The 57382-nt window shown below is 66.9% G+C and carries 50 protein-coding genes, 1 other RNA gene and 2 pseudogenes (2 of these 53 running past the window's edge); 22 read left to right on the plus strand and 31 right to left on the minus strand.

Features of this window, described 5'->3' with window-relative positions:
• A protein-coding gene (locus tag Q0263_RS08830) for a TadE/TadG family type IV pilus assembly protein (protein WP_298015400.1) crosses the window boundary here: on the plus strand, positions 1-2043 show its 3' portion. It extends 183 nt beyond the left edge of the window; the window shows 2043 of its 2226 coding nt (coding positions 184-2226); its start codon lies off the left edge, out of view; it ends in the stop codon at positions 2041-2043.
• 150 nt (positions 2044-2193) lie between these two features.
• Here the strand turns inward: Q0263_RS08830 and Q0263_RS08835 are convergent.
• The 5 genes and pseudogenes from Q0263_RS08835 to Q0263_RS08855 form a co-directional block, all read right to left on the minus strand.
• A pseudogene (locus tag Q0263_RS08835) lies at positions 2194-2320 on the minus strand (AzlC family ABC transporter permease); the annotation flags it as partial.
• Between the two features lie 23 nt (positions 2321-2343).
• Positions 2344-4050 (minus strand): SulP family inorganic anion transporter, encoded by a 1707-nt coding sequence (locus Q0263_RS08840; protein WP_298015401.1) that lies wholly within the window; start codon positions 4048-4050, stop codon positions 2344-2346.
• A gap of 210 nt (positions 4051-4260) precedes the next feature.
• Positions 4261-4827 (minus strand): cysteine hydrolase family protein, encoded by a 567-nt coding sequence (locus tag Q0263_RS08845; protein ID WP_298015403.1) that lies wholly within the window; start codon positions 4825-4827, stop codon positions 4261-4263.
• A gap of 4 nt (positions 4828-4831) precedes the next feature.
• Entirely contained in the window at positions 4832-6286 is a 1455-nt protein-coding gene (locus Q0263_RS08850) for an MFS transporter (protein ID WP_298015405.1), read from the minus strand.
• 83 nt (positions 6287-6369) lie between these two features.
• On the minus strand, positions 6370-6789 hold the full coding sequence (locus Q0263_RS08855; protein ID WP_298015406.1) for a VOC family protein: 420 nt from the start codon (positions 6787-6789) through the stop codon (positions 6370-6372).
• Between the two features lie 122 nt (positions 6790-6911).
• Between Q0263_RS08855 and Q0263_RS08860 the strand changes: the two genes are divergently transcribed.
• Positions 6912-7607, plus strand: coding sequence for a TetR/AcrR family transcriptional regulator (locus tag Q0263_RS08860; RefSeq protein ID WP_298015408.1), 696 nt, complete (start codon positions 6912-6914; stop codon positions 7605-7607).
• Between the two features lie 148 nt (positions 7608-7755).
• Positions 7756-8880: a Fic family protein gene (locus Q0263_RS08865; protein ID WP_298015410.1), complete on the plus strand. Its 1125-nt coding sequence runs from the start codon at positions 7756-7758 to the stop codon at positions 8878-8880.
• A gap of 46 nt (positions 8881-8926) precedes the next feature.
• On the opposite strand, the gene Q0263_RS08870 is transcribed toward Q0263_RS08865, so the two are convergent.
• Positions 8927-9781 (minus strand): M23 family metallopeptidase, encoded by an 855-nt coding sequence (locus Q0263_RS08870; protein ID WP_298015412.1) that lies wholly within the window; start codon positions 9779-9781, stop codon positions 8927-8929.
• 140 nt (positions 9782-9921) lie between these two features.
• Positions 9922-10286, minus strand: a transfer-messenger RNA (tmRNA) gene (gene ssrA, locus Q0263_RS08875).
• Between the two features lie 98 nt (positions 10287-10384).
• On the opposite strand from ssrA, the gene Q0263_RS08880 reads away from it, so the two are divergent.
• On the plus strand, positions 10385-11242 hold the full coding sequence (locus Q0263_RS08880) for a M90 family metallopeptidase (protein WP_298015414.1): 858 nt from the start codon (positions 10385-10387) through the stop codon (positions 11240-11242).
• 27 nt (positions 11243-11269) lie between these two features.
• Here the strand turns inward: Q0263_RS08880 and Q0263_RS08885 are convergent, their stop codons facing one another.
• Positions 11270-11752 carry a VOC family protein gene (locus Q0263_RS08885; RefSeq protein WP_298015416.1) on the minus strand — a complete coding sequence of 161 codons (483 nt, stop codon included), beginning with the start codon at positions 11750-11752 and terminating at the stop codon, positions 11270-11272.
• A gap of 109 nt (positions 11753-11861) precedes the next feature.
• Here Q0263_RS08885 and Q0263_RS08890 point away from each other — a divergent pair, with 109 nt between their 5' ends.
• Positions 11862-12131, plus strand: coding sequence for a hypothetical protein (locus tag Q0263_RS08890; RefSeq protein WP_298015417.1), 270 nt, complete (start codon positions 11862-11864; stop codon positions 12129-12131).
• Here Q0263_RS08890 and Q0263_RS08895 read toward each other — a convergent pair.
• The 5 genes and pseudogenes from Q0263_RS08895 to Q0263_RS08915 form a co-directional block, all read right to left on the minus strand.
• The gene (locus tag Q0263_RS08895; protein WP_298015419.1) at positions 12128-13123 is read right to left on the minus strand and encodes a spore coat U domain-containing protein; all 996 of its coding nucleotides are present in this window, start codon (positions 13121-13123) and stop codon (positions 12128-12130) included. The two genes, Q0263_RS08890 and Q0263_RS08895, sit on opposite strands and share 4 nt — an antisense overlap.
• Positions 13120-15453 (minus strand): fimbria/pilus outer membrane usher protein, encoded by a 2334-nt coding sequence (locus Q0263_RS08900; protein WP_298015420.1) that lies wholly within the window; start codon positions 15451-15453, stop codon positions 13120-13122. The genes Q0263_RS08895 and Q0263_RS08900 overlap by 4 nt, the downstream gene beginning before the upstream one ends.
• Positions 15454-15506: 53 nt before the next feature.
• Positions 15507-16253 carry a fimbria/pilus periplasmic chaperone gene (locus Q0263_RS08905; RefSeq protein WP_298015422.1) on the minus strand — a complete coding sequence of 249 codons (747 nt, stop codon included), beginning with the start codon at positions 16251-16253 and terminating at the stop codon, positions 15507-15509.
• Positions 16254-16292: 39 nt separating this feature from the next.
• The gene (locus Q0263_RS08910) at positions 16293-16754 is read right to left on the minus strand and encodes a spore coat U domain-containing protein (protein ID WP_298015685.1); all 462 of its coding nucleotides are present in this window, start codon (positions 16752-16754) and stop codon (positions 16293-16295) included.
• Positions 16755-17074: 320 nt separating this feature from the next.
• A pseudogene (locus Q0263_RS08915) lies at positions 17075-18652 on the minus strand (peptidase S1); the annotation flags it as partial.
• Positions 18653-18857: 205 nt separating this feature from the next.
• Between Q0263_RS08915 and Q0263_RS08920 the strand changes: the two are divergent.
• Positions 18858-19526: a dienelactone hydrolase family protein gene (locus tag Q0263_RS08920; RefSeq protein ID WP_298015424.1), complete on the plus strand. Its 669-nt coding sequence runs from the start codon at positions 18858-18860 to the stop codon at positions 19524-19526.
• 190 nt (positions 19527-19716) lie between these two features.
• Positions 19717-20031: a hypothetical protein gene (locus Q0263_RS08925; protein WP_298015426.1), complete on the plus strand. Its 315-nt coding sequence runs from the start codon at positions 19717-19719 to the stop codon at positions 20029-20031.
• A 177-nt stretch (positions 20032-20208) separates the two neighbouring features.
• Here Q0263_RS08925 and Q0263_RS08930 read toward each other — a convergent pair whose 3' ends face one another.
• The gene (locus Q0263_RS08930; protein ID WP_298015428.1) at positions 20209-20784 is read right to left on the minus strand and encodes an NAD(P)H-dependent oxidoreductase; all 576 of its coding nucleotides are present in this window, start codon (positions 20782-20784) and stop codon (positions 20209-20211) included.
• 130 nt (positions 20785-20914) lie between these two features.
• Positions 20915-21793, minus strand: a complete 879-nt coding sequence (locus Q0263_RS08935) for a pirin family protein (RefSeq protein WP_298015430.1) — start codon at positions 21791-21793, stop codon at positions 20915-20917.
• A 97-nt stretch (positions 21794-21890) separates the two neighbouring features.
• Here Q0263_RS08935 and Q0263_RS08940 point away from each other — a divergent pair, with 97 nt between their 5' ends.
• On the plus strand, positions 21891-22805 hold the full coding sequence (locus tag Q0263_RS08940) for a LysR family transcriptional regulator (RefSeq protein WP_298015431.1): 915 nt from the start codon (positions 21891-21893) through the stop codon (positions 22803-22805).
• 48 nt (positions 22806-22853) lie between these two features.
• Here the strand turns inward: Q0263_RS08940 and lipA are convergent, their stop codons facing one another.
• On the minus strand, positions 22854-23840 hold the full coding sequence (gene lipA / locus Q0263_RS08945; RefSeq protein ID WP_298015432.1) for a lipoyl synthase: 987 nt from the start codon (positions 23838-23840) through the stop codon (positions 22854-22856).
• Positions 23841-23969: 129 nt separating this feature from the next.
• Here lipA and Q0263_RS08950 point away from each other — a divergent pair, with 129 nt between their 5' ends.
• Positions 23970-25583: a glycosyltransferase family 39 protein gene (locus Q0263_RS08950; protein WP_298015433.1), complete on the plus strand. Its 1614-nt coding sequence runs from the start codon at positions 23970-23972 to the stop codon at positions 25581-25583.
• Here the strand turns inward: Q0263_RS08950 and Q0263_RS08955 are convergent.
• The 11 genes from Q0263_RS08955 to Q0263_RS09005 form a co-directional block, all read right to left on the minus strand.
• Entirely contained in the window at positions 25544-27688 is a 2145-nt protein-coding gene (locus Q0263_RS08955) for a bifunctional diguanylate cyclase/phosphodiesterase (RefSeq protein ID WP_298015434.1), read from the minus strand. The two genes, Q0263_RS08950 and Q0263_RS08955, sit on opposite strands and share 40 nt — an antisense overlap.
• Before the next feature lie 192 nt (positions 27689-27880).
• Complete coding sequence (gene ribA / locus Q0263_RS08960) at positions 27881-28525, minus strand: GTP cyclohydrolase II (RefSeq protein WP_298015435.1); 645 nt, start codon at positions 28523-28525, stop codon at positions 27881-27883.
• Between the two features lie 145 nt (positions 28526-28670).
• Positions 28671-29375 (minus strand): ABC transporter ATP-binding protein, encoded by a 705-nt coding sequence (locus Q0263_RS08965; RefSeq protein ID WP_298015436.1) that lies wholly within the window; start codon positions 29373-29375, stop codon positions 28671-28673.
• Positions 29362-31170: a branched-chain amino acid ABC transporter ATP-binding protein/permease gene (locus tag Q0263_RS08970; protein WP_298015437.1), complete on the minus strand. Its 1809-nt coding sequence runs from the start codon at positions 31168-31170 to the stop codon at positions 29362-29364. Before Q0263_RS08970 ends, Q0263_RS08965 begins: the two co-directional genes overlap by 14 nt.
• Before the next feature lie 83 nt (positions 31171-31253).
• The gene (locus Q0263_RS08975) at positions 31254-32120 is read right to left on the minus strand and encodes a branched-chain amino acid ABC transporter permease (RefSeq protein WP_298015439.1); all 867 of its coding nucleotides are present in this window, start codon (positions 32118-32120) and stop codon (positions 31254-31256) included.
• A gap of 87 nt (positions 32121-32207) precedes the next feature.
• On the minus strand, positions 32208-33569 hold the full coding sequence (locus Q0263_RS08980) for a substrate-binding protein (RefSeq protein WP_298015440.1): 1362 nt from the start codon (positions 33567-33569) through the stop codon (positions 32208-32210).
• Positions 33570-34029: 460 nt separating this feature from the next.
• Positions 34030-34434, minus strand: coding sequence for an HIT family protein (locus Q0263_RS08985; protein ID WP_298015441.1), 405 nt, complete (start codon positions 34432-34434; stop codon positions 34030-34032).
• Positions 34435-34512: 78 nt separating this feature from the next.
• On the minus strand, positions 34513-35943 hold the full coding sequence (locus Q0263_RS08990; protein WP_298015442.1) for a YdgA family protein: 1431 nt from the start codon (positions 35941-35943) through the stop codon (positions 34513-34515).
• Positions 35940-36818, minus strand: a complete 879-nt coding sequence (locus Q0263_RS08995; RefSeq protein WP_298015443.1) for an NAD(P)-dependent oxidoreductase — start codon at positions 36816-36818, stop codon at positions 35940-35942. Before Q0263_RS08995 ends, Q0263_RS08990 begins: the two co-directional genes overlap by 4 nt.
• A gap of 86 nt (positions 36819-36904) precedes the next feature.
• Complete coding sequence (gene ispH / locus Q0263_RS09000; protein WP_298015444.1) at positions 36905-37906, minus strand: 4-hydroxy-3-methylbut-2-enyl diphosphate reductase; 1002 nt, start codon at positions 37904-37906, stop codon at positions 36905-36907.
• On the minus strand, positions 37906-38376 hold the full coding sequence (locus tag Q0263_RS09005; RefSeq protein ID WP_298015445.1) for a peptidylprolyl isomerase: 471 nt from the start codon (positions 38374-38376) through the stop codon (positions 37906-37908). Before Q0263_RS09005 ends, ispH begins: the two co-directional genes overlap by 1 nt.
• A gap of 51 nt (positions 38377-38427) precedes the next feature.
• Here Q0263_RS09005 and radC point away from each other — a divergent pair, with 51 nt between their 5' ends.
• The 4 genes from radC (at position 38428) to Q0263_RS09025 (ending at position 42933) form a co-directional block, all read left to right on the plus strand.
• Entirely contained in the window at positions 38428-39105 is a 678-nt protein-coding gene (radC, locus tag Q0263_RS09010) for a DNA repair protein RadC (RefSeq protein ID WP_298015446.1), read from the plus strand.
• 142 nt (positions 39106-39247) lie between these two features.
• Positions 39248-39508: a type B 50S ribosomal protein L31 gene (locus tag Q0263_RS09015; protein WP_298015447.1), complete on the plus strand. Its 261-nt coding sequence runs from the start codon at positions 39248-39250 to the stop codon at positions 39506-39508.
• 234 nt (positions 39509-39742) lie between these two features.
• Positions 39743-41497, plus strand: a complete 1755-nt coding sequence (locus Q0263_RS09020; RefSeq protein WP_298015448.1) for a glycosyltransferase — start codon at positions 39743-39745, stop codon at positions 41495-41497.
• A gap of 26 nt (positions 41498-41523) precedes the next feature.
• Positions 41524-42933: an MATE family efflux transporter gene (locus tag Q0263_RS09025; RefSeq protein ID WP_298015449.1), complete on the plus strand. Its 1410-nt coding sequence runs from the start codon at positions 41524-41526 to the stop codon at positions 42931-42933.
• On the opposite strand, the gene Q0263_RS09030 is transcribed toward Q0263_RS09025, so the two are convergent.
• From Q0263_RS09030 to Q0263_RS09045, 4 genes are all read right to left on the minus strand, one after another.
• A complete protein-coding gene (locus tag Q0263_RS09030; protein ID WP_298015450.1) occupies positions 42930-44216 on the minus strand; it encodes a glycine betaine/L-proline ABC transporter ATP-binding protein in 1287 nt (428 codons plus the stop codon). The two genes, Q0263_RS09025 and Q0263_RS09030, sit on opposite strands and share 4 nt — an antisense overlap.
• Position 44217: 1 nt before the next feature.
• Entirely contained in the window at positions 44218-45072 is an 855-nt protein-coding gene (locus Q0263_RS09035; protein ID WP_298015451.1) for a proline/glycine betaine ABC transporter permease, read from the minus strand.
• A 10-nt stretch (positions 45073-45082) separates the two neighbouring features.
• Positions 45083-46138, minus strand: a complete 1056-nt coding sequence (locus Q0263_RS09040) for an ABC transporter substrate-binding protein (protein ID WP_298015452.1) — start codon at positions 46136-46138, stop codon at positions 45083-45085.
• Positions 46139-46460: 322 nt separating this feature from the next.
• Positions 46461-47720 (minus strand): class I SAM-dependent methyltransferase, encoded by a 1260-nt coding sequence (locus Q0263_RS09045; RefSeq protein ID WP_298015453.1) that lies wholly within the window; start codon positions 47718-47720, stop codon positions 46461-46463.
• Between the two features lie 104 nt (positions 47721-47824).
• On the opposite strand from Q0263_RS09045, the gene Q0263_RS09050 reads away from it, so the two are divergent.
• The 9 genes from Q0263_RS09050 to Q0263_RS09090 all read left to right on the plus strand — a co-directional run.
• Positions 47825-49024, plus strand: coding sequence for a Bcr/CflA family multidrug efflux MFS transporter (locus tag Q0263_RS09050; protein WP_298015686.1), 1200 nt, complete (start codon positions 47825-47827; stop codon positions 49022-49024).
• 63 nt (positions 49025-49087) lie between these two features.
• Positions 49088-49324: a 50S ribosomal protein L28 gene (rpmB, locus tag Q0263_RS09055; protein WP_066453342.1), complete on the plus strand. Its 237-nt coding sequence runs from the start codon at positions 49088-49090 to the stop codon at positions 49322-49324.
• 19 nt (positions 49325-49343) lie between these two features.
• Positions 49344-49511, plus strand: coding sequence for a 50S ribosomal protein L33 (rpmG, locus tag Q0263_RS09060; protein WP_094854780.1), 168 nt, complete (start codon positions 49344-49346; stop codon positions 49509-49511).
• A gap of 146 nt (positions 49512-49657) precedes the next feature.
• The gene (gene leuS / locus Q0263_RS09065; RefSeq protein WP_298015454.1) at positions 49658-52309 is read left to right on the plus strand and encodes a leucine--tRNA ligase; all 2652 of its coding nucleotides are present in this window, start codon (positions 49658-49660) and stop codon (positions 52307-52309) included.
• A gap of 5 nt (positions 52310-52314) precedes the next feature.
• Positions 52315-52947 (plus strand): LPS assembly lipoprotein LptE, encoded by a 633-nt coding sequence (gene lptE / locus Q0263_RS09070; RefSeq protein WP_298015455.1) that lies wholly within the window; start codon positions 52315-52317, stop codon positions 52945-52947.
• Positions 52948-52950: 3 nt separating this feature from the next.
• The gene (holA, locus tag Q0263_RS09075) at positions 52951-53997 is read left to right on the plus strand and encodes a DNA polymerase III subunit delta (RefSeq protein ID WP_298015456.1); all 1047 of its coding nucleotides are present in this window, start codon (positions 52951-52953) and stop codon (positions 53995-53997) included.
• Positions 53998-54022: 25 nt separating this feature from the next.
• Positions 54023-55291 carry a glutamate-5-semialdehyde dehydrogenase gene (locus Q0263_RS09080; protein ID WP_298015457.1) on the plus strand — a complete coding sequence of 423 codons (1269 nt, stop codon included), beginning with the start codon at positions 54023-54025 and terminating at the stop codon, positions 55289-55291.
• Position 55292: 1 nt separating this feature from the next.
• Positions 55293-55709, plus strand: a complete 417-nt coding sequence (locus Q0263_RS09085; protein ID WP_298015458.1) for a CopD family protein — start codon at positions 55293-55295, stop codon at positions 55707-55709.
• Between the two features lie 5 nt (positions 55710-55714).
• Positions 55715-57382, plus strand: partial view of a THUMP domain-containing protein gene (locus tag Q0263_RS09090; protein ID WP_298015459.1) — the 5' portion only. Its footprint extends 54 nt past the window's final position; the window shows 1668 of its 1722 coding nt (coding positions 1-1668); its start codon is at positions 55715-55717; the stop codon falls past the right edge of the window.

Below are 57382 nucleotides of genomic sequence, written 5' to 3' on the forward strand. Positions count from 1 at the left end.
ATCTCCGCTGGCCAGGCCCTGAGCAGCTGGGATCCCGCCGTGTCGAGCGACAAGACCGCCTGGGAAAATTACACCGCCGCGTTCTTCGCCGCCAACTTGCCCGACGGCTATCTGAACAGCAACATCACATCAGACACCGTCAAGGCCGGCCTTCGATACTGTACGGCGGATCCCGCCGGCGTCGTCACCTGCCCATCCCAGGCCACAGCCGGCACACCCGTTTCCGCCCAATACGTGAACATCAATGTGCGCGGCACCTTGCCCTTGCTGAGCACGGGCTTTCTCAAGGTTGCCTCGTTTCCGCTGATGGCCGACAACCAGGTGATCCGGCGTTTGAAAGACAATACCGAAATTGTGCTGGCGCTGGAAGATTCCAGATATACCGGCAGCAATAACGGAAACATTCAAGACGCAGCCAATAAACTGGTAGCCGCTGCCCTGGGTTCCATGAACCTCAACAATGCAGGCACTGCACAAGGCATCCGCGTCGGCGTAGTGCCGTTCAGCGCGATGGTGCGCATGAACCCGGATAGCGCACACACGCCCAATGCAAAGAATTGGGTCAAAAATGTAGCAACACAACTTGGCATGGATACCTACGTCCAGAGCAACTGGTTGGGCTGCATCGCCGAACCCTTTCCTCCGTTCATCGGTTCTTACTGGGGCAATGGCGGCAACCCAGCATTGCCCGCGGAAAAACGCACCCCACCAAATCTGGCCAACGTGTCTGACATCAACAGCTTTCAACCTGTTCTCATGCCCATTCCAGCAACATCCAAGGGGGCCAAGAGCAGCATAGGCAACTTTATTAACGTCAATAATTTCACGGTCACGCAGTTGCTCAACGGCAACCTGACATCTAACACAGTGAAGTTTCAGCAAGCAGACACAACCAACAATGGGAATAAGACGCCTCTCGTCATTCCCAGGGCGCCAAATGCTGGCCGAATGGTTCCGAACGACGCCGCCAACTACCGGTTCATTGGGATGGACACGTCTCCCCTGACCTCGAACTGGGGCAACGTAGCACCGGCCGTCTACTCCGCATTCGAACCGGATAGCTGCGCCATGGTGGGACGATCCCAGTTCCTGAGCCAGGACATCACTACGCTAGAAGCAGCCATCAGTTCCATGGAGGGCTGGGGGAATTCGGAGTCACTCATTTCAGGCGGCTTGTTATGGGCCTGGCGCATGCTGGCCCCCGAATGGAGTAGCGACGCAGTCGGTTCAGGAAACGGTTGGGATGACACGCAGTCTGGTCTACCCGCCGATCCAGCCAACACTGACGCAAGCAAACCGATGGTCAATGGCCGGGCGGTTGTCCTGGTCAGCACCGGCGTCAACTCAACGGCCAGCGATACAGGGTATCGTGCACCATTGATGTATAACCCGCCCCTGAACCCGGCAGGTGCGACGGGACCGGCACAACAATCCACGTTTCAAATGGTGGTGAACTATTGTGACAGCGGCGTACCGCCGGCGACGGATGCCAACACTGGAATAGCCACAGGCTGCTCCTCTGGCGCACTCCAAACCGGCGTCATTACTTCGCCCACATCGACGCTCATCACAGGCGACAGTCCGGTCGGAAACCGCGGGGGCGGCAGCAACCCCCAGGACTCGGTAAAAACCATCCCCATCTGGCCCGCCACATCCCTAGTCAATCTGGACATGCGTTCCCCTGCCGCTATCGTCCATGCTTTCGCCGGTTATGGAAGCAAACTGGTGGGCAACAACACCTTCAGCTCCTTCCAAGACACCAACGCCACCATCGGCTGGCCTGCCGGCACAACAACAGGACTGACCGCCGACAATGCCAAGGCTTACATGCTAGCCGTCTGTGACGCGATCAAGAGCGACAGCCCTACGCATCCCATCCATCTGTACACGGTCTTCTTAAGCGGCAACGGCGGCGACCAGGACGCCATGGGCCGTTGCGCCAGCGGTCCCGCCTACGCCTTCACCAACAGCGACACCAATAATCTCGCCAGCACCTTCGCCGCCATCCTTGGCTCCATGACGGAACTGAGGCTGACAGAGTAACTTTCTCGCTCGGTCGTCACACGCATCATGGGACGGATGCGCGCCCGAAATTCGACAACCTACAAATCGAATAAATACGTCAGAACCGCCAGCGACACTACGCCCGTGACCACTCTCAGCACGGGCAGCTTCCAGGCGGCCAGCAGGGTGGTGAGGCGTGGCTGCCCAAAGCTGGATCGCCGCGAACTCGGACCCGCCCGCGAAATTCAGGCCGGTCATGCCCGGCTACTTCCACCGCCGACAGGCCGACCTGCGAGGCGTGAGGGCCGAGCGCCAATCACATAAGGACGCTCTTGTCCCCTACGCCCCGCCCATCCCCCGCCGAGCGGACTCCACAGCGCTGCCCGCATCCTTGCGGAATCGCGCGCCGGTGTCCCGGATGCCATGGCGCAGGAGCGTATGCCGGACAGTCCGGGTCGCCGCCACGAGATAGACCGCAGCGCCCCGGCGGCCGGCCTTGCGGGCCAGGTCTTCGATGATGGCGACGCCGCTCGAATCCAGCAGGGAAACCGCCGACAGATCGATGACGTAGGCCTTGGGCCGGTCGCCGATGCGGTCCAGCGCCGCTTCGACCGCCGAGGTCGCGCCGAAGAAGAACGCGCCGGTCACGCGGATCACCGCGATGTCCGAGCCCGCCTCGGCCGCCAGTTCCGCCCCCTCGGCCGCCTCGTCCGCCACGTCGTCGGAACGATCGTCCTCCACCCAGGGATGGACCTGTTCCACCGCCACGATCTGCGCCATGCGATGCATGAACAGGAAGGCGCTCAGGGCGAAGCCGATCAGGATCCCTTCGCTGAGGTCCCGGAAGATGACCAGCAGGAAGGTCACGAGCAGCACGGCGGCATCTCCCCAGGAGACCCGCAGCAGCCGCGCGAAGGCATGCTTCTCGACCATGTTCCAGGACACGACGGCCAGCACGCCCGCCAGCGCCGCCAGGGGGATGTAGGAGGCCGCCGGCGCCGCGATCAGCACGAACAGCAGCAGGAAGACGGCGTGCAGCATGCCCGAGATCGGCCCGCGCGCGCCGGAGCGCACATTCGTGGCCGTGCGGGCGATGTTGCCCGTCACGCAGATGCCGCCAAACAGGGGGGACGCCATGTTGGCCAGCCCCTGGGCGACCAGCTCGCAGTTGGACCGGTGCCGCCGCCCCGTCATGGAATCCGCCACGACGGCCGACAGCAGGCTCTCGATGCAGCCCAGCAAGGTGAAGGACAAGGCGCTGGGCAGCACGTCAATCACCTTCGCGTAGCTGATGTCGGGCAGATGGGGAACCGGCAAGGCCTGGGGAATGCCACCGAACTGGGTGCCGATCGTCGCCACCGGCAGGCCCAGCGACGCGACGCAGACGGCGGCCGCCGCGACCGCGATCAGGAAGGACGGCCAGTGCGGCCGGTAACGCCGCACCATGACGATGGCGCCGACTGTGATGCCCGCCACCAGGATCGCCATGGGACTGGCGGTCGGCAGGGCCCCGGCAAGCGCCTGCAGTTTCGGCAGCAGCGGTCCCGGCTCGTGTTCCAGCCGCAGGCCCAGCAGATCCCTGATCTGACTGGCGAAGATGATGACGGCGATGCCGGCGGTGAAGCCCACGGTCACCGGGTAGGGAATGTATTTGATGAAGGTGCCCAGCCGCAGGAATCCGATGGCGGCCAGCATCAGGCCGGACAGGAAGGTCGCCAGCAGGAGCCCTTCCACCCCGTGCTGGGCCACCGCCGCGGCCACCAGCACGATGAAGGCGCCCGCCGGCCCCCCGATCTGGAAGCGGCTGCCGCCGAAGGCCGACACGATGAACCCGCCGACGATGGAGGTATACAGGCCGCGATCGGGCGTCACGCCGGACGCGATGGCGATCGCCATGGAAAGCGGCAGCGCGACGATCGCCACCGTCAGGCCCGACAGCGCATCCGCCCTCAGGCTCGACAGGCCGTAGCCCTGCTTGAGCACCGTGAAGATCTTGGGCGTGTACAGTTCGCGAAAGCCGGGTTTCGCGGCGGGGGCTGCGTTCATATCCATCCTTTCAACTGCCGTGCGGGTGACGTGGCAGCAAGCGGCATGATACATCCAGTTGCGGGATCCGTTTGTCGCGAAAAAGGGAAGGACGATAAAAAAATAAACCCTTGAGAACCAAGGGTTTATGCCATCGACAATTCACAGCACGCTTTCCAGCCGCCCGGCCGCTCACAAATCGGCAAATGACGACCGGCGACGATTCTCCGACTAAAGGCCCAGTAGCGCATCCGATGAAACGACCGTGCAATATTCACCGTCGAGGTTGGCCAGCGACATCGCATGCACCTCGTCGGCGCTTCTGGGCGCCCCGTTCCAATCCGTCCTGGCGAACGTGAAGCAGCCGTCCGCCGCCAGGTAGGTCCGGAATCCCAGGTTGCCGGCCATGCGGACCGTCGCCTCGACGGAATTGTTCGTGATGACGCCCGCCACCACCAGCGCGGCGTGCCGCCCGGCGCGCAGCCGCGCTTCCAGATCGGTGCCGATGAACGCGCTGTTCCGATGTTTCGCGATGACCGGCTCGCCAGCGATGGGGGCCGTTTCGGGCTTGAACGCGTGGCCGGGCTGGCCCGGCCGGTAATGGGATCCGGGTTCGGTCGAGTCGTGCCTCACGTGCCACACCGGCCAGCCCCGGGCTCTCCAGCGATCCAGCAGACGCGCGACGCGCGCTTCCGCCTGGGGATTGTTTCTCGTCCCCCAGCTCGGATGATCGATCGCCCGCTGCAGATCGATCAGCAGGAGGACGGCGCCGGCGGCGTGTTCCAGGACAGGTTCCATGGCCTCACCCCTGACTGTCGCCGGCCAAGTCCGAACGCGGGCCGGCGGCTTCGCCCACCTTGCCCGGCAGGTACAGGGCGCCGATCAGCGCGGCCAGGACCGCGAACACCGCCCCGCCGATGAAAGCGCCGTGATACCCGGCATTCAGCGCAACCTCGGTCGGAAAGCCCATGGCAAACAGATCCGCCGAACGCGCCTGGGCCAGGCTGGCCAGGATCGCCAGGCCCAACGCACCGCCCATCATGAACGAGGTATTGACGACGCCGGAAGCCAGGCCCGATTCACCCGGACCCGCATCGCTCATGGCGGCCAGCAGCACGGGGTTGAACGCCATGCCGGCCCCCAGCCCAAGAAGGGTCATGCCGGGCAGGACATCGATCATGAAACTGCCCTGGATGGGCGCGCGGGCGAACAGGGCCAAGCCCATCGCCGCCATGACCAGGCCCAGGCAAAGCGGACGGCGGATGCCGAAGCGCAGCACGATCATGCCGGACAAGCCCAGGGAAAACGCCGCCATGATCAGATTGGCCGGAAGAAACGACAGGCCGACCTGGAGCGGGGTGTACTCCAGCACGCGCTGAAGATACAGCGCGGAAATGAAAAACCATGCGAACATCGCCGCGGCCCACAGCACGCCGATGACGTTGGACGCCACGATCACGCGCGAGCGGAACAGATGCGGCGGAACCAGCGGCGCCTCGGCGCGGATTTCGATGCGCACAAAAGCCAGGAACGCGACGAGCGCAAGCGCCAGAAGACCCAGCGTCCAGGCCGAGCCCCAGCCGGCCTGGTTGCCGCCGACGATGGCATAGACCGCCAGCATCAGAGACGCCGTCACCGTCACGGCCCCGGCGATATCGAGGCGCGCGCGGTTCACCGGCCCCTGCGCGGCCGGCAGCAAGCGCCGCGACAGCAGGTACACCGCCAGGCCAATGGGAAGGTTGACAAAGAAAATCCAGTGCCAGCTGAAGCTTTCGGTCAGGAATCCCCCCAGCAAGACCCCGACGCTGCCGCCGCCGGCGCCCACGAAACCGTAGACCCCCATGGCCATCGCCCGTCCGGTCACGTCGGGGAACAGATCCATGATGAGCGACAAGGCCACCGCGGACACGACGGCGCCCCCGATCCCCTGCACCACCCGGGCCGCGATCAGCCAATGGGGAAGATCGGACAGGCCGCAGCCGAGCGACGCCACGGTGAAAAGGAGCAGGCCGGCCAGAAACAGGCGCCGGTGGCCGTACAGATCGCCCAGACGGCCGCCGAGCAGCAGGAACCCGCCGAAGGTCAGCATATAGGCATTGACCACCCAGACCAGGGAAGATTCGGAGAATCCCAGATCCGCCCGGATGGACGGCAATGCGACGTTGACGATGGTCGTGTCCAGCACGATCATCAACACGCCCAGGCAGAGCACGGCCAGCGCGACCCAGCGTCGAGGCACATTCACGGCAAAATTCATCGGCGACTCCTTCGTCGGCGCAGGCCGGACAACCGTCCAGGGCGCGCGCCAGGCAGACACTTCCCAGGGGGAAAGACAGGCTATCAGAGCGGGTTGGGAACGATGACCATCCAGTGCACGCCGAACTTGTCGGCCACCATCCCGAAATGCGAGGCGAAGAACGTCTTGCCCAACGGCATGTTCACCTGGCCGCCCTCGCCCAGGGCCGCGAACATGCGCTGCGCGGTCGCGCCATCCGGCGCGGTCAGGACCAGCGACACCCCCTGGAACGACGGCTTGCCCGAACACATGCCATCGGAAGCCATGACCGTGGCGCCGCCGATGTCGAAGCTGGCGTGCAGGACCTTGTCCTGGTGTTCCGGCGAACCGCTGCACGGGCCGCCCTGTTCAGGATTGTCCTTGAATCGCATGAGATGCGTGATTTCAGCACCGACCGCTTCATGATAGTACGTCAAGGCCTCTTCGCAGCGGCCTTCGAAAATGAGATAAGGATGGATTTCCATGACGCCTCCGGGGGAATGGGAACACAGGAAAGTCGGCCGAAATGCGGCGGGACCGAGGACGGCGCACGCCATTGTGTACACCGTCCACTGAAATCATAATGGGATGGGTGTACAGTGTCCACATGAGGAACCATGCTGATACAAAAAAACTTCCGGCGCGCCGTCCCGAGCCGGCGGCTCCCGCCAGCCGCCCCCCCAGGGAGCGCGACACCTACCGTCACGGCGACCTGAAGCGCGCCCTGCTGGAAGCGGGCATGGCGCTCGCCCGGGAAGGCGGGCCGCAGGCCATCGTCCTGCGGGAAGCCACGCGGCGCGTGGGCGTGGTGCCCAACGCCGCCTACCGTCACTTCACCAACCGGGAGGCGCTGCTGCAGGCCGTGCGGGCGGCGGCCTTGTCCCAGCTGGCCCTGGCCATGGAAGACGAACTCGCCAGGCTGTCCCCGGAGATCCCCGCGTCGGCGCTCGCCCGCGCCCGCCTGCGGGCGATCGGCGCCGGCTACCTGAGCTTCGCGCGCAAGGAACCCGGACTGTTCCGCACCGCGTTCGCCATGCCCGACCGCGTCGAAGGCGATACGGATCCGGCCAAGGCAGGCCGCAGCGGGCTCAACCCCTTCCAGTTGCTGGGGCAGGCGCTGGACGAACTCGTGACGGCGCGCTCCCTGCCCCCGGAACGGCGGCCCGGCGCCGAATACCTGGCCTGGTCGGCCGTCCACGGCCTGGCCATGCTGATGCTGGATGGGCCGCTGCGCGGCCTGGCTCCCGACCAGGTCCGTGCCGTTGGCGAGCATTTGCTGGACATGGTGGAACGGGGGTTGTAGGTTCACGGCGGCCCGGCTACGTTCCCAGATCCCGTATTGCGGAAGCGACCACGCGCTCGGCGGCAGTGCGGCAAAAAGGTCGCTCTATCACCGCGTAATGTGCGGCGAATAACTTGCGCTTGCGGAGAATGCGATCCATAATCTCCGCATGAAAAGCGGTGATTACACCTACATCTGGCAAGCCAGCGACTGGCCAAGCTGGCGCTACGACCTGGCCACCCTGGCCCAGTCCTTGGCCGACGCCAGCCGCGCCCAGGGTCTGTTGATGGGACGACTGGCCGATGTCGGAATGGCTCTGCGCGACCAGGCCAGCCTGTCGGCGCTGACCAAGGACGTCATCAAGACCAGCGAGATCGAGGGCGAACAGCTCAACGTCGAGTCCGTGCGCTCCTCCATCGCCCGCCGCCTCGGCGTCGACATCGGCACCCTGGCCCCGGTGGACCGTCACGTCGAAGGCGTGGTCGAGATGGTGCTCGACGCCACAGCCAACTGCAACGCACCTATCACCCGGGACCGTTTGTTCGGGTGGCACGCCGCCTTGTTCCCCACGGGCTATTCGGGCCTGGTTCGGATCAACGTGGGCGGCTGGCGCGACGATGCCACCGGTCCGATGCAGGTGGTCTCTGGACCGCCGGGGTGCCAACGCGTGCATTTCGAGGCGCCGCCGGCTGACCGGCTGGAGTCGGAAACCGCCTGCTTCATCAAATGGGCCAATAGCGCGTCGAACGCGCCGCCGCTGATCAAGGCCGGGCTTGCGCACTTGTGGTTCGTCACCCTGCACCCGTTCGACGACGGCAACGGCCGCATCGCACGCGCCGTCGGCGACCTGTTCCTGGCCCGCGCTGACGGCAGCTCCCAGCGTTTTTACAGCCTGTCGGCGCAGATCCAGCGGGAGCGCAAGGCCTACTATGACATCCTGGAACGCACCCAGAAGCAATCACTCGATGTCACCGAGTGGCTCGCCTGGTTTTTCCAAACCCTGCATCGCGCCGTCGATCAGGCACAGCACACGCTCGACGCCGTGCTGTCCAAGACGCGGTTCTGGCAGCGCTGGGCGACAACACCGCTGAACGCGCGGCAGGTGAAGCTGGTCAATCGGCTGCTTGATGGCTTCGAGGGCAAGCTCACCAGCAGCAAATGGGCGGCGATCGCCAAGTGTTCGCCGGACACCGCGCTGCGAGACATCACTGAACTGCTGGCCCGTGGCATCCTGCGGAAATCAGATGCGGGTGGCCGCAGCACCAGCTACGAACTGAGCGACCCGCCAGGGTAAGCCGACCCGCCCGTCTTCGCTGTAAAAGTCTCGCAAATCGAACCAGTCACTGCGTGCGATCCAACACCAGCAAGGGATCGATGCGCGTCTGGAACCAGGTCATGCCCCAGTGCAGGTGTGGCCCGGTCGCACGCCCAGTCGCGCCAGCCAGCCCAATGACCTGACCCTGGCTCACCACGTCACCCACGTGGACATCGAGGCGGGACAGGTGCAGGAAGTTCGAGCCGATGCCATAACCATGGTCGATCAGCACTGTACCGCCGGTCAGATACAGATCGGGATCGGCAAATACCACCCGGCCGCTGGCTGGCGCCCTGACCGGTGTGCCGGTCGGGACGGCAATGTCCATCCCCGAATGCGGGGCGCCAGGGATCCCGTTATAGATGCGCCGGCTACCGAAGCGCCCTGAAACGCGACCGTGCACCGGCCAGATGAAGGCCTCGGCAAAACCCGTCCCGGAATCACTGCTTGTACGTGCCTCGGCCACCCTGGCCTGCTCTCGACGAATCCGGGCCGCAAGCTGCGGCGGAGGCGAGACCGTCTTGGGCGGCAGCCCGGCAACCCGCTCGACCGGCCAGTCGCGCGGCTGCACGGCCAGATCCACGGACAGGGCTGCGCCCCCGGGCGAGGTCACGCGCAGATGGAGGGGGCCGGTGGCATCGGCCGCGACACCAAACACCACGGTGCCATAGGGGGTGACGGCGAGCGTGCGCCCGTCATAGATCACCTGGCTTTTGGGGGCCACCTTGCCGATCACCATCGCCCCCTGCTGCACCTGCGCCGGGAAGACCACATCTTCGGTTGCAGCGCAGACGCTACCCGCCGGTGCAAGCAACAGCAACGTCAGGCACCAGAAAACCAGCGCCGGGCACCTGGCCCACACCGCCCTGATGTCCGGCATGCGGGCCCATCGCCCGACGCGGCAACGCATCGCAGACTTATTCAACACCATCGGAATCAACACCACGTGAACAGCCGTACCAACGGCATCGACTAGGCCCAAAAAAAATCCCAACCGATGAAGGTTGGGACTCTGGGAACTGGTGGAGCCGGGGGGAATTGAACCCCCGTCCGCAAGCCCTCTGCAAGTAGCTCTACATACTTAGTCGGCCTATTTTGAGTTTTAGCCTTGGATCATGCCGGACGACAGGCCCTTCCGCAGCGATTCACACTGATTTAAGACCCGACCCAGTGACCTGGCCGAACCCGATTCCCTGTAGATGACGCTGCTGTGGGTTTTACCCCACCCGACCCAGGGACAGATCGGTGCAGCGGCTCACCGCTTAAGCGGCCAGAGCGAAACGCTCGTCGTTGGCGTTTGTAGTTTTCCAGTGGATTTACGAGCGAACTGGTGCTCGGTATGCACTATCCTGTTTCGCGACCCACGTCGAAGCCAAATCGGCCCCAGGACTCTCCATTGTACCGGCATTTCCCGGGGAATGAAATTACAATCGGACCCCATGAGGATGCTCCGCAACACCATCGCCCCGCCCCGGAACCCGCCATGCTGCGCTGGCTGACGGGACGCGACGCCCGCGACCGGGAACGCGACCAGGCCCTGGCATCGCTGGACGAGCGGGTCTGGCCCGCGCTGCTGAAACGGCACGATTTCCTGCTCGGACTGAGCGGCCAGGAAACCGAAACACTGCGCCGGCACACCGCCTGGATCCTGGCCAACAAGGCCTTCCACGGCGCGCACGGCCTGCGGGTGACGCCGGACATGCGCCGCTCGATCGCGGTTCAGGCCGCCCTGCCGATCCTGGGGCTGGATACGTCCCTGTACCGGGGCTGGACGCAGATCGTGGTGTATCCGGGCGGCTTCCTGGTGCCGCGCACCGACACCGACGAGGCGGGCGTCGTCCACGAGTACGTCCAGGAAACATCCGGGGAATCCTGGGAAGGCGGCCCGGTGATCCTGTCCTGGGAAGACGCCCGCGCCAACACGGGCGCGCAGGCGAACGTAGTGATTCACGAGTTCGCCCACAAGCTCGACCAGCGCGCGGGCGGCGCGGACGGCATGCCGGGGCTGCGCGCGCACCGGGACCTGGACGACCGCCGCTGGCGCGAGGTGCTGGACGAGACCTTCGATGATTTCAACGACTGGCTCGACGAGATCGAGGCCGCCATCCCGCCCGACGTGGACCCGGAGTCCGACGAGGCCGCCCAGTGGTATGCGGAACTGCCGCTGGACCCCTATGCCGCCCAAGATCCCGCCGAATTCTTCGCAGTCAGCTCGGAAAGCTTCTTCATCGATCCCTGGGCCATGGCCGCCGCCTGGCCGGATTGGTACGATCTGCTGGCGCGGTACTACCGCCAGGATCCGCTGCGGCGCATGGAAGCCGCCGGCGTGCGCCGCGCCTGAAGGCGCGCGCCGGCCGAAGACTGCGCACTAGCCGCCGCGCCACGCTGCCTCGATCTTCGCCACGTCGATCTTCTCCATCTCCATCATCGCGTCGAACGCGCGCTTGGCCGCCACGCGATCCGGGTCCTTCAGCGCGGCCATCAGCACCCGGGGGGTGATCTGCCAGGAGATTCCCCACCTGTCCTTGCACCAGCCGCAGGCGCTTTCCCGGCCGCCGTTGCCGACGATCGCATCCCACAGGCGATCCGTTTCGGTCTGGTCCTCCGTCGCCACCTGGAACGAAAACGATTCATTGTGGGTGAACACCGGACCGCCGTTCAGGCCCAGGCAGGGGATGCCCATGACCTCGAAATCGACCGTCAGGACGTCGCCCTCCTTGCCCGAAGGGTAGTCGCCGGGGGCATGCACGATGTCGCCTACGGCGCTGTCCGGAAAAGTCTCGGCGTAGAACCGCGCAGCCTCCAGGGCGGCGCCGTCGAACCAGAGGCAGATCGTATTTTTGCTGCTCATGTCGTGCTCCTTGCACGCGCCTCACGGGGCGCTAAAGCCGGACAAACCACGTCCGTAAATAATACGACGGTCGGAACCCTCCCGGCCCCCTGGTTCGGAAGATGTCACGATGTTCAATCGATTCACGAGCGTTTGGTTGCTGGCTGGCGGCCTCGCCCTGTCACAAGCGGCGGCGGCAGCAGCGTCCGCGCCGGCCTCGCTGCACGTCGGCCTGACGCTCCAGGATTCCTGCACGGTCAAGCCGGATGCCAGACCCGCCGCCCGGCCCCATGTCAGCTGCGAACTGAAGCAGCCGTTCAAGATCACGCCGCGGACGGAACCCAGGCCCGCCCCTCAAGCCAGGGTCCTGCCCGGCACGGTCTGGACGATCGAATTCTAGAAGTTGACGGTCGCGATCACCGTGTCACTGTAGGTGCCCGGCCGCGGCGTGGCTTGCGCGGGGACGGTTCCGAACACCCCCACGGTCTGCGCCTGGCCGGTGCCCGTCCCGGACACCAGGGAAGTCCCGCCCGTGCCGTCGCCCCAGATCACGCTGCGCGCGGCGGCGGTGTACAGCTGGTACCGCACCTGATCGCTGCCGCCCACGCGCTGCATGCGGCGGGCAAGGACGTCGCCGCCGGCCCCGCCGCTCAGCGAAATCCGCCAGGCATTGCCGTTCGTGCACCGGACGTTCAGGCTGCTGCTGGCCTGCAAGGCCTGGCTCAGGACGCCGACCGAACCGAAATTCAGGTCCGTGGCGCTGATCGTGCAATCGTTGATGACCTGCGCCTGCACCACGAAGGGGAACGTGGCGACCGGCAACACGCTGCAGGCCGGAGTGCCCGAGGAGTTGTCGAAACTCACGCTCAAGGCCGTATGAACGCCGCTGAAATTGTCCAGGTAGGTGCTGGCCACGCCATTGATCAGGGGAACGGAGGGCTGATTGGCCGCGATGCGGCCGTAGTAGCTGACGGTGGTCCTGGCGGTCCCGCCCGACGAGGCGCTGGGGTTCCTGAGCGCGGGAACCGCAATCGGGCTGTTCACCAGAATGTTCAGGACGGAGCCCCAGATCTGCGAACGGGCGGCGTCCCGATAGAGGTTGAATCTCATGGTCTGGCCGCCATTGGCCAGATAGCGGGGATTGAGGCTCGTGGAACTGGTGCCGCTGCCCAGGCTCAGGCACACATGCGCATAGGCCCTGGATGAGCCCGCCTGCGGGGGCCATTGGCATGTCACCGCCACGGATCCCATGGCGTCCACGGCCGCGAGACGGATCGGGCTGACGCCGCCGAAATCCATGGCGCTTGCCGAGGCCGAGCAGCTCTGCGCCCACGCGGGCGCGCAGGCCATCGCCGCCATGCCGAGAACGATGGCGCTCCAGAACCGCTTCATGGCGTCGCCTCCCCTTCAGGCACGCACGACAGCGGGCCGATCGTCGGTATCCGCCCTCCCGGGTTGCCCCGATAATCGAACCGCACGGAGCAGACGCCACCGTCGGACTCGACGCGCAAATGATTGACGGCGCTCAGGCGCTTCACGAAGGCTTCTCCCCCGTAGCCGACGATGGTCGATTCGCCGGTCTCCTCGTGACGGACCAGCGATCCCACAGGCAACGGCTTGCCGTCCGGACCGTCCAGCACCACGGTGGCGGCGCGATACGTGCGCAGGGGGAACCGGACCAGCACGCCGGACCGGTCCCGGGGCACCACCACGCGCGACGGATCCTCGACCCGCGTGTCGGCCGGCAGGTTCAAGCCGTCGACGGCGATCTGATTGCGCTGGTAAGGATTCAGGTCGGGCACCAGGAAGTGCCCGCTGCCGTTGGTGACGCCGATCACCCGGTTTTCATGCAGCACGGGCACGTCGCTCACGCCGTCCGTGGACACCATGGCGAAACTGTCGTCGATGCGGCGCGACCACTGCAGATCGCCGTCCATCAGCACGGCGGCCCCCGCGGCCTCCAGGGAAAATCCCCCGCGCCCGTCCACTTCCTGCGCCTGGGCGGTCAGTTCGCCATAGCGGCCGAGATACCGCGCCTGGGCCTGGTTCCACCGCAGCATGGCATTGCGGCCGCTCTGCAGCCCCCAGCCCCAGCCGCCGGCATAGTCGGGAGTCCGTATCGCCGACGCATTCAGGCTGGTTTCCCCATTCTGCCGGCCCGCATAGGCGCTCAGGGACACCTTGTCGTCCAGCGCGATGCTCACCCCCAGCATGACGCCTCGTTCGCGGCTCGCGCCGAAATCCTGATAGGCGCTCAGGTTCAGGGAAGCATGGCTGTTCAAGGCCAGGTTGTAGGCCGCCGAGCCGATGCGGGAGGCCGGTTCGCCGGCCATCTGGTAATGGATGTAGCTGAACGCCATCGTGCCGCTGCGGCCCAGCGGCAGGGACAGCGTCGCCCTGTCGGTCCGCCGGGGGGCGGGGGCCCCGCTCGCCGCGCCCAGGTCCCGGTATTCCCGGAATTGCCGGATCGTCTGCAGGTCCAGAGAGAACTCCGGCTGTATCCACTGATAGCCCAGCGCAAGCTGCGCGCCCGAGCCCCGGCCGGAACTGCCGGCCACGGCGGCATTGACCACGCCCTTGGAGCCCAGCCGCACGAGCCCGCCGACGCCCGCCTCGTACAGGCCGCGCGTGGCTTCGGCATGCGCCTCCAGCGTCAAGGCATCCGACAGCCCCCTGCGATAGGTGCCGCTGGCGGCGGGCGAGGAATCGTAGCTCCACGAATCGAATCCATAGCGCTGGCGCAGAAAACCCGCTTCCACCGAATAGGCGGACAGCCCCGGCGCCAGCATGCGCTGGTCGATGTACAGCGGCATGCTGACCGTGACGGTGCGCCCCAGCGCATCGCGCGTCACGATGGTGGCATTGCCTCCCCCCGTGATGCCGGGCATCTCGGCGAGCATGAACGGTCCCCCGGGCACCTGCGTGCTCAGTTGCCGCACGCTGTTGACGTAGAGGTCGACCGTGGACGGCACCGTCGCCGACCCCGTGAACACGGGCACCGGAAAGGTGACCAGATCGGGACGCAGGGAGAAATTGCGGCTCCATTGCAGCCCTCCCAGGCGCACGGACCGCGTCCAGTCCAGGCCGCCGGAAATGGCGTCTCCCACCACCAGCGTCCTCAGGGTGTCGGGATCGGAACGGGTCCAGGAGGTGTCGAAACGGACGTAGCGTTCGCCCTGCGGATCCCAGTAGGCGGCGCCCGTGCTTTCCAGCACGCCCGCGGGACTGAAGTAGCGCAAGTCCTGCCACAGCGACAGCTGGTCCGTGTCGAAATACTGGTAATACGCGTCGTAGTTGAGCACCAGACCGCGCCCGGCCGTGGACGGCAGGCTCGTGGCCGGGGCGACGCCGTACTGATAAGGCAGCAGCAAAGAGCCCGGCGCCCGGATGTCCACGGATTGCCGGCCTGCATGGTAGGTGTAGCGCAGGCCCGGAATGCCGTCCAGCGCGCGCGGGGCCGCCCCCGAACCCGGCGGGATGTTCAGCCCCAGGGCGCGCAGGTCCGCGGGCGCCGCCAGCAGCCGCTCGCCCTGCAGGACGAAGTGCGTCACCGAACCCGCGGGCCGGCCATTGAGCGTGACAAGCAGATACACGTCCTGCGCGCCGGCCAGGCCGAGCCGGGTCGGAACGAGTCCATCTGGCGCGCCCTGAGCCATCGCCGCGTCCGCCGCCAGGACCCAGACCACCAGCACGCCGCACAGACATCCCGCGCCCTGGCGCATCCAGGCCGGTCTCCCGACGCGGAAAGCGGGGGCTGCGGGCGTGCGCCGCACACTCACCGCCCCGCACCGCACCCGCCCGAGCCCGGCCGGACGTCGACGGCTTTCTCGACGGCGCCCGCGTTGACCACCGCATGAATGACAGCGCGCTTGCCCAGGCGGGCGTTCGCGGGAAGATCGAGGTCCCAGATCCGATGGCGGCCCGGCAGGACGTAGCCCAGCAAGCCGGGTTCGATATCATGCCGCCGCCCGTCCGCGCCCGCGATCCAGACGGTATTCAGCCGCGCATGGAGCGCCCCGGCATTGTCCGCCCGCAGGCGCCAGCGGCGGTTCTCGCATGCCAGAGACCAGGAAAGCTCCGGGCGGTCGCGGGCCGTCAGGCCATTGTCCAGGAACACCGGCACGGAATAGCGCATGCGGATGACGACGCCGCTGCGCGGCTGGGTCCGCGGATCGGGGATCTCGTCGATCAGGATCCGATAGCTGTCCTCCTTGACTGGCCTGGCCGCCTCGCCGGCGACGCGGACGATGCGCACCACCTGCTGCGCCCCGGGCGCGATCTGGAGCATGGGAGGGCTTGCGACCACCGCCCGCGTGGGCAAGAGCCTGTCCTCTCCCTCCCGCTGGTCCCATTCGAAGACGCGCAACTGCCCGTACAGCGGATGCTCGCCGACGTTGGACAGCGTCATGGCGGCTCCCCGGACCCCGGGAGCCATCTCGATGGTGACAGGGGAAATCTGCAGCGTGGCGGCCGTCGCGGCGGCGGCGCAGGCCCAGGCGATCATGCCGGCCGCGACCCGCATCCCTCCGATCCGGGCCATCTTCTTAAGGGGCGCCACCGATCAGAAATACACCGTTGCCGTCACGGTATCCTTGTAGGTGTCCGGCGCGGGCGTGGCCTGGGGCTTGATGCGGCCATAGACCGTGAGAGCCTGCGCCGTGCCATTGCCCGCGCCCCCGACCGTGTCCGTCGCCTGGGTATTGCCCCAGACCGTCGAGCGCGCCGTGTCCTGGTAGAGCTGATAGGCCACCGTCGCGCTGGTCTTGCCGCCCGTCATCAGCCGATTGGCCACGGTGGCACCGGCGCCCAGCCCCGCATTCAGACCCACCTGGTAGGGCGTCGTGTTGCTGCAGGTGACCGACACGGTCGTCTGCGCATCGACATTGGCGCTCAGAACGCCTTTGGCGCCGAAATTCAAGGGGTTGGCCGCAATGGAGCAATCGGCCTGAATGGTCAGCGTGACGTCAAAATTCGCCGTGGCTGTCGCCGCATGCGCCTGGTTCATCAAGCCGCATCCGGCCATGACCGCAACGATCGCACCCGCGCGTTGAATGATTGCCATCCCAAAGTCTCCTCTTTCGCATGATTGATCTGAGAGAACTTTCGAAGTGGAGCATTCCACGCCTGCGCACAAGACCTGCGGTAAAAAACGATACGCCCTCGCCAAGCCGCCGCGAAGGCCAAAAACACGAAATGCTTCCGCTCCTATGACCCAAGTCTATCGGCGGGCCGCCGACGCCTGCAGTAAGTTACCGTAAAAGGACGTAAAACATGACGGCGCGACACAGCGCGTGAAAACGGGCCGGGGATCCGGCGGGCCCGCGCCCGCCGGTCGCCCGAAGCCTAGTTCGCGGACGAGGCGCCGCCGGACGCGTGCCGCGTCTGCAGCGTCCGGATGCGGGCGACCGCCTCGCGGTCGGCGACCGCGGCATCCATCATGGCCGCCACGTCGGCCTTCAGGGCCGTGCGCGATCCGCCGTCCAGATAGATCATGTGCCCGGAGGGATAACAGCGCGTCGTCAGGTTCCGGCGCAGCGCGGCGTTGACCAGAGGCATGTTCTTCAGGTCCCGCTCCGTCTGGAAGAACGGCGTGACGAAATCGTAATAGCCGTTGGCGGACAGCACTTTCAGGTCCACGTTCAGGCTCATGGTCGCCGCCAGATCCCCGGCCGTGTACAGGATGACGTTGCCATGGGGATCCACCCCCTTCTGCGCCCCGGTGGGGTCCACGTGATGGAAATCCCAGTACTGGAACGCCTGGTCGTTGAGATCCGTGAAAGCCGAGTTGGACGTGAACTTCAGTTCGTCGTTCAGATAATGGTGCCACATGGCCGTGTACACGCCCGACACGGCCGTCATCGCCGGATCGTTGCCGCCCGAATTGGGCGAAATGTGGCGGGCGATTCCCGTATCGACGCCCTTCACCCGGCCGTCATACGCGCCCAGCGCCAGGCCTTGATCCCGCAGCAGCCGGATCAGGAACAGGGTGCGGCCCTCGCCGTCCCCGGCGGCGATGTCCAGGCGCCAGGACAGCAGCGTCGGCTCGTCGATCCCGGTGTACAAGCTCAGCCGCTCCAGCGTGTCCGCCGCCACGTCCGGGTAAGCCTGCAAGGCTTTGCTGAAGTCGCCCAGCGCAAAGGCGCCGGCCGCCTCCGCCAGGGCGGGAAGCCCGCTCGGCGCGGGGCGCAGGCCCAGCTTGTGGTGATACCAGGCGTCCGCCGTCGCGGTCGGCAGCGCCCCGACGGGATCGCCGGCGCGCGTGTAGTCCAGGATCGATGACTGCAGGGTCACGCCGTTCAGATCCACGCCGTCCTCATGCAGGGCATAGGACAGCGCGGCGCTGCGGGCCGTGCCATAGGATTCGCCGAACAGGAACTTGGGCGAATTCCAGCGATCGAAGGCGGTCAGGTAGCGCTTGATGAACTGCTTCAGCGACGCGACGTCCTGGTCCACGCCCCAGAAATCGCGATTCTTCCACGGCGCGATGGCTGCGGAATACCCGGTTCCGACCGGATTGATGAACACCAGGTCGCTCCTGTCGAGCAGACTGTCCGTGTTGTCTTCCAGCGTATAGGGCGCGGGCGGCGTGAAATCGGGCATGGACGTCCGGATGCGCCGGGGCGCGAACGAGCCCAGCAGCACGAAGACCGACGAGGAGCCGGGACCGCCGTTATAGAAGAACGTGACCGGCCGCTCGTGCGCCGCGTCGCTGTCCAGCGTGAAGGCGACGTGGAAGATCTTCGCGCAGGGCCGCGAACTGCCCGCATCCACGGCCACCAGGTGGCCTGCCCGGGCCGTGTAGACCAGCGTCCGGCCGTTCAGACGCAGTTGATGATGCGTCACCGCGGCATGTTCCGCCGCGTCCGTCACGGAATCGTCCGGACCGTTGCCGTAAGCCGCCGGATCGAAATAGGGTTGGTCTTTCATGTCGCACCCCTGATGAACGCTTTGACCGCCTTCCCCTGCCTCTTTTCATTTAACCGCCCGCCACCGGGCGGAACAAGCGCGGCAACGGCTGCTTACATGCCTTGCCGCAACGCCCGGCCGCAGGCGCCGCTCCGGCGCGGCCGGGCGCATGGGGTACGATCGAACGATCATCCCCTCTTCCCAATCCTGGAGTCTGACGATGGATATGAGCTTGACGGCCAGCGACGGCCATGTGTTGACGGCCTACGTCAATGGCCCGGACACCGCCCGCGCCGGCGTGGTGGTGCTGCCGGAGATCTTCGGCATCAACCCGTACATCCGCGGCGTGGTCGATCGCTACGCCGCCCAGGGCTACCGGGCGATCTGCCCTTCCCTGTTCGACCGGCGGACGGCGCCCGACACCGGCCTGCAGCTGGGCTACAGCCCGGAAGAGATCCAGCGCGGCCTGGGCTACAAGAAAGCCATTGCGGACGACATCGCCCGCCTGGACATCGAGGCCGCCGCCGCGGCCCTGCGGGGCCAGGCCGTCAAGCTGCTGACCGGCTATTGCTGGGGCGGCTATCTGTCCTGGCGCATGGCATGTCTGAGCGACACCTTCGCGGCCGCGTCCTGCTGGCATGGCGGCGGCATCGCCCGGCATGCCGGGGACACGGCCCGCATCCCGGTGCAGATGCATTTCGGCGGCCAGGACCATTCCATCCCGCTGTCCGACGTGGACCAGATCCGGGCCGCCCAGCCGCAGGTGGAATTGCACGTCTACGCGGACGCCGGGCACTCCTTCGGGCGGGACGCCACGCCGGCCTACCGGCCGGAGGCGGCGCGGCTGGCCTGGGAACGGACGCTGGCGTTCTTCGCCCGACATGCCTGATTCCCCGGTCTTCCGACGCGCCCGGACAACGAAAGCCCGGCATGCCGGGGCAACAAACGTGAAAATTTGTTCCGGTTTCGCATTCAACGGGCCGTCAGGTAGCTTTTTGATGCGACTCTGCGCAAGGTTTTCACCATTGGCCCGACTGCTTCCGCCACAATCGGGTCAACGAATCGGCAGGAGAAAACCAATGAAGAAAGGCATCATCATGGCCGCTCTGCTGGCCGGCGCGCTGGCCGCGGGGCCCGCCGCCCAGGCGGGCGACATCGACGTGGGGATCTCCATCGGGGTTCCCGGCGTGATCCTGGGCGGCCCGGCCTACTATCCGCCGCCCCCGCCCCGCTACTACCGGCCGCGCGTCGTCGTGGTCCCCGAACCCGTCTACGTCCCGGGTCCCGGCTACTACCGTCCCGGCTGGGTGGGCCGAGGCTACTATGACCGCCACGACCGGAAACACTGGAAGCGGGACTGGAAACACCATCGCGGCCATCGAGGCCGCGACTAGGCGACACAAGACACGCCACGCAGGCGCGGCGCCTGCTGGCCCCCTCCTCTCCGTGGGTGTTGCCGTCCGCCCTCGTCTCCTCGGGCGGCGCGCAGCAAAAAGGCGGACTCCGCAAGGAGTCCGCCTTTTTGCATCCACAGGCCGTCCGGCGACCCGTTCGGGCCGCCGGACCCCGCATCAGGCAGCCTCGGCCACCGTGTCCAGGGCCTGCAGACGGCGGGTGTGGGCCGCCAGGGCGGCCAGCAGCTTGTCCAGGCCGTCGCGCGACACCGCATCCGTCAGTTCGCCATCGGCGGCGAATTTTTCATGAGCGGCGGAAATGAACAATTCCGGCTTGTTCAAGGGATGCAGATCCAGATAGACCAGCACCTGGCGCAGATGGTACTGGGCGCGGGAGCCGCCCAGGCCGCCCATGGACGCGCTGGCGATGGCTGCCGGCTTGCCCTGGAACGGAGCGCCGGGCACGCGGGACACCCAGTCGATGGCGTTCTTCAGCACGCCCGGAATCGAGTAGTTGTATTCCGGCGTGGCGATCAGGAACGCGTCGGCCTGGGCGGCCTGTTCGGCGAGCCGCTGCACGGATCCGGGGAAGCCCTGCGCCTGCACGTCGCCGTTGTACAGAGGCACGTCGGACAGGTCGGCGATCTCGATGCTCATGCCCTGGGGGGCCTGGCGCCGCGCCTGCTCGAGCAGCAGATGATTGTAGGAACCCTGGCGCAGGCTGCCGCCGATGGCGAGGACACGAATGGACATACTGACTCCTGAAAATGGTCAACACACCCCGCGCACGATGCGCGGGCAATAAAAACGTCAAGTTTTCCGGGACAGCGCCCGGCGATCAGCCGATCGCCGCGCTGCCCGGAACATCCGCGGAACGCGCGGATCAGGCCGCCGGCTGCGCCAGCACCCCGTCCCGGTAATCGCGCAGGGCCTGCTCGATCTCCTGCTGGGTATTCATCACGAACGGGCCGTACTGGGCGATGGATTCCTTCAGGGGCTTGCCCGCCAGCAGCAGGACCCGGACGCCGTCGGACGAACCGGCGGCCGGCGCCACGCGCACCACGTCGCCTTGCTCGCCGTACCACACGGTATGGCCGGACGGCGCCGCCTGGTCGCCGGCATCGAGCTGGCCTTCGAACACATACAGCAGCGCCTGGTGCGTGGCGGGCACGGGGATGTCCACCGACTGGCCCGCCATCACGCAGATGTCCGCGATCAGCGGCTGCGTGACCGACGGCCCCGCGCCCTGGCCCGGCCCCTTCAGCGGGCAGGTGGCCCAGGGAATGGTTCCGGCGATCAGCTTGATGAAGCCGCCTTCGGGCAGATCGGCGGTCGTGATGTCGGCCGCGGGAATGTCCCGGTAATGGGCCGGCTGCATCTTTTCCGCCGCCGGCAGGTTCAGCCAGATCTGGAAGCCGCGCAGCAGGCCGTTTTCCTGCTGAGGCATCTCTTCGTGGATGATGCCGCGCCCGGCCGTCATCCACTGCACGCCGCCGGCCCGCAGGTCGCCTTCGTTGCCCAGATGGTCGCGATGGCGCATGTGGCCGTCCACGATGTAGGTGACGGTTTCGAAGCCGCGATGCGGATGCGGCGGGAAACCCGCGATGTAGTCATCGGGATTGTCGGACGAGAAGGCATCCAGCATCAGGAACGGATCCATCCGCATCTGAGGCTGATAACCCAGCGCTCGCAGCAGACGCACGCCGGCCCCGTCCTGGGTGGCTTGCGCGGGCAGGATCCGGGTGATGGCTCGTGTGGACATGGGCAGCTCCGTATTGAAATCTGATGGAGTTCATTATGAATCATATAATTCGATGAACAACCGTAAAAAATCGCACTTTTTGATCTATAAATCCGATATGTCAGACATCATCCCCATCGCCTACTGGCAAGCCCTGATCGCCATCGTGGACCACGGCGGCTACGCCCAGGCCGCCGAAGCCCTGGGCAAAAGCCAGTCCTCGGTCAGTTATGCGATCCAGCGCCTGGAAGAGCATCTGGCGCTGCGCGTCTTTCGTCAGGAAGGCCGCCGCGCCGTGCCCACGGCGGCGGGACAGATCCTGCTGCAGCGCGCGCGCCTGCTGGTGGAGCATGCCCAGGGCCTGGAGTCTTCCGCCCGCCAGCTGGGCCAGGGGCGGGAGGCCCTGCTGCGCGTGGCGGTCGATGTGCTGTTTCCCGACTGGCTGCTGCTGCGGGCCCTGGCGATCTTCAGCCCCGACTGCGCCGCCACCCGGATCGAGGTCCTGGAAACCGTGCTCAGCGGCACGGACGACGCCTTGTTGCGGCGCGAAGCCGATCTGGTGATCACCCCGCGCATCCCGCAGGGTTTCAGCGGCGAACCGCTGCTGCAGATCCGCTTCGTGGCCGTGGCCGCGCCCGCGCACCCGCTGCACGCCCTGGGCCGGCCGCTGGCCTGGGCCGATCTGCGCCAGCACCGGCAGCTGGTCATCCGGGATTCGGGATCGCGGCGCCAGAGCGCCGGCTGGCTGGATGCCGAACAGCGCTGGACCTTCAGCCATCCGTCCAGTTCCATCCAGGCGGCCTGCGCCGGACTGGGATTCGCCTGGTACCCGGAATTGCGCATCCGCGACGAACTGGCCGACGGACGCCTGCTGCCCCTGCCCCTGATCGAGGGGCGGCACCGCTATGCCATGCTGTATCGGGTCTTCGCGCGCCCGGATTTCCCCGGCCCGGCCTGCCGGGAGCTGGCCGACGTGCTGGCGCGCCTGATGCGGGAATCGGGCCTGTCCGTGGAGCCGCCGCCCCCTGCCTGAATGGCCGGGCGTGCCGCCGGCGCCTCGCGGGCCGCCGGCGGATGCGCGTCACAGACCGACGTTTTCCTTTTCCAGGACCTGTTCCGCCCGGTAGCTGGAACGCACCAGCGCCCCGGAAACGACCTCGCGGAAGCCCTTGGACAGGCCCAGGTCGCGGTAGGCGCGGAATTCATCGGGGGTGACGAAGCGGCGCACCGGCAGGTGATTGGCCGTGGGCCGCATGTACTGACCGAAGGTCAGGATGTCGACATTGGCCGCGCGGATATCGTCCATCGCCTGTTCGATTTCCTCGTCGGTTTCCCCCAGGCCCAGCATCATGCTGGTCTTGGTCAGGGTGTGCGGCGCGTAGGCTTTCGCATGCGCCAGGACGTCCAGCGTCTGCTGGTAGCCGGCCCGGGCGTCGCGCACGACGTGGGTCAGGCGTTCGACGGTCTCGACGTTCTGGGCGAAGGTCGTCAGACCGGCATCCAGGATGGTTTCGACGCAGCCGTGATCGCCCTGGAAGTCGGGCGTCAGGGCCTCGACCGCCGTCTGCGGCGAACGTTCGTGGATGGCCTTGATACAGGCCGCGTAATGGCCCGCGCCGCCGTCCAGCAGATCATCGCGGTCCACGGACGTCAGCACGACGTACTTCAGCTGCATCAGGGCCACGGCGTCGGCCACGCTGGCGGGTTCGTCGTGATCCAGCCAGCCATGCGGGTTGCCGGTGCTGACCGCGCAGAATTTGCAGGCCCGCGTGCAGACCGAGCCCATCAGCATCAGGGTCGCCGTGCCGCGCCCCCAGCATTCGGCGATGTTCGGGCACTTGGATTCGGCGCAGACGGTGTTGAGCTTATGGGTTTCGACGATCTGGCGGACTTCCTGGTAGCGGGCGCCGGACGGCACCCGCACCCGCAGCCACGCCGGCTTGGGGGCTGAATCGGGGATTTCGGTGAGTTCGCTGGGCCGCATGCCGTCCTTGACGGCGCGGGTGCCCTGCGGACTGATGAATTTGGATCCCGAACGGGCGCGGATGATGGGGACTTCAGTCGTCATGGGGAAACCTGTGCAAAATGAAATTCGGGCGCGCGTCAGCCCCGGCGCACGCCTGCGGCGATAGTACCATGCAGCGGGATGCCGGCAGACGATTCCCCGACACCCCGCGGGGTCGGTATACTGGCGCCCATGCAACAGGCCCTGCGTCCCGGCATCCCCATTCTGGCGCGCCCCCCGGGGGGCGCGCTGGTGCTGCTCTGCCTGCTGGGCATGGTCGCTCTCTGGACGATTCTGTGCGGGCTCAGCCACTCGGCCCCCGATCTGGACGGCATGGAAGAACTGGTCTGGGCCGCCAGCCTGGAACTGGGCTACACGAAGCACCCGCCCCTGCCGTCCTGGTTCATGCACTTCGCCACCGAATGGCTGGGGCGCCCCACCTGGCTGCCGTTCCTGATGGGGCAGCTGTTTTCCGCGCTGGGCCTGTGGTTCGTCTGGAAGCTGGGCCGTGAACTGACCACGCCCCGCCGGGCGTTGATCGCAACCTTGCTGGTTTCGGTCACGGCGTATTTTTCCCTGCGCGGCACGATCTACAACCACAACACGGCGCAGCTGTGGTCCATCACCGCATCGATCTGGCTGTTCTACCGGGCCCTGCGCGACCAGAGTACGCGCGACTGGCTGCTGCTGGGAGTCGTCTGCGGGCTGGCGATGCTGACCAAATACAGCGCCCTGATCCAGTTCGCCGCCTTTTTCCTGTATCTGCTGCGCAGCGGCGCCTGGCGCCTGCGGCGCACCTGGACGGGCGTGGGCTGGGCCGCCCTGGCCTTCGTCCTGGTGATCAGCCCGCATCTGTGGTGGCTCGATCTGCACCATTTCGAACCGCTGCTGTACGCCGACGATTCCCTGCAGGCGGGCGGGCGGCTGGCGGCGCTGAACGACCTGCTGTCCTTCTCGCTGGACCAGGCGGGACGCCTGGCCCCCATGGTCGTGGCGCTGGGCGCCTGGGCGCTGTGGCGCCGCCGCGGCGGCGACCGCGCGCCGGGCCACGCCGCCAATGACGAATCCTTCGCCGGATCGGACGATGCGCCGCGCTACGTCGAGGACTTCACCGCCCGGGATCGCCAGTTCCTGCTGTGGGTCGGCCTGGCGCCCTTCCTGTCCACCGTGGCGATCTCGGCCCTGCTGGGATCCCGCCTGGAAGCGTCCTGGGCCAGCACTTTCTTCGTGCTGTTCGGCTTCTACGGCCTATGGTGGCTGCGGGGCCCGGAATCCGTGCAGCTGCGGCGCATCCTGATCATCGTGGCGGGCCTGCACCTGGCGATGGCCCTGGGCTACGCCGTCGCGCGCGGCCCCCTGGCCCAGGCCCTGGGACAGGCATCCCGTTCCACTTATCCGGGACCGGCGCTGGCCGAGCTGGCCGCGCAGCACTGGCAGCAGCACCAGCCGGGCCGGCCGCTGCGCGTCATCGTCTCCAATACCTGGCTGGGCGGCAACATCGCCGTGCACGTCGGCCCCCGGACCCAGGTGTACATCGACGCCAGCGACGAACAGTCCCCCTGGTTCGCCCCCGGCACGGCACTGAGCTGCGGCGCCCTGGTCGCCTACAGCGCCCAGGGACGGGCCGCTCCGTCGGCCCGGGTGCAGGCCCTGTACGATGCGGCGCCGTGGAAAGGCCTGGATGAAGTCCCGTGGTCCGGTCCCAAGGGCCGCCTGATCGACCTGCATTGGGCCGTCCTGCCGGCCACCCCGGACTGCCTGCGCGATCAGCGCTCGGACGCGCGGCCCGCCGGATCCCGCCCCTGATCGCGTCCCGGACGGATGTCGGCGCCCGCCTGCAACAGGGTTTCGAAGGCATGCGCCGGCATGGGGCGGGCGAACAGATAGCCCTGCCCGTAATCGCAGCCCGCCGCCGCCAGCAATTCATACTGCCGGGGCGTCTCGATGCCCTCGGCCACCACGCGCAGCCCCAGCTTGTGCGCCAGCAGGATGATGGCCTCGCACAGGGCGTGATCGGCGCTGCCTTCGCGCAGATTGGCGACGAAGGACTGGTCGATCTTCAGGAAATCGATGTTGAACTTGCGTAGATAGGACAGCGAGGAATACCCGGTGCCGAAGTCGTCGAGCGCCACCTGCACGCCGGCGCCCCGGAAAGCCTCCAGCTGCTGGCGGATGCGGTCGTCGTCCGAATCCATCAGCAGGCCTTCGGTGATCTCGACGATGACATGGCGCGAAGGCAGGCCCAGCGTGTTCAGGTGCGTGCCCCAGAAGGCCAGGTCCAGGCCCTCGTGGCGCAGCTGCGCCGGGGAAATGTTGACGCTGACCTGGATGTCCTGGCTGAAGCGCTGGCGCCATTCGGCGGCCTGCCGAGTGGCCTCGCAGAACACCCAGTCGCCCAGCGCCCGGATGATGCCGGTTTCTTCGGCCAGGGGAATGAATTCCGCCGGCGACACCAGCCCTCGCACCGGATGATGCCAGCGCAGCAGGGTCTCGGCCTTGACCACGCGGCCGTCCTTCAGATCCACGATAGGCTGGAAATGCAGGGAAAACTGGTTCTGGTCCAGCGCCAGGTGCAGGTCGTTGACCAGGCGCATGCGCGTCTGGGCGCGTTCCTGCATGGACGCGGTGAAATAACGGCTGCGGTTGCGGCCGTCGGCCTTGGCCGAATACATGGCCTGGTCGGCGTTGTTCAGCAGCGATTCGGCGTCGGAGGCATCGTCCGGGAAGAACGTCACCCCGATGCTGGTGGAAATGAAGACGGTCTCCACCCCCAGGCGGAAGGGTTCGGCCAGAGTGCGCAGGATGGACCGCGTCAGGCGCTCGACGTCGCGCGGCTCGCGGACGTCGTCCAGCAGCACCGTGAATTCGTCCCCGCCCAGCCGCGCCACGGTGTCGCTCTGGCGCACGCAGGCGCTCAGGCGCCGGGCGGCTTCCTTCAGCAGGTCGTCGCCCATGGCGTGGCCCAGGGTGTCGTTGATTTCCTTGAAGCGATCCAGATCCAGGAACAGCAGGCCGATGCGCCCATTGCAGCGGCGCGCCTTGCGGATGCTCTGTTCCAGGCGGTCGTGGAACATCTGGCGATTGGGCAGGTCGGTCAGGCGGTCGAAATTGGCCTGCTTCCAGATGATGGCTTCGGCCTGCTTGATTTCGGCGATATTGGAAAAGATCATCACCCGGCGGTGGACTTCGCCGTCATCGCCGTACGAGGTATTGATGCTGAGCCATTCGGGATAGAGTTCGCCGTTGACGTGCTGCCCCCAATGTTCGCCCTGCCAGCTGCCGGTTTCCATCACGGCGCGCCACATGGCGCGATAGAACTCGCGGTCGTGGCACGGGGAATTCAGGCAGCGGACGTGGCGGCCGATGACGTCGGCTTCAGACCGCCCTCGCAGGCTGACGAACGCCGGATTCACGTCCAGGATGAAACCTTTGGGGTCGAGCACCAGCATGCCTTCGCTGGTGTTGCGATACACCAGCGAGGCCAGTTCGGCCCGGCGGTCGGCATCGTTCAGGCCGGCGCGGCGCTGGCGCATGACGTACAGGCGGCTGCGCCCCGATGGCGAGGGGATGTGGGTGGCAGCGCCGGCCAATTGCAGGAGCCTGGACTGGCGATGCTGGCCGCAGCCGCGCCACAACAGCGTATTGCGGGCGCCTTCCTGGTCCAGCCGGGTATTGAGGTCGCCGATCTCGGGCAGCAGGAGGTCCACCGGCAGGCCGATGGCGGCCCCGCGCCGGTAGCCGAACAGCCGCTCGGCGCTGCGGTTCATGTAGACGATGGCGCCCCGGGTGTCGGTGGCCAGAAAGGCGTCTTGCGAAAAATCTCCCAGGCGCAGCAGCGCCAGGATATGGGATCGGTCGGAGGCTCCGACGGGCAACAACGTCGCGGCCTGAAGGCCAGAAATCTGGTCCACGGGGGGATGCACGGGGGTGGGTGAGGGAACCATCACACGAAGCGGGACGGCGGCAGTGCCAAGACCATGACGGAGGTACCGGAGGAACTTGCAACAGCCAGTCTTTTAACACATCGTCAGGTCAGTCACCATCAGTAATATCCATAGGAAACGGCGCGTTGCGCCCGTCCGCCACGCGCACGGGTCAAGGGATCAAGGCGCCTCGCCGAAGTATTCCTTGAACTGATGGCCCAGCTTGCGGGCCTTGGTGCGCAGGTATTGCTCGTTGTACGGATTGCGGTTGACCTGCAGCGGGATGTGTTCGGCGATCGTGATGCCCAGGTCCGTCAGCACGCGCTCCTTGCGCGGATTGTTGGTCATCAGGCGCACGCTGCGGATGCCGAAATGCGCCAGCATGGGGCGGCACAGATCGTAGCGCCGCATGTCGGCCGGAAAACCCAGGCGCTCATTGGCCTCGACCGTATCGGCGCCCTCGTCCTGCAGATGGTAGGCGCGGATCTTGTTCAGCAGACCGATGCCCCGCCCTTCCTGGCGCAGATACATCAGGATGCCCCGCCCTTCCTCGGCGATACGCTGCAGCGCGGCTTCCAGTTGCGCCCCGCAGTCGCAGCGCTGGCTGAACAGGGCGTCGCCCGTCAGGCATTCGGAATGGATGCGGGCCAGCACGGGCTCATCGCTGCCGACGTCGCCCAGCGTCAGGGCGACGTGTTCCTTGCCCGTGGCGGGTTCGACGAAGGCATGGATCTGGAACACGGCCCAGGGCATGGGCAGCTGGCTGGACGCGACGTACTGCAGCAGATCGCCGTCTGCGACGTCGGCATCGGAAGGGGTGGACATGGACAACGGGGAAGAAAAACGGAACGGACTATAGATTAACACTCCGCGGGCCCTGCGCCGCGCGCCGCCAGCCGGCGGCGCAGCGGCAAAAAAAAGGGCCTCACATCCGTGAGGCCCATAAAGCGCCCGTCCGGGCCGGCATGAATCAGGCTTTGACCCCGAGATACCGCTCGATGATCTCGCCGTTTTCATGCAGGTCCTTGGGCGTGCCCTCGTACACCACATGTCCGTTGTTGACGATATAGGCGCGGTCGGCCAGCGACAGCGCCGCCCGCACGTTCTGTTCGACGATCACGATCGTCTGCCCGGCATCGGCCAGTTGGCGGCAGACCCCCATCAGATCGCGCACGATCAGCGGCGCCAGGCCTTCGAAGGGTTCGTCCAGCAGGATGATGTCGGCATTGCGGATCATCGCCCTGGCGATGGCCAGCATCTGCTGCTCGCCTCCCGACAGCTGCTTGCCGCGATTGCGCTTGCGTTCGGCCAGGCGCGGGAAGGTCGCATAGATCTCGTCGAGCGTGCGCGGCTTGTCAGCCGTCATGGCCGCCAGCTGCAGGTTTTCCTGCACCGAGATCGACCCGAACACGCGCCGTTCCTCGGGCACCAGCTGGATGCCCAGCGCCGCGCGCCCATAAGGCGGCAACTGCTGGATCTCCACCCCGCGATGGCGGATGGCGCCCGATTTCACGTCCACCATGCCCATCAGGGATTTCAGCGTGGTGCTCTTGCCGGCGCCGTTGCGCCCCAGCAATGCGACGACCTCGTGTTCCTCGATGTGCATCGAGACGTCGAACAGGATGTGCGAATCCCCGTAGTAGCTGTTGATCTTGTCGACTTCAAGCAGACTCATCGTCCATTCCTCCGAGATAAGCCGCCTGAACCGAGGGGTCATGGCGGATTTCGTCCGGCGTCCCTTCGGCCAGCTTGCGGCCTTCGTAGAGCACGGTGATACGTTCGGCCAGCTCGAACATGGCATCCATGTCATGTTCGACGATGACCATGCTGCGGCCCTGGCGGATCGACTTCAGCAGCGACACGACCAGGACGCGCTCCTCGGGTCCCAGGCCCGCCAGCGGCTCGTCGAACAGCAGCACGTTGGCCCCGGTGGCCAGCGCCAGGCCGATCTCCAGGCGCCGTTTTTCGCCATAGGACATGTCGGACACGCGGGTGTCGGCATGATGCGTCAGGTCGACCATGGCGATGGCGGCATTGACCTGGGCGTCGAGCTGATCCGAGTGCAGATTGGCCAGCAGGTCGCTGCGATAGCGGCCGCGCAGGCGGGCCAGCACCGGGATCATGACGTTCTGGCGCACCGTCAGATGTTCGAAGAGCTGGTTGATCTGGTAGGACTTGCTCATGCCCAGCTGGCAGACCGAGGTCACGCCGATGCCGGTGATTTCCTGCCCCCGGAAGAAGACCTTGCCGGCCGTGGTGGGCAGTTCGCCCGCCAGCATGGCGAAGAAGGTGGACTTCCCTGCCCCGTTGGGCCCGATCACGCCGTGCAGTTCGCCGTCACGCAAGGTGAAGTCGATGTCGGAATTGGCCTTCAGCCCGCCATAGTGCTTGCTGATGCCGCGGGCTTCCAGCACCGGGGCGCCGGGCCGGGTGCTGGCCAGGGGCGGCACGATGTCCAGCGTGCGGGCCACCCGGTCACTGGCGTCGCTGTCCACGTCGGACGGCAGGCTCTGGCGGCGATGGCGGAAGAAATCCAGGATGCCGCCCGCCACGCCGCGTCGGAACACCGTCACCAGCACGACGAAGACGACCCCCAGGATGAGCTTCCAGTACGGCCCCAGGCTGCCGACCTGCTGCAAGCCTTCGTACAGATAGAGCCAGATGGTGGCGCCCAGCAGCGGTCCCAGCAGCGTGCCCGCCCCGCCCATCACGGTCTGGATCACCAGTTGAGCCGAGGTATCCAGGGCGAAGGCATCGGGCGGCATGTAGGACTGGAAGACGCCCAGCAGGCCGCCGGCCAGCCCGCCGTAGGCGGCGGCCACCACGAAGACGATCAGCTTGTAGGACTGGATCGAGTGGCCCAGGGCCGTGGCGCGCTTGGGATTGCCCTGGATGGCCTTCAGCACGGCGCCGAAGGGCGAACGCACGATGCGCCGGGCGATCAGGTAGCCGATGAAGAAGATCACCGCCACGAACCAGTACATGGGCCAGCCGCTGGAAATGTGGATGTTGACGAAGCCCAGGGACAATTCCGGCGGCGGCACCCCGGCGATGCCGTTCTCGCCCCCGGTGTAGTCCTTGAAGGACGAGTTTTCCAGGAAGTAGAACATCTCGCCGAAGGCCAGCGTGCTCATGGCGAAGTAGATGCCGGTGCGGCGCAGGGTCAGGTAGCCGATGACCAGGCCCGCCACCGCGGCCACCACCGTGCCGATCAGCAGGGCGACCAGCATGTTGGGCACGATGCCGTCCGTCAGCAGGTAGGCCGTGACGAAGCCGCCCGTGCCGTAGAACGCCGCCTGGCCGAAGGACAGCAGGCCGGTGTAGCCGAACAGCAGGTCGAAGCCCAGGCCGAACAGGCCCCAGATCAGGATCCGCGTCAGCAGGTCTGGGCTCATGCCGATGATCGGCAGGATGAACGGGGCGACCAGCAGGCCCAGCCCCACCAGCATTTCCGGCAGTTGTCTGCGCATGATGCCATCTCCTCCTGTGCGGATGGCGCCGGCGGGCCGCGCCGCCGCGCCGACTTCGTCCGCCGTGCTTGTTCGAACCGAATTCATTCCCGACCCTCCTGGCCCATGAGCCCTTGCGGACGGAAGATCAGCACCAGCGCCATGGCGATGAACAGCATGACGTCGGAATACTGCGGATTGATCATGGCGGTCAGGCTGAGGATCTCGCCGGCGATGATGCCGCCGATCACGGCCCCCGGGAACGAGCCCACCCCGCCGATCACCACCACCACGAAGGAATCCACCAGATAGCGGAACCCCATGTCGGGCGTCAGCGCCACGATCGGGGAATTGATGACCCCGGCGAAGCCGGCGGCCATGGCGCCCAGGCCGAACACCAGCAGGAAGGTGCGCTTGACGTTGATGCCCAAGGCGTTGACCATCTGCGCGTCTTCGATGCCGGCGCGCACGATCAGCCCCAGGCTGGTGCGATACAGCACGAAATACAGCAGCAGCAGCGTGGCTGCCGCGATCGCCAGGGTTTCCAGGCGATACAGCGGATAGATCAGCGACCCGATGCGGGCGATGCCCAGGCCCCAGCTGGGGGGCGTCACCGACAGGCTGACCCCGCCGTACAGGCCGCGCACGATTTCCACCAGCACGATGCTGATGCCGAACGTGACCAGGATCTGGTCTTCGGGGGGACGGCTGTAGAACTTGCGCATCAGGCCGCGTTCCATGACCAGCCCGCACGCCAGCGCGACGGCGGAGCCGCCCGCGACGGCCAGGACGAAGGAGTCCGTCAGGCTGTAGACCGTATACCCCGCATACCCCCCCACGACGAACAAGGCGCCGTGGGCGAAATTGATGACACCGAGCGTGCCGTAGATAATCGTCAGGCCGGTACTGATGAGCGCCAGCAACAGGCCGGTGGCCAGCCCGTTGAACAGCTGCGAGAGAAACAAAGACATGCTCGGCATCGAGTTGCCTCCTGTGAGAGCCCCGGAACCCGCTTGCGGCCATCCCCCGGAAGCGGAGGAATGGCCGCAAAGCGGTGCTTAGACGTAGTCGCCCATCTTGCAGCCCAGCAGGCCGACCTTGGGCAGGACGTCCTTGCCGCTGACGACCTGGACGATTTCAAAGAAGTCTTCCGGGTTCTTCATGTCGGACGGCTTCTTGCCGCGCAGGATCGGGAAGTCGACGATGCCCTGGTGGTCTTCGGCGCGGAAGGTGACCTTGCCCACCGGGCTGTCGCGCAGTTCGCCGACTTCCAGAGCCTTGACCACGTCCACCGGGTAGAAGCTCTTGGCGCGCTCCACCGCGTCGGCCCAGAGCACCAAGGCCAGGTAGGCGTACATGGCCGAATCCCGGGGCTTGCCGCCGAATTTCTTTTCATAGGCTTCGACGAAGTCCTTCGCCACCGGGTTGCTGTCCTCCATGGTCCACCAGAAGCCCTGGGCGGCATACACGCCCTGCATGACATCGGCGCCGACTTCCTTTTCCAGGTAGGCGGACATGTAGGGGATGACGATCTTCATCTTGTCGAGCAGGCCGAACTGCTTGGCCTGCTTGATGGCGTTAGCGGCGTCCGCGCCGTAGGCCACCACCACCAGGACATTGGCGTCGGTGTTGGCGATGTTGATCAGGTAGGAGCTGTAGTCCTTCGCGCCCAGCGGGTGGACCTGGTTGGTGACGGTCTTCCAGCCTTCTTTCTCGGTGAATTCCTTCATCGACTGGGTGGTGGTGTGGCCGTAGGTGTAGTCCGGCGTCAGGTAGGCGGCCTTGCGGTCCTTGCCCAGTTCCTTGGCGACCACGGGGGCGATGGCCTTGCACGCCATGTAAGCGAAATAGCACAGGCGGAAGCCGTAGCGCTGGCAGTCCACCCCGGTGGTTTCGTTGGAACCGGAAATGGCCGTGAAGTACGGCGTATGTTCGCGGTTGCAGACCTTCTGCAGGGCGATGGCCACGGCGCTGCTGGTGCTGCCGGCGATCATCATGGCCTTGTTGTCGTGGATGAAGCGGGTGGCCGCCTGCACGCCGGTATTGGGCTTGGTTTCGGCGTCGGCCGAGCCCAGCACCAGCTTCTTGCCCAGGATGCCCTTCTTGATCAGGGGGGAGATCTTCTGGACTTGCGCAGCGCCGGCATTGATCTGTTCGGCGGCCAGCTCATAGCCGTTCTTCTGTTCCGCGCCCTGGGCCGAGTAAGGACCGGTCAGGTCCACCGTCAGGCCGACGAACACGGAATCGCCTTCGGCGCCGGCGGGCCAGGCGCCCAGGGGCTTCTTGTCGTCGGCCAGCGCCACGCGCGCCGTACCGGGCAGCAGCATGCCGCCGGCCACCCCGGCCGCGCCGGCTTTCAGCACGGAACGGCGCTTGACCTGCGTCTGCATGGCTTGACCCAACGATTTCTTTTGATTCATTGCTTTGTCTCCTGATTTGAGTGGCCCCGGGCGCCCATGGGGCCCGGCTGGGTACTGCGTGTCAGTCAATCACCCGCGATTTTTTTTATGGATGATCCAGCTTTGTTTTTATGATCGGGCAGAGAAATGGATGACCAATTTCTGCGTGATGCTATTAAGAAATTTGAAACTTACGCAGAACTTACGCAGATTCTTACAGACTGGAACACGATGAATCAGAAGGCGAAAAACCAGGGTCTCATCCCCTGGCAAGACGCGGCCAAACCCTTGATGCAGCATCGGTTTTTATAATCATCGAAATTGATGCAATGCAATAAATCAGGGTTAATGCTTAAGGGAAATCATCAGGCCGGGATTTTCCCTTAAATATCGCCCGCGTCCACGAAAAAGAGGCCGGGCGGGCCTCTTTGATTCAAGCCGCAAGCTTCCATGCGGCGTCGGGAACGGCCCGGAACAGGCGTCAGCGCAGCACGATGCGGGCGGCGTAATCGCGCAGCACGTCGATGCCGGGATCCTTGCGCGGCCAGACCAGGCCCACGCCATCGTTCTCGTAGCGGGGCAGGACGTGGATGTGAGCATGCGGCACGGTCTGCCAGCCGGCCGGGCGATTGGCCTGCAGCAGGGTCAGGCCTTCGGGATGAAAGGCATCCTGGACCGCCCGCGCCACGCGCCAGGCCAGGCGCATCAGGTCGGCCGCCATGTCCTGATCCATGTCCAGCAGCGTGGGATACGGATGGCAGGGCGCCACCAGCACGTGCCCCGGATTGAGCTGGCCCGCGTCCATGAAAGCGAAGGCCCGCTCATCCCGATACACGATGGCGGCCGGAATGTCGCCGGCCAGAATGCGTGTGAAGACCGTATCCATGGAATCCTCGTCAAAGACGGCACCGGCAGACGGTAGCACGGCGGCCGGGCCGCCGGCAGGCCGGCATTTACCCTGAGATCACTGGCCCAGGCCCAAGGCGCCGCCGACCAGGGCGGCCAGGGCCTCGGGCGCCATGGGCTGCCCATTGACCGTCACCTTGCCATCGGCATAGGACACGTCCGCCTGGACCTGGCCATCCTGTTCCTTGACCAGCCCCGCCCTGGCCAGCCGGCCCGAATACTGGTCGAACAGCATGCTGACCAGCGCCACCATCATGTCCGGATTGGCGCCGGCCTGGCTGCGCGCCAGGATGTCGAGGAGCATGGGCTTGGACACCCCCGCGTGCGCGGTGAGCTGGCCGATGCCCCGTTCGAGCAGAGCGCCCAGATCCTGCGGCGCGTCATCCGCCGCCGGCCGGAACTGCGCCAGCGCCCGCGCATCGGTTTTGCCCTTGGGGGTGGTCCAGCTGAACTCATCCAGCGACACGCGCGGAGACGAGGCCAGGACGGCCATCGCCAGCGGGCGCAGGCGCTGTTCGTCCTCGGGCGACAGCGGCGCATCGTCATCTTTGCCGGCCCGCGTCTGATCCAGCGCGACCAGCAGGGCCTGCAGGGCCTGGACGTCCAGCTGCTCGGCCGAGGCCTTCAAGCGGATGGCGCCGAGGTCCTGCCCCCCCGCCTGCAGTTGCCCCAGGTCATACTGCACCCGGCTGTCCAGCAGGCTGCCGGTGCGCGCGGTCTCGGCGCGCATGGAGGGCTGCGTGAAGCGGATTTCCGGATTGTCACCATCAGTGATCCGCAACTGCGCGAACTTCAATTCCTGGCGCGACTGCAGGTCGGTTTCCCCGCTGCGAGTCGTGTCGCTGTCCAGCCGCAGGTCTTCGCCATGGAAGCGGACGGCCAGATCGGCATCCTGGACGTCCAGGGACTTCGCCTGCGCCGACAGGCTGACGTGCCGGGTCTCGGGCTGATAGACGACCCGCATCGTGCCGCCGCTGAAATCGATCCGCTTGTCCGGGGTGCGCGCCGGCTTCAGCGTAACGAGCGAGGCCACGCGGCCGTCGAACCCGACCCGGGAATCCGCCTGCCAGGGAGCGGTCGTCCCGTCGCCGACGGCGGCGAACCAGGGCTGCCACGGACCGCCCGGCAAGGGGCGCACCCGACTGTAAGCCGCCAAAGGCCCCCAATGGCCTTCGCGCACCGCCGCCAGCGGCCAGGGGCCGTGCTGCAGGTCGTCCTGCAGGCTCACGGCCTGGGCGGCGCCCTTGTCGTCGCGAAATTCAAACACGTACCGGACCTGCGAGGAAAACAGCCCGCGCTGGTATTCGTCCACCCGCAGCACGGGCGGCGCTTCGTCCGAGGCCCATTGGGCCTTGATGTCCTGATTGGCCTGGCTCACCCAGGATTCGATGGACTGCTGGGTCACCCGGCCCGCGTACCAGGACGCCGACCCGTAGGCCAGGACCAGCACCGCCACCGCACCGGCGGCAAGGCTCAAACGTCGATTCATGCAAGGTCTCCGATGGAGTCGTACAGGCGGATCAATTGGGAGGTATCGGCAGGCCCCTGGCCCTGGCGACTGGCCAGCCGATAGGCCTGGCCGGCGGCGGCCGCCACTAGCACCGGCGTCCCCTGGAGCCGGGCCAGCGCGGCCACGGTGTCCAGGTCCTTCAGCATGGTGTCCAGGCTGGCCTGGGGCGGCGGCGGCGCGGCCTGCGTCATGCGCGGCACGAACATCTGCAGCAGCGTGGAATCCGCCCAGCCGCCGGCCAGGGCCTGCGGCAGGCGGGCCGCTTCAACCCCGGCATCCCGCGCCAGGGCGACGGCTTCCGCAATGGCGGCGATGGAGGCGGCGACGATGGTCTGGTTGCACAGTTTCGTCACCTGTCCCGCGCCGACCGGCCCCATGTGGGTGACGCGCTGCGCATAGGCCCGCAGCACGGGCGCCACCTGGTCGCAGACGTCCGCCGGCCCCCCCGCCATGACGGCCAGGGTGCCCGCCGCCGCCCCGCCGGTGCCGCCGGACACCGGGGCGTCCAGCCAGACGGCGCCGTTGGTCCGGCTCAGGCGGTCGGCGAATTCGCGGGTCCGGTCGGGCGCGATGGAGGAATGATCGATCAGGACGGTCAGGGACGCGGCCCGGGCCAGGCCCTCGGGGCCGAAGACCACGGACTCGACGGCCGCCGCATCGAACAGGCAAAGCGCGACCCAGGAGCAGGCCTCGCCCAGCGCCTGCGGCGTGGCGCAGACCCGGGCGCCTTCGGCGGCCAGCTGCTGCGCGGGGCCGGGCGAACGGTTCCACACGCTGACCTGATGGCCCGCCTGCAGCAGGCGCCGCACCATGGGCGCCCCCATGCGGCCCAGGCCGCAAAATCCAATGTCCATATCGGGTTCTCCTGTGGGTCGGCGGGCGGCGGCGCCGAACCGCGGCCGGGCCCGTCGGCGCGCAGGAATCCGCCCGCCGGCGGGATTCAGCTGTCCTGCATCTTGCGCGACAGTTCGCGCGGCAGGGGGAAGGATACCTGTTCGCGCACGCCATCGAGCGGGCGGACGCTGCGCACGCCCAGTTCCCGCAGGCGAGCGATCACTTGCTGAACCAGGGCTTCGGGGGCGGAGGCGCCGGCCGTCACGCCCACGCGGCGCGCCTTTTCCAGCCATTCGGGCCGGACCATGCCGGGATCGTCCAGCAGGTAGGCCGTCACGCCCTTGCGCTCGGCGACCTCGCGCAGGCGGTTGGAATTGGAACTGTTCGGGCTGCCCACCACCAGCACCAGATCGCACTGCGGCGCCATGATGCGCACGGCGTCCTGGCGGTTCTGGGTGGCGTAGCAGATATCGCTTTTCTTCGGTTCCGCGATGTCCGGAAAACGGGTCCGCAAGGCATCGGCCACCTGCGCGGCGTCGTCGATCGACAACGTGGTCTGGGTCACGAAGGCCAGGTTGTGCGGATCGCGCACCTGCAGGGCCTGCACGTCCTGCACGGTTTCCACCAGGTACATGCCGTCGTCGGCCTGTCCCAGCGTGCCTTCCACTTCGGGGTGGCCCCGATGGCCGATCATGACGACCTCGCGGCCTTCCTTGCGCATGCGGGCGACTTCCACGTGCACCTTGGTGACCAGGGGGCAGGTGGCGTCGAAGATGCGCTGGCCGCGCTGATCGGCCTCGGCCCGGACCGCGCGGGACACCCCGTGCGCCGAGAAGATCACGATGGCGTCCGCGGGGGCGTCTTCGAGTTCGTCGATGAAGATGGCGCCCTTGGCGCGCAGGTCTTCGACCACGTAGCGGTTATGGACGATTTCATGGCGCACGTAGATCGGCGCCCCATGGATTTCCAGGGCGCGCTCGACGATCTCGATGGCGCGATCGACCCCGGCGCAAAAGCCGCGCGGCTGCGCCAGCACGACTTCCGGGGCGGCGCCCGCGCCGGCGTCTGGAGCGGTATCCAGGCGATCGTCCGCAATGGGCGCCGTCATCACAGCACCCCCAGGATGCGGATCTCGACCTGCAGGTCGATGCCGGCCAGCGGATGATTGAAATCGAACAGGGCGTCGTCGCCCTGCAGGGTCTTGAGCACGCCGGAATAACGGCCGCCATTGGGCGCCACGAATTCGATCATGTCGCCCGCCTCGAACACCGTATCGGGCGGGGCGTTGCGCACCATTTCGTCATGGGAGATCCAGCGCAGCAGTTCGGGGTTGCGTTCGCCATAGGCCTGGGCGGCGGGCACGTCCCGCGTGAAGTGCGCGCCTTCGGGCTGGTCCATGAGCAGCGATTCCAGCCCGGGCGCCCATTGGCCGATGCCCATCTGCAAGGTGGCGGGCCGATCCAGGAAGGTATCCACGAAGGCCGTCCCGGCGGCAGGCCCCGACAGGGGTTCGATGCGGTAGTGCAGCGTGACATAAGAGTCCGCATGGACATGCGCGACGTCAGGGGAAGAGGTCAAAATGGGTCACCCGTGAAAAATCAGTCAAACCTCTCTATTTTAAGGCCTATCATGCCACAACACAGCCTATCCCCCTTCGGCGAGCGTCCCCGCGAACGTCTGCTGCGGCATGGCGCGCAGGCCCTGACGTCCGCCGAGCTGCTGGCGGTGCTGCTGCGCACTGGTACGCGCGGACGCGGCGCCGTGGACATGGGGCGCGACCTGATCGCGCATTTCGGCGGGCTGCGGCGCCTGCTGTCGGCCGAAAGCGATGCCCTGCTGGCCTTTCCCGGCCTGGGCGCGGCCAAGACCTGCGAACTGCTGGCCGTGCAGGAACTGGGCCGCCGGGCGCTGGAGGAACCCCTGCGCAACGGCCGGGCCCTGAGCCAGCCCGAACGGGTCAAGCAGTTCTGCGCCATGCGGCTGGCCCACCTGCGGGTGGAACACTGCATCGCCCTGTTCCTGGACACCCAGCTGCAGCTGATCGATTGCGCGGACGTCGCGCGGGGCACGCTGTCGCACGCGTCCGTCTATCCGCGCGAGGTCGCCCGGGCGGCCCTGGCCCACCACGCCGCCGCCCTGATCCTGGCGCATAATCACCCGTCGGGACTGGCGGAGCCCAGCCCGGCCGACATCACCCTGACCCGGCAGCTGAAGCAGGCCCTGGCGCTGGTGGACGTGCGCCTGCTGGACCATCTGATCGTAGGCGCGACCGAGGTGACGTCCTTGGCCGAACGGGGTCAGATATGATAGAATTTCTGGCTAACCTTGGATACGTTGCCAGGATTTTGACGCGGATGCCTGCGCCCATGCCGCTTTATGCGGGCCTGGGGCTTGCGGGGATTTCACGTCCATCCGGCTGGCGACCCCTAATAAACTTACGGATTTCACCATGAAAGAAGGCATCCACCCCGAATACCGCGAGGTCGTGTTTCTGGATCTGCAGACCGGCAACAAGTTCATTTCGCGTTCTTCCCTGGCTTCCCGGGAAACCACCGAAATCGACGGCAAGTCCTACCCGCTCTTCAAGTGCGACGTGACGTCCGAATCGCACCCCTTCTACACCGGCGCCCAGACCCGCATCGTGGAAACGGGCCGCGTGGAAAAGTTCCGCGCCCGCTTCGCCCGCACCGCCGGCACGGTCAAGAAATAAGGCCCCCACGCTGCGCGGGCTTTGCCCGCTTGCTGCCCCCCGAGGGGGCGTTTTTGCCTTGGGGCGGCCCGGCGGCAAAAACATGCTAAGTCACATTGTCTCTCAGAGACGGCTTCTGCCCCGAAAACGCCCGTAGCGACTCAGCCAGCACAGCACAGCGATCTCCGAAAAGGCAGCCGCCAGGCTGCCTTTTTCATTTAACATGGGCCCAACCCCTTCCCTGTGACCGAGCCAGTGCGCACTGAAGAACCGCGATCCACGCCTGCCCGGCTGACCGCCACGGCGGCGGCCAAACTGCCCCGCCTGTTTCTGCTGACGGTCGGGCTGGTCTACATTCTGGCCGGCCTGTTCTATCGCGACCCCTGGAAAACCGACGACGTCACCGGCCTGGCCACGATGCTGACCGCCCTCTCGGGCCTGGACCACGCCTGGCTGCTGCCCCAGGTCGGCCAGCTGGCCCAGGCGCAGGACGGACCGCTGGTCACCTGGGTCGGCGCCGCCTTCATCTGGGCGCTGCGCCCGGCGCTGGAACTGTTCTTCAGCCCCCTGAACGCCGCCATCATCGCCTCGCGGCTGCCCAACATCCTGTGGTTCGCCATCCTCACCAGTTCCCTGTGGTACGGCACGTACCTGCTGGGGCGGCGCGCCGAAGCCCAGCCCCTGGCACTGCCCTTCGGCGGGGAACCCGCCGAGCGCGACTACGGCCGCATGCTGGCCGACGCCGCGCTGCTGCTCATCGTGGCGACGGTGGGCATCATCTGGCGCATGCACGAAACCTCGGAAGTGCCGGCCGTGATCGCCTTCCAGGCCCTGGCCTTCTACGCCGTCGCGCGGATGCTGGACCATCCCGTGTCCGGCGCCATCACGCTGGGCGTGGCGGCGGGCGCCGCCTTCCTGGCGCGCGGCTGGCTGGGCTGCCTGCCGCTGATGCTGGCCGCCCCGATCGTCTTCATCCCCCGGGGTCCGCTGGCGGATGCCCGCAAATGGCTGGTCGTCAGCGCGCTGATCGCGGCCAGCCTGATCCTGCTGTGGTGGATCCCCGCCCGCGCCTTCGGCCCGTACTGGACCGACAACTGGCTGATCTGGACCGGCCGTTCCTTCGACTGGCCCAGCGCCCGGTCCTGGCTGAACATCGCGCGCGACCTGCCCTGGTTCCTCTGGCCGACCTGGCCGCTGGCCCTGCTGGCGCTGTGGCGCTGGCGCGGCTGGTTCGCCGCCCCCCACATCCGCATTCCGCTGGGTTTCGCCCTGGCGGCCCTGGCGGTGCTGCTGGCCAGCAGCGACCCGTTCGAACCCGAATACAGCACGCTGGCCGTGCCCTGCGCCATCCTGGCCGCCTTCGCGCTGCCCACCCTGCGGCGCGGGGTGGTCAACACCCTGGACTGGTTCGCCGTCATGTGCTTTTCCCTGACGGCGGCCACCGTCTGGCTGGGCTGGATCGCCCTGCAGACCGGCTGGCCGGCGCAGATCGCCGCCAACATCGCCCGCCAGACCCGGGGCTTCGACGTCCACATCGCCTGGCCGGCGACCCTGATCGCCGCCCTGGGCACGCTGGCCTGGATCGCCCTGGTGCGCTGGCGCCTGCGCAACCATCCGGCGGGCCTCTGGCGCGGCACCGCCCTGTCGGCGGGCGGCCTGCTGACCACCTGGCTGCTGCTGGCCACGCTGTGGATGCCGGCCCTGGACTACGTGCGCAGCTACCGCGACGTCTCGGCGTCGCTGGCGCACGCCCTGGCCCGCGACCAGCGCCCCGGCGAATGCATCCGCACCCAGGGGCTGGGCAGCGGCCAACGCGCCTCCTTCCTGGTGTTCAACGACATCAGGCTGTCCTTCGACGGGGACTGCCCGTTGCTGCTGCGCCAGCTGGACATGCACAGCCCCGAGGCCGCCGAAATGTCGCGTCCGGGCTATGACATTCTCTGGGAAGGCCGGCGCGGCCCCGACCGGCACGAGATGTTCCGCCTGGTCCGGGTGAGGCCGGGCTCCTGACCGTCGATCAGTTCCCTTTCGAAGCCATGTCTCCCCCTACTTCGGCGACGGCCGCCCCGTGGCGGACCATTCTGCAGCAATCCTGGCCCATCCTGGTCAGCGCCTGGGCCGGCATCGTCTTCGCCGTCCTGGACACGGCCATGGTCGGCCATACCGACGCCATCGACCTGCAGGCGATGGCGCTGGGCGCGTCCATCTACATCACGGTCTTCGTCGGCCTGATGGGCGTGATCCACGCGCTCATCCCCATCATCGCCCAGCATTTCGGCGCGGGGCGCCTGGACCAGGCCGGCCACGCCTGGGGGCAAGGGGTCTGGCTGGCCCTGGCGCTGTCCCTGCTGGGAGGCGCCAGCCTGCTGTTCCCGGACACCTGGCTGATGCTGTCCGGCAGCATCGAACCCGCGGTGCGCGAGCGCATCGCCGGCTACCTGATCGCCCTGGCGCTGGCCCTGCCCTCGGCGCTGCTGTTTCGCACCATCTACGCCATGGCCACCGCGATCTCGCAGACGCGCGGCGTGATGATGATCAACCTGGGCAGCGTCGCCTTCAAGCTGCTGTTCAACACCTGGTTCATCTTCGGCGGCCTGGGCCTCGAACCCATGGGCGCGGTGGGGGCCGGCGCGGCCACCCTGGTGGTGGACTGGATGATGCTGGCCGCGGGCTTCTGGATGATCCGGCGCCAGCCCGCCTTCCAGGCGCTGCGGCCCCGCGTGAGCCGTCCGCGCTGGCAGGACCAGAAGGAATTGCTGCGCCTGGGCCTGCCCATGGGCGGCTCCTACCTGATCGAGGTCTGCGCCTTCAGTTTCATGGCCCTGCTGGTCGCCCGCGACGGGCTCTATGCCAGCGGCGCCCAGCAGATCCTGGCCAACCTGATCGCCCTGTGCTACATGCTGCCCATGTCGCTCAGCCTCTCGACCTCCTCTCTGACCGCCCAGGCCGTCGGCGCGCACCAGCTGGCCGCCGCCCGGCGCACCGGATTGCACGGCATCACCCTGGTGCTCCTGGGCGCGGTCCTGACCAACCTGATCCTGATCACCGCCCAGGGACCGATCGTGCGTCTGTACACCGACGACCTGCAGGTCGCCGTCATCGCCCTGACGCTGCTGCAGATCGCCCCCTGGTTCCATTTCTGGGACGCCATGCACTGCATCGGCGCCTACGTGCTGCGGGCCTACAAGATCGCCATGGTGCCGCTGATCCTGCAGATCACGGCGCTGACGGGTCTGGGGCTGGTGGGGGGATGGTGGCTGGGATACGGGCCGCGGGCCGGCGCCCTGGCGCCGGTCGCCGCCTGGTTCATGCCCGGCGCGCCCGTGGGCGCCGCCACGATGTGGATCATGGCCATGGCGGGGCTGGCGTTGACGGCGCTGCTGCTGTTCGCCTGGTACGGCCACGTGCTGCATCGCCAGGGCCGGGCCGGCCGCGCAGGCCGCTAGGCCGCGCGGGCTCCGTGCCGGTCCTTGGCGTCGGCGGCGGACGCGGCGCGCGGCGGCCGATCCGGGCTTTCTTCGGCCGGGCCGGAAGCGCCGGATTCCGGCTCGGAGGCGGTCCCCGGCGTCACCAGTTCGACGACCTTGCTGCGCGACAGCACCCCGATGAACTCGCCCTGCTCGCCCGTCACGGCCACGGGTTCGGGCGTGCGCAGCAGCTGGGCCAGCACTTCGTCCAGGCCGGCGGACGCCGGCACCGAAGCCATGTCGCTAAGGTAGCGGGAGATATCGCGGGCGCCGTCCCTCACGGCCCGCTCGGCATCGGCGCGGACCAGCACGCCGGCCAGGCGCTTGCCGTCCAGCACGGCCGCATACTCATAGCCGCGCGCGGCGAGCCGTTCCAGCGCGTGGACCGGTTTGCTGCGCATGGTCAGCGTCAAGGGGCGCTCGTTGCACGCGTGCGAGGCATTCAGGACCTTGCCCCGGTTGACGTCCTGAAGGAAGGACTCGATGTAGTCGTTGGCCGGCGACAGCAGGATGTCCTCGGGCGTGCCTTCCTGGATCAGCTCGCCGTCCTTCAGGATGGCGATGCGGTTGCCCAGGCGCAGGGCCTCGTCCAGATCGTGCGTGATGAAGACGATGGTCTTGTTCAGCCTGGCCTGCAGGGCCAGCAACTGATCCTGCATTTCGTGGCGGATCAGGGGGTCCAGCGCGGAAAAGGCCTCATCCATCAGCAGGATCTCGGCATCGGTGGCCAGCGCCCTGGCCAGGCCGACGCGCTGCTGCATGCCGCCCGACAGCTGGTGCGGATACTGGGCTTCGAAACCGGCCAGGCCGACCTGCTCCAGCCAGTGCAGGGCGCGTTCGTTGCGCTCGGCGCGGCGCACGCCCTGCACGGCCAGGCCGTAGGCGGCGTTGTCCAGCACCGTGCGGTGCGGCAGCAGGCCGAAGCGCTGGAACACCATGCTCATCTTCTGCTGGCGGAAACGTTCCAGTTCCCTGGGCTTCAGGCCCACCACATCCACGCCGTCCACCAGGATCTGCCCTGCGCTGGGTTCGATCAGGCGGTTGAAATGGCGGATCAGCGTGGACTTGCCGGATCCCGACAGGCCCATGATGACGTGGATGTCGCCTTCCTTGATGGACAGGCTGATGTCGCGCAGGCCCAGGGTGTGGCCGCTGCGTTCCAGCAGGGCTTCTTTGGACAGGCCGTCCCGGGCGGCCTGCAGCCAGCGGTCCGGATGCGGGCCGAAGATCTTGTAGATGTTGCGGACTTCGATCTTGCTCATGTCAGGCCCTCCGGGCTTGTTGCCGTTGGCCGAACTGCTGCGTGATCCGGTCGAAAATGATGGCCAGCACCACGATGCCCAGGCCCGCCAGCAGCCCCCGGCCCACCTGCAGGCGGTTGATGCCCTGCAGCACCTCGTAGCCCAGGCCGCGCACCCCGATCATGGACGCGATCACGACCATGGCCAGCGCCATCATGGTGGTCTGGTTGATGCCCGCCATGATGTTGGGCATGGCCAGCGGCAGTTGCACGCCGAACAGCTGGCGGGCGCGGCTGGCGCCGAAGGAGCGGGACGCTTCGAGCACTTCCGCGTCCACCAGCCGGATGCCCAGGTCGGTCAGGCGGATGACGGGCGGCACGGCGTAGATCACGGTGGCGAACAGCGCCGCCAGCTTGCCCAGGTTGAACAGCATCACCACCGGAATCAGGTAGACGAAGCTGGGCATGGTCTGCATGACGTCCAGCACCGGCAGCATGACGGTGCGCACCCAGCGAAAGCTCGCCATGGCGATGCCCACGGGAATGCCGATCACCACGGAAAAAATGACGGCGACCAGCATCAGGGACAGCGTCTGCATGGACGCCTCCCACAGGCCGATGGCTCCCAGCAGGCACAACAGGGCGCCCATGGCCAGGCTGAAGCGCCATTTGCGGCTGCCCAGCCAGGCGATCCCCATGACGACGATCACGATGGCCCACCAGGGGGAATGGCGCAGCAGGTTGTCGGCCCAGATCAGCAGATCCAGCAGAGGCTGGGTGATGGCTCGCAGCACGTCGGAATACTGCGTGACCAGCCCATTGACGAAATCGTCGATGGGCCGCTGCAGTTCCCGGGCTGAAATCAGTTCAGGAAACATGGACGCCCCCTTACAAGGCGGCCTTGACCCGTTCCGTCACGTCGGCAGGCAGCCACTGGGTCCAGACGTCCTGCTTGCTCTTCAGGAACCACATCGCGGTCGGCTGGGGCTCGGCCTCGTTCTCTTCCATGTAGGCCATGGTCTGGTTCATGTCGTCCAGGGGCACCTTGACCTTGGACAGGAAGGCCGTCAACTTGGGCGCCTGCTCGGTGAACTTGGTCGTCACCGCGGTGAACACCGGGTTTTCCGGATAGTCGGACGCCTGCGGCTTTTCGCAATTGGGGTCGGTCAGGCACTTCTGCTTGGCCGCGTCATAGGGCGGCAGTTCCAGCTTGACCAGATCCATGGAGCCGACCAGCGGCGTCGGGTACCAGTAGTAGAAGACGACGTTTTCCTTGCGCTTGTAGGCGGCCGTCAGGGCGGCCTTCTGCGTGGCGCCGGTGCCGGGCGAGAACAGGGTGAAGGTCTTGCCCAGGTCCAGGGCCTTGAACAGGTTCGTGCTGACGACTTCGCAGCCCCAGCCCGCCGGACAGCCGTAGAAACGGCCCTTGGAGGGTTCTTCGGGATCCTTGAAGTCCTTCCAGTACTTGGGCAGGTCGGCGGCCTTTTTCAGTTCCGGCAGGCGCTCGGCCGTGTATTTCGGGATGAACCAGGCTTCGCCGCCCATGTAGATGTCGCCGATGCGCTTGACCTTGCCCGAGGCCTCGGCCTTGTTCCAGGGTTCCAGGGTGCTGTTCAGCCAGATCTCGCTGTTGATGTCCAGGTCGCCGCGCTGCAGGGCGGCCAGCGCCGGCAGGGTTTCCGTGGGCAGGACTTCCGAATCGCAGCCGTAGCCATGCTTGGCGATGAAGCGCTCGACTTCCACGAGCACCAGGTTGGATTCCCAGTTCATGCCGCCGAAGCGCATGGGGCGGTCCAGTTCGCACTGCGGCGCATCGGCCGCCTGGGCGGCCGTCGGCACGACCGACAGACCGGCCAGCGCAGCCGTCAGGGCCAGGCCCAGAACGGATTTCGACCAACGGGGGGACAGAGTCGCTTGGCGCGACGAAGACAGGGAGATAGACATTGAAGCCTCCTTTGGGTTACGGAGACGCCGGACGCAAAACCGCTTGCGCATCAGACGCCATAGCTTAGGGGAGGGTGTGCGGAAGACGGTGAGGACCGCCAATACATACCAGCACTGCCGGTGCCAGGCACCGAGGACAGTCGAAGGCGAAGCACCTGGGACAGGCGTTCGCTGCGAACAGAATTGAAATTCAATAAAACAGCAGAAACGTTATTTTACACGCAGGATGACAGAAAATAAACCCCTTTACCGCTGGCAAGACGATTACCCCCTGCGGAAAGGCCATTTCCGCAGGGGGTAATCGACCGTTTTGGCGGCGATCTCAGCGCTGCGCGTAGATGTAATCCCGGCGCCAGGGATAGGCCAGATCCGACGGGTAATCCAGTTCGTCCGAACGGCCCGACGGCTGGCGCTGGGCAAGGATCTGGTGCAGGGCGATCCAGCCGTGCTCGAAGCCCATGGCGCAGCCCGCCAGGTACATGCGGTAGGCCCGCAACGAACGTTCCCCCTGGGGCGTGTTCAGAATGGCCCTGGCCTCGTCCAGCTTGGCCTCCAGCGCATCGCTCCAGGCCCACAGGGTGCGGGCGTAATGCGGCCGGATGTTTTCGACGTCCAGGTCTTCGAGACCCGCTTCGGCCATGGTCTGCATCACGTAATGGATGTGGGACAGCTCCCCGCCGGGAAAGATGAACTTTTCGATGAAGTCCCCCATGCCCGCGCCCAGTTCGGTGTTGCTGATGCCTCCGGCCGTGATGCCGTGGTTCATGATCAGGCCGCCGGGACGCACCAAGCGACGCAGCTTGCTGAAATAGCCGATCAGTTGCGCGCGACCGACGTGTTCGAACATGCCGACGGAGGAAATCTTGTCGTATGGCTGCGACTCATCGAGCTTGCGATAGTCCAGCAGTTCCATGCGCACCCGACCGCTCAGGCCCTTTTCCTGGATCAGATGATTGACGTAGGCGTGCTGGTTGTGGGACAGGGTGATGCCGGTCACATCGACGTCGTAGTGTTCGGCGGCCCACAGCATCAGCCCCCCCCAGCCGCCGCCCACGTCCAGGAAGCGCTCGCCGGACTTCAGCGCCAGCTTGCGGCAGATGTGGTCCAGCTTCGCTTCCTGGGCCTGCGCCACGGTCATGCCAGGCTCGCGGTAGTAAGCGCAGGAATAGACCCGGCGCGGATCCAGCCACAGGGCATAGAAATCGTCGGACAGGTCGTAGTGGAATTCGATCTGCCGCGCATCGCGGTCTTCAGAATGGCGCCAGACGGACACCAGGCGCCGCACCAGGCTGGTCAGCCAGCCCAGCTGCGCCGCATCCACCGGTGAACCCGGCAGGATTCCGGCGGCCAGTCGCATCAGGTCTCGCATGGAACCGTCGAAATCGAATTTTCCATCGACGTAGTCCTCGCCCAGCGCGCCGACTTCTCCCGCCGCGAAATGCGCCAGGACGGAAGGATCCCGGATCATGAAATGCAGTTGCGCGTCGGCGGGACCGATTTTCTCGCCATCCGGCAACGTCATGGACACCGGAATGGACAAAGACCCAAGCTTGTTCTCGATGATGGATGCGATTGCAGTCAACAGAGCCTCCCTGAGTTCACGAATGGACCTTGTTATAGTAGCGCCAAACACGCTCTCTTCAAGCCTCTCCGCTGTTCCACATGCCCCGCAAAACCCCCGCCCTGATGCCTTCCTGGCTGGTGCTCATGGGCGCCCTGGCCGCTCTGGGTCCGGTCGCCATCGACATGTACCTGCCGGCCTTCGGCGCCATGGCCCGCGACCTGAACACGACTCAGGGCCTGGTCGAACGCACCCTGGCCAGCTATCTGCTGGGCCTGGCCGTGGCGCAGCTGGCCTACGGCCCGCTGGCCGACCGCTATGGCCGGAAACTGCCGCTGCTGGTCGGGCTGGCCCTGTTTTCCATCGCCTCGCTGGCCTGCGCCCTGAGCAACGACATCGACCACCTGATGCTCTGGCGCATCGTCCAGGCCTTCGGCGGCGCCGCCGGCATGGTGGTGCCCCGGGCCGTGATCCGCGATCACCTGGACACCCGCGAAGCCGCCCAGGCCCTGTCCCTGCTGATGCTGGTCATGGGGGTCATGCCCATCCTGGCGCCGCTGCTGGGCGGCCAGGCCGTGACCTTGGGGTCCTGGCGCACCGTGTTCTACATGATGGCCCTGGCGGGCGCCGGCCTGTGGCTGGCGGTGCTGCGCAACATGCGCGAATCCCTGCCGGACGAACGGCGCACGCCGCTGGCGGTCGGCACCATCCTGGCGAATTTCCGCCTGCTGCTGACGCACCGGGGCTTCATGGGCTACGCCCTGGCGGGCGGCCTGGGGTCGGCGGGCATGTTCGCCTACATCTCGGGCTCGCCCCTGGTCTTCATCCAGATCTACGGCATCGACCCGCGCTGGTTCGGCCTGGTGTTCGGCCTGAACGCGGCGTCGCTGATCCTGGCCGCGCAGCTGAGCGCCCGCCTGCTGAACCGCCACCGGCCGCTGGATCTGCTGCTCCGGTCCCAGTTCACCCTGGTCCTGATGACGGCCGCCGCCCTGGTCCTGACCCTGGGGGGCTGGATCAACCTGCCTTTGCTGATGCTGTGCCTGATGGGCTTCATGGCGAGCCAGGGCTTCGTCGGCCCGAACTCGGCGGCCCTGGCGCTGGCCGAACAGGGCCCGCGCCTGGGCACGGCTTCGGCGCTGATGGGCGCCCTGCAGATGTTCTGCGGCGCGCTGTCCGGCTTTCTCGTCAGCCTGTGGCATACTGACAGCCCCCTGCCCCTGACGGCGGTGCTGGCCGCCTGCGCGGCGCTGTCGTGGCTGTCCAGCCGCGTGGCCATCAGGCGCGCGCCGCCCGGCGCACGGCAAAAGACAGATGCAGCTTGATTCGAAAGCCATTTCCAGTATAGAATGCTAGGCTTTCCTGATATAGATTACAGAGGTGAGACCATGGCACGCGTATGCCAAGTAACCGGCAAAGGCCCGATGGTGGGCAACAACGTTTCGCACGCGAACAACAAGACCAAGCGTCGTTTCCTGCCCAACCTGCAATCGCGCCGGTTCTGGGTTGAATCCGAAAACCGCTGGGTGCGCCTGCGCGTATCCACCAAGGCCCTGCGCACCATCGACAAGAACGGCATCGATTCCGTCCTGGCCGACCTGCGTGCCCGTGGCGAACTGGCCTGATCGGCCCTAGGAGCACATCATGGCAAAAGGTATCCGCGAAAAAATCAAGCTGGAATCCACGGCTGGCACCGGTCACTTCTACACGACCACGAAGAACAAGCGCAACATGCCGGAAAAGATGCTGATCAAGAAATTTGATCCGGTCGCGCGCAAGCACGTCGAATACAAGGAAACCAAGCTGAAATAATCCGGGGCGCCTCTCCCGGACCGTCTCACCGGTTTCGCAGAATCCCCGCCTTCGCGCGGGGATTTTTTTTGCCTGTTTTCCCCCGCGACCGGCAGCCATCTATAATGGTCAGCTTGGCCCATATCTCCAATTACCCAGACAGATCCATGCAGGAACGCTACATCCCGAACCAGGTCGAATCCGAAGCCCAGGCCCATTGGCGCGAAGGCGACGTCTACCGCGTCACCGAACACGCCGTCAACGCCGACGGATCCCCCAAGCCCAAGTTCTACGCCTGCTCGATGCTGCCCTATCCCAGCGGCAAGCTGCACATGGGTCACGTGCGCAACTACACCATCAACGACATGATGACCCGGCAGCTGCGCATGCGCGGGTACAACGTGCTGATGCCCATGGGCTGGGACGCCTTCGGCATGCCGGCGGAAAACGCCGCCATGAAATCCGGCGTGCCGCCCGCCAAATGGACCTACGACAACATCGCCTACATGAAAAAGCAGATGCAGGCGATGGGGCTGGCCATCGACTGGTCGCGCGAAATGTGCGCCTGCGACCCGTCGTACTACAAATGGAACCAGTGGCTGTTCCTGAAGATGCTGGAAAAAGGCATCGCCTACCGCAAGACGCAGGTCGTCAACTGGGATCCGGTCGACCAGACCGTGCTGGCCAACGAACAGGTCATCGACGGACGCGGCTGGCGCTCCGGCGCCCCGGTCGAAAAGCGCGAGATCCCCGGCTACTACCTGCGCATCACCGACTACGCGGACGAACTGCTGGGCACCCTGGAAGACGGCCTGCCCGGCTGGCCCGAACGCGTGCGCCTGATGCAGGAAAACTGGATCGGCAAGAGCGAGGGCGTGCGCTTCGCCTTCCGCCACGACATCCGCGACGACGCCGGCCAGCTGATCCAGGACGGCCTGCTGCATGTCTTCACCACCCGCGCCGACACCATCATGGGCGTCACGTTCTGCGCGGTGGCTCCGGAACACCCGCTGGCCGCCCGCGCGGCCCGGGACAACCCCGAACTGACCGCCTTCATCGAGGCCTGCCGCCAGGGCGGCACCACCGAGGCCGAACTGGCCACCCGCGAAAAAGAAGGCCTGCCCACGGGCCTGTCCGTCACGCACCCGCTCACGGGCGAACCCGTCCCCGTCTGGGTCGGCAATTACGTGCTGATGAGCTACGGCGACGGCGCCGTCATGGGCGTGCCCGCGCACGACGAACGCGACTTCGCCTTCGCCCGCAAATACGGCCTGCCCATCCGCCAGGTGATCGAGGCGCACGGCCAGACCTGGTCCGACGCCGCCTGGCAGGACTGGTACGGCGACAAGCAGGTCGGCCGCACGGTCAATTCCGGCAAGTTCGACGGCCTGAACACGGCCCAGGCCATCCAGGCCGTGGCCGCCGACCTCCAGGCCATGGGCCTGGGCGAACTGCGCACGACCTGGCGCCTGCGCGACTGGGGCATTTCCCGCCAGCGCTACTGGGGCACGCCCATCCCCATCATCCACTGCGCCGACTGCGGCCCCGTGCCGGTCCCCGAAAAAGACCTGCCGGTGATCCTGCCCGAAGACCTGGTGCCCGACGGCAGCGGCAACCCGCTGGCCAGGCACGAAGGCTTCCTGTCGTGCCATTGCCCGTCCTGCGGCAAGCCCGCGCGGCGCGAAACCGACACCATGGACACCTTCATCGATTCGTCCTGGTATTTCATGCGCTACACCTCGCCCGGCAACGACCAGGCCATGGTGGACGCCCGCAACGATTACTGGATGCCGATGGACCAGTACATCGGCGGCATCGAGCACGCCGTGCTGCACCTGCTGTACGCGCGCTTCTGGACGCGCGTCATGCGCGACCTGGACATGCTGAAGTTTTCCGAGCCCTTCACGAAGCTGCTGTGCCAGGGCATGGTGCTCAACCACATCTATTCGCGCAAGAACGCGCGGGGCGGCATCGAGTACTTCTGGCCCGAGCAGGTGGAAAACATCACCGACGACAAAGGCGCCATCATCGGCGCCCGCCTGAAATCGGATGGATCGACCATCGATTACGGCGGCATCGGCACCATGTCCAAGTCCAAGAACAACGGGGTGGATCCGCAATCCCTGATCGACGGACTGGGCGCGGACACGGCCCGCCTGTTCGTCATGTTCGCCAGCCCGCCGGAACAGACCCTGGAATGGTCGGACTCCGGCGTGGACGGCGCCAACCGCTTCCTGCGCCGCCTGTGGGCCTTTTGCCAGTCGCAGCAGGACGCCCTGCGCGGCCACCTGAACCCGCCGACCGACTGGTCCGGGCTGGACGACGCCGCCGCCGCGCTGCGGCGCGCCGTCCACGGGTTGCTGAAGCAGGCGGACTACGACTACCAACGCATCCAGTACAACACGGTGGTGTCCACCGCCATGAAGATGCTCAACACCCTGGAATCCGCCGCCCAGGCGGGGACGGGCGGCCCGGCGCTGGCGGAAACCACGTCGATCCTGCTGCGCGTGCTGTACCCGGTGGTGCCGCACATCACCTGGCAGCTGTGGCGCGACCTGGGCTTCGCCGGCCAGCACGGCGATCTGCTGGACGCGCCCTGGCCGACGGTGGACGAAGCCGCCCTGCGGGCCGACACGATCGAACTGGTGCTGCAGGTCAACGGCAAGGTCCGCGGCCAGCTCGGCGTTCCGCAGGAAGCCGACAAGGCCGCCATCGAAGCCCTGGCCCGCACCCACGAAGCCGTCGAGCGCTTCCTGGAAGGCCGCGCCCCCAAGCGGGTGGTGGTGGTCCCCGGGCGCCTGGTCAACGTCGTCGGATGAGCGCCATGGTCCTCTTCACTGCCTTCGCACGCCGCCTGCGCCTGACGCTGGGGCTGGCCTGCCTGCTGGCGCTGGGCGCCTGCGGCTTCCACCTGAAGGGGGCCACCCCGCTGCCCTTCCACAGCATCTACACGAACATCAACCTGGACACCTCTTTCGGCGCCCGGCTGCAGCGCACCATCCAGGCGAACTCGCCCGACACGCGCTTCGCCAGGGAACGCTCGCAGGCCGACGTCTATCTGCACCAGATTTCCGTACGCCAGAACCTGCGCCAGCTGTCGATCGACGCCGAAGGCCGGGTCGAGGAATACGAACTGAACCTTGACTTCACCTTCCAGCTGCTCGACAAGGCCGGCCACGTCCTGCTGGCGCCCACCACGCTGCACAGCACCCGCGAACTGCCCTACAACGACCGGATCGTCCAGGCCAAGGAAAGCGAAATCACCCGCACGTTCAGGGACATGCGCGACAGCCTGATCGACCAGATTCTGCGCCGCATCAGCGCTCCCGAAGTCCAGGAAGCCTACCGCGACGCGGCGGACCGCCCGATCGTCTCGGTTCCCGACGGCGGCGCCCAGCCCGACGAAGAGGTCAACCCGATCGACAGGCCAAGCAACATCAACGGCATGCCCTACTGATCCATGTCCAGCCGAGCGCCCGACGCCGATCAGATCATTGCGCAGTTCGCGTCCGGGCGCGATCTGCCGCCCTGCACCGTCCTGTCGGGCGACGAGATCCTGCTGCTCACCGAGGCGGCCGACGCCTACCGCGCCGCCGCCACCCGCCTGGGCTGCAGCGAACGCACGCATCTGGTGATGGACGCCCGCAGCGACTGGAGCGCGGCGCTGATGGCCGCCCGCAATACGTCCCTGTTCGGCGACCTGCGCATGGTCGAAATCAGCCTGCCGACCGGCAAGCCCGGCAAGACGGGCGCGGATACCCTGCAGTCGCTGGCCGACATGGCCGCCCAGGGCCAGCTGCCCGACGTCCGCATGCTGATCCGCCTGCCGGCGCTGGACTGGACGACGCAAAAGGCCAAATGGGTCCAGGCCCTGAAGAAACAGGCGACGTGGATCGACGTGCCGACCATCCCGCGCGCCGGGCTGCCCCGGTGGATCGCCGCCCGCCTGGCCCGCCAGGATCACACGGCCGACGCCGACACCCTGGCCTGGCTCAGCGACAAGGTCGAGGGCAATCTGCTGGCGGCCCACCAGGAAATCCAGAAACTCGCGCTGCTCCACCCCGCCGGGCCGCTGACCCTGGACCAGGTGCAGGCTGCCGTGCTGAACGTGGCCCGCTACAATCTCTATGATCTGCGCGATGCCATGCTGGCCGGCCAGGCCGATCGCGCGCTGACCGTGCTCGGCGGCCTGCGGGCCGAAGGCGAGGCCCTGCCGCTGGTCCTGTGGGCCGTGGGCGAGGAAATCCGCATCCTGACCCGCGCCAGCGCCGACGCCAACCCGGACGGCGTCTTGCGGGCCTACCGCATTTTCGGCCCGCGCGAACGGCTGGTCCGCCAGGCGCTGCAGCGCGTGCCGGCCCGCGCCTGGCCGCCGGCTCTGCGCCACGCCCACGAAGTCGACCGGCTGATCAAGGGCATCCCGGTGCCCGGCCGGCTGCAGGACCCCTGGGACGAGCTGGCCCGGCTCGTCCTGCGCATCGCCAGCGCCGGCGCCCGCCGCGCCTGATCCGCGAATTTTTGACCGAACCGCCATGAACGCACCCGAATCCGTTTTGTCCCCGCTCGAAATCCTGGGCCGCCAGGCCCGCCAGGCCGCCCGGCGGATGCGCACCGCATCCAGCGCGGCGAAATCCGCCGCCCTGCTGGCCATGGCCGAGCAGCTGCAAAGCCGCCGCGCCTGGCTGCAGGCGGAAAACGAACGCGACCTGCGGGCGGCCGCCAAGCGCGGCCTGGAAGCGCCGCTGATGGACCGCCTGCGCCTGTCGGACAAGGCCCTGGACACCATGGCGGCCGGGCTGGCGCAGATCGCCGCCATGCCCGACCCGATCGGCGGCCTGAGCGAAACCACCCTGCGCCCCAACGGCATGCGGGTAGCCCGCATGCGGGTGCCGCTGGGGGTCATCGGCATCATCTACGAATCGCGGCCGAACGTCACCATCGACGCCGCCGCGCTGTGCCTGAAATCGGGCAACGCCACCATCCTGCGCGGCGGCAGCGAGGCCTTCCATTCCAACCAGGCGCTGGGCGGCATCATCCAGGCCGGCCTGCAGGCCGCCGGCCTGCCGCCCCAGGCCGTGCAGGTGGTGGACACCACCGACCGCGCCGCCGTGGGCGAAATGGTCACGCTGACCGACTACATCGACGTCATCATCCCGCGCGGCGGCAAAAGCCTGATCGCCCGGCTGTCGGCCGAATCCCGCGTGCCGCTGATCAAGCACCTGGAAGGCAACTGCCATCTCTATGTGGACCGCGCCGCCGACCCGGATCGCGCCCTGGACATCGCCATCAACGCCAAGACCTACCGCACCGGCATCTGCGGCGCCATGGAAACCCTGCTGGTGCACGCCGACATCGCCGCATCGTGGCTGCCCCGCGCCGCGGCCCGCTTCACCGAGCTGGGCGTGGAACTGCGGGCCTGCCCCCGCGCGGCCGCCCTGATGCCCGGATCCGTCCCCGCCACGGACGAGGACTGGGCCACGGAATTCCTCGCCCCCATCCTGGCGGTGCGCGTGGTCGACTCCCTGGACGACGCCATGGATCACATCGCCCGCTACAGTTCCGAACACACCGAATCCATCGTCACCGAAGACCTGGCGGCGGCCCAGCGCTTCCAGCGCGAAGTCGATTCCAGTTCCGTCTACGTGAACCTGCCCACCTGCTTCGCCGACGGCTTCGAGTACGGCCTGGGAGCGGAGATCGGCATCTCCACCAACCGCCTGCACGCGCGCGGCCCCGTCGGCCTGGAAGGCCTGACCATCCAGAAATGGGTGCTGACCGGCGAAGGCCAGCTGCGGGGCTGACATGCTGTGGGTCAAGGCCTTTCACATCCTGTTCGTGGTGTCCTGGTTCGCAGGCCTGTTCTACCTGCCGCGCATCTACGTCAACCTGGCGCAGTCCGAGGACCCGGCCACCCGCGCCACCCTGCTGGGCATGGCCGAACGCCTGTACCGCTTCATGACGCCGCTGGGCGTCCTGGCCCTGGTCCTGGGCGCCATTCTGTGGCTGGGCTACGGCATCGGCCAGGGACAGGGCTGGATGCACGCAAAATTGGCGGGCGTGCTGGGCCTGGCCGTCTTCCACCTGGCCTGCCGGCGGCACCTGCAGGCCTTCGCCGCAGAGGCCAACCGCCACGGCCATCGGTACTTCCGCTGGTTCAATGAGATCCCGGTGCTGCTGTTGCTGCTGATCCTGATCCTGGTGGTCGTCAAACCCTTTTGAATGCCATGAACGATTCCACCTCCCGCAAGACCCTGAGCCTGAAGCCGAAAGCCGGCGCCGCCAGCCCCGAGACCGCCGACGGCGAACGCCGGAAACGATCCGGCGCCCGCGCCCGCCAGGCCGCCATGCAGGAACGCGCCCAGCATGCCCGGGGCGAGGCTCCCGCCCCGGAAGCCCCGGAGGCGCGCTCGTCCGAACGCAGGCCCGCCCGGCCCGCGGCGCGGGATGAACGCCCGGGCGCGCCTCGCGCCGAACGGGCCGGACGGGGCGAGCGCACCGAAAAGACCGACCGCGCCGGACGACCCGGACGACCCGGACGACCCGAACGCGCCGTGCGCCTCGGACAATCCGAACGACCCAATCGCGCGGAGCGCGGGCGACCGGCCGGCGACCGGCCGGTCCGCGCGCGCGACGCGGATCGACGGGGGCCGGCGGACCGGCCATCCAGGCCGCGCCAGGAATCCGGCAGACTGCGTGAACCGGAAACCGTTGCCGCAGCCGCCCGCCCGTTCCCGGACGAGGACGCGGACGCCCACCCCCGCATCCAGCGCCGTCCGCGCACGCCTCGCACCCCTCGCGTGGCCGAAACCTTCCACGTCTTCGCCCCCTGCCCGCACGGCCTCGAAGAGGCCCTGTCCCTGGAACTGCTGGCCCTGGGCTACGAGAACGTGACGGCGGGCCGCGCCGGCTGCCGCTTCCAGGCCGACTGGACGGGCATCCTGCGGGCGAACCTGTATTCCCGCCTGGCGACCCGCATCCTGGTGCAGGTCGCCCAGGCCGACGTCCACACGGAAGACGACATCCTGGAACTGGCCCGCCGGACCGAATGGGAACGCTGGTTCGGTCCCGACGATTCCCTACGCGTCGATACCTCGGCCATCCACAGCCCCATGCGCAGCCTGCAATACTGCAATCTGCGGGCCAAGGACGGGATCTGCGACCGGCTGCGCGAACGCGAAGGCGCCCGCCCCGACATCGACACGGTGCGGCCCGACGCCCGCGTCCACCTGTTCCTGGACGAGCGGCAGGCCACCCTGTATCTGGACGTCTCCGGAGAATCGCTGTTCAAGCGCGGCTGGCGGCTGGACAAGGGCGAAGCTCCCCTGCGCGAGAACCTGGCGGCCGGGCTGCTGGCGCTGTCGGGCTGGGCGCCCGATGCGCCGCTGCTGGACCCTTTCTGCGGCAGCGGCACCATCCTGATCGAAGCCGCCTGGATCGCCCTGGGCGTGCCGCCCGGCATCTGGCGGCCCTTCGGTTTCGAGCGGCTGCGCCCGCACGACGCGCGGCTGTGGCGCAACCTGAAGGAAGACGCCCGAGCGCACATCGCCCCCCGGCTGGAGCAGCCCCTGGTGGGCGGCGACGTCAACCCCGCGGCCATCGAGGCGGCCCGCGCCAACATCGACCGCGCCCACCTGAGCCCGGACACCATCCGCTTCGAAGTCTGCGACGCCCGCCGGCTGCCGCCGCCCGCCGATGCCGGCTGGATCGTCACCAACCCGCCCTACGGCGAACGCCTGGGCGACCACGACGCCGAGCTGTGGCCGCAATGGGCCACCCAGCTGAAGCAGCACTACGGCGGCTGGCAGCTGAACATCATCACCAGCGACCTGGACCTGCCCGGCCAGCTGCGCCTGAAAGCCCGGCGCCGCCACCCCCTGCACAACGGGGCCCTG

Origin of the sequence: uncultured Castellaniella sp. (assembly GCF_937988725.1) — a bacterium.
Lineage (GTDB): Bacteria > Pseudomonadota > Gammaproteobacteria > Burkholderiales > Burkholderiaceae_B > Castellaniella.

Coding starts and splice junctions, on each gene's coding strand:
- Q0263_RS08970 (WP_298015437.1), bottom strand. CDS start 31,170: ATGCGCAGACAACTGCCGGAAATGCTGGTGGGGCTGGGCCTGCTGGTC.
- rpmB (WP_066453342.1), top strand. CDS start 49,088: ATGGCACGCGTATGCCAAGTAACCGGCAAAGGCCCGATGGTGGGCAAC.
- ribA (WP_298015435.1), bottom strand. CDS start 28,525: ATGTCCACCCCTTCCGATGCCGACGTCGCAGACGGCGATCTGCTGCAG.
- Q0263_RS08985 (WP_298015441.1), bottom strand. CDS start 34,434: ATGGATACGGTCTTCACACGCATTCTGGCCGGCGACATTCCGGCCGCC.
- Q0263_RS08995 (WP_298015443.1), bottom strand. CDS start 36,818: ATGGACATTGGATTTTGCGGCCTGGGCCGCATGGGGGCGCCCATGGTG.
- Q0263_RS08980 (WP_298015440.1), bottom strand. CDS start 33,569: ATGAATCAAAAGAAATCGTTGGGTCAAGCCATGCAGACGCAGGTCAAG.
- leuS (WP_298015454.1), top strand. CDS start 49,658: ATGCAGGAACGCTACATCCCGAACCAGGTCGAATCCGAAGCCCAGGCC.
- Q0263_RS09050 (WP_298015686.1), top strand. CDS start 47,825: ATGCCTTCCTGGCTGGTGCTCATGGGCGCCCTGGCCGCTCTGGGTCCG.
- Q0263_RS08865 (WP_298015410.1), top strand. CDS start 7,756: ATGAAAAGCGGTGATTACACCTACATCTGGCAAGCCAGCGACTGGCCA.
- Q0263_RS08845 (WP_298015403.1), bottom strand. CDS start 4,827: ATGGAACCTGTCCTGGAACACGCCGCCGGCGCCGTCCTCCTGCTGATC.
- Q0263_RS08895 (WP_298015419.1), bottom strand. CDS start 13,123: ATGAAGCGGTTCTGGAGCGCCATCGTTCTCGGCATGGCGGCGATGGCC.
- Q0263_RS08925 (WP_298015426.1), top strand. CDS start 19,717: ATGAAGAAAGGCATCATCATGGCCGCTCTGCTGGCCGGCGCGCTGGCC.
- lptE (WP_298015455.1), top strand. CDS start 52,315: ATGGTCCTCTTCACTGCCTTCGCACGCCGCCTGCGCCTGACGCTGGGG.
- Q0263_RS08965 (WP_298015436.1), bottom strand. CDS start 29,375: ATGAGTCTGCTTGAAGTCGACAAGATCAACAGCTACTACGGGGATTCG.
- Q0263_RS09085 (WP_298015458.1), top strand. CDS start 55,293: ATGCTGTGGGTCAAGGCCTTTCACATCCTGTTCGTGGTGTCCTGGTTC.
- rpmG (WP_094854780.1), top strand. CDS start 49,344: ATGGCAAAAGGTATCCGCGAAAAAATCAAGCTGGAATCCACGGCTGGC.
- radC (WP_298015446.1), top strand. CDS start 38,428: ATGCCACAACACAGCCTATCCCCCTTCGGCGAGCGTCCCCGCGAACGT.
- Q0263_RS08940 (WP_298015431.1), top strand. CDS start 21,891: ATGTCAGACATCATCCCCATCGCCTACTGGCAAGCCCTGATCGCCATC.
- Q0263_RS09035 (WP_298015451.1), bottom strand. CDS start 45,072: ATGTTTCCTGAACTGATTTCAGCCCGGGAACTGCAGCGGCCCATCGAC.
- Q0263_RS08890 (WP_298015417.1), top strand. CDS start 11,862: ATGTTCAATCGATTCACGAGCGTTTGGTTGCTGGCTGGCGGCCTCGCC.
- Q0263_RS08910 (WP_298015685.1), bottom strand. CDS start 16,754: ATGGCCGGATGCGGCTTGATGAACCAGGCGCATGCGGCGACAGCCACG.
- Q0263_RS08905 (WP_298015422.1), bottom strand. CDS start 16,253: ATGCGGGTCGCGGCCGGCATGATCGCCTGGGCCTGCGCCGCCGCCGCG.
- Q0263_RS08950 (WP_298015433.1), top strand. CDS start 23,970: ATGCAACAGGCCCTGCGTCCCGGCATCCCCATTCTGGCGCGCCCCCCG.
- Q0263_RS09080 (WP_298015457.1), top strand. CDS start 54,023: ATGAACGCACCCGAATCCGTTTTGTCCCCGCTCGAAATCCTGGGCCGC.
- Q0263_RS08935 (WP_298015430.1), bottom strand. CDS start 21,793: ATGTCCACACGAGCCATCACCCGGATCCTGCCCGCGCAAGCCACCCAG.
- Q0263_RS08880 (WP_298015414.1), top strand. CDS start 10,385: ATGCTGCGCTGGCTGACGGGACGCGACGCCCGCGACCGGGAACGCGAC.
- Q0263_RS08975 (WP_298015439.1), bottom strand. CDS start 32,120: ATGTCTTTGTTTCTCTCGCAGCTGTTCAACGGGCTGGCCACCGGCCTG.
- ispH (WP_298015444.1), bottom strand. CDS start 37,906: ATGACGGCGCCCATTGCGGACGATCGCCTGGATACCGCTCCAGACGCC.
- Q0263_RS08920 (WP_298015424.1), top strand. CDS start 18,858: ATGGATATGAGCTTGACGGCCAGCGACGGCCATGTGTTGACGGCCTAC.
- Q0263_RS09040 (WP_298015452.1), bottom strand. CDS start 46,138: ATGTCTATCTCCCTGTCTTCGTCGCGCCAAGCGACTCTGTCCCCCCGT.
- Q0263_RS08930 (WP_298015428.1), bottom strand. CDS start 20,784: ATGTCCATTCGTGTCCTCGCCATCGGCGGCAGCCTGCGCCAGGGTTCC.
- Q0263_RS08990 (WP_298015442.1), bottom strand. CDS start 35,943: ATGAATCGACGTTTGAGCCTTGCCGCCGGTGCGGTGGCGGTGCTGGTC.
- Q0263_RS08885 (WP_298015416.1), bottom strand. CDS start 11,752: ATGAGCAGCAAAAATACGATCTGCCTCTGGTTCGACGGCGCCGCCCTG.
- holA (WP_298015456.1), top strand. CDS start 52,951: ATGTCCAGCCGAGCGCCCGACGCCGATCAGATCATTGCGCAGTTCGCG.
- Q0263_RS09025 (WP_298015449.1), top strand. CDS start 41,524: ATGTCTCCCCCTACTTCGGCGACGGCCGCCCCGTGGCGGACCATTCTG.
- Q0263_RS09015 (WP_298015447.1), top strand. CDS start 39,248: ATGAAAGAAGGCATCCACCCCGAATACCGCGAGGTCGTGTTTCTGGAT.
- Q0263_RS08900 (WP_298015420.1), bottom strand. CDS start 15,453: ATGCGCCAGGGCGCGGGATGTCTGTGCGGCGTGCTGGTGGTCTGGGTC.
- Q0263_RS08860 (WP_298015408.1), top strand. CDS start 6,912: ATGAGGAACCATGCTGATACAAAAAAACTTCCGGCGCGCCGTCCCGAG.
- lipA (WP_298015432.1), bottom strand. CDS start 23,840: ATGACGACTGAAGTCCCCATCATCCGCGCCCGTTCGGGATCCAAATTC.
- Q0263_RS08870 (WP_298015412.1), bottom strand. CDS start 9,781: ATGCCGGACATCAGGGCGGTGTGGGCCAGGTGCCCGGCGCTGGTTTTC.
- Q0263_RS08855 (WP_298015406.1), bottom strand. CDS start 6,789: ATGGAAATCCATCCTTATCTCATTTTCGAAGGCCGCTGCGAAGAGGCC.
- Q0263_RS08850 (WP_298015405.1), bottom strand. CDS start 6,286: ATGAATTTTGCCGTGAATGTGCCTCGACGCTGGGTCGCGCTGGCCGTG.
- Q0263_RS08840 (WP_298015401.1), bottom strand. CDS start 4,050: ATGAACGCAGCCCCCGCCGCGAAACCCGGCTTTCGCGAACTGTACACG.
- Q0263_RS09030 (WP_298015450.1), bottom strand. CDS start 44,216: ATGAGCAAGATCGAAGTCCGCAACATCTACAAGATCTTCGGCCCGCAT.